The 57,671-nt window shown below is 46.3% G+C and carries 46 protein-coding genes and 1 other annotated feature (1 of these 47 cut by a window edge); of the genes, 28 read left to right on the top strand and 18 right to left on the bottom strand.

All coding sequences use genetic code 11. The annotated features are described in order from the left end of the window. Positions 1-25 precede the first annotated feature (25 nt). On the bottom strand, positions 26-997 hold the full coding sequence (locus BN3795_RS16225; protein ID WP_068785734.1) for a helix-turn-helix transcriptional regulator: 972 nt from the start codon (positions 995-997) through the stop codon (positions 26-28). 213 nt (positions 998-1,210) lie between these two features. On the opposite strand from BN3795_RS16225, the gene BN3795_RS16220 reads away from it, so the two are divergent. The 7 genes from BN3795_RS16220 to BN3795_RS16190 all read left to right on the top strand — a co-directional run bounded on the left by BN3795_RS16220 (position 1,211) and on the right by BN3795_RS16190 (position 9,894). Beyond that, a complete protein-coding gene (locus BN3795_RS16220) occupies positions 1,211-2,905 on the top strand; it encodes a M3 family oligoendopeptidase (RefSeq protein WP_068785733.1) in 1,695 nt (564 codons plus the stop codon). 267 nt (positions 2,906-3,172) lie between these two features. Further along, the gene (gene ppsA / locus BN3795_RS16215; protein ID WP_068785732.1) at positions 3,173-5,803 is read left to right on the top strand and encodes a phosphoenolpyruvate synthase; all 2,631 of its coding nucleotides are present in this window, start codon (positions 3,173-3,175) and stop codon (positions 5,801-5,803) included. A gap of 99 nt (positions 5,804-5,902) precedes the next feature. Next, entirely contained in the window at positions 5,903-6,580 is a 678-nt protein-coding gene (locus tag BN3795_RS16210) for a response regulator transcription factor (RefSeq protein WP_068785731.1), read from the top strand. After that, entirely contained in the window at positions 6,577-7,587 is a 1,011-nt protein-coding gene (locus BN3795_RS16205) for a sensor histidine kinase (protein WP_068785730.1), read from the top strand. The genes BN3795_RS16210 and BN3795_RS16205 overlap by 4 nt, the downstream gene beginning before the upstream one ends. A gap of 83 nt (positions 7,588-7,670) precedes the next feature. Further along, positions 7,671-8,393: an ABC transporter ATP-binding protein gene (locus BN3795_RS16200; protein WP_232729954.1), complete on the top strand. Its 723-nt coding sequence runs from the start codon at positions 7,671-7,673 to the stop codon at positions 8,391-8,393. Further along, positions 8,390-9,139 carry an ABC transporter permease gene (locus BN3795_RS16195; protein WP_068785728.1) on the top strand — a complete coding sequence of 250 codons (750 nt, stop codon included), beginning with the start codon at positions 8,390-8,392 and terminating at the stop codon, positions 9,137-9,139. The genes BN3795_RS16200 and BN3795_RS16195 overlap by 4 nt, the downstream gene beginning before the upstream one ends. Continuing rightward, complete coding sequence (locus BN3795_RS16190) at positions 9,136-9,894, top strand: ABC transporter permease (RefSeq protein ID WP_068785727.1); 759 nt, start codon at positions 9,136-9,138, stop codon at positions 9,892-9,894. Before BN3795_RS16195 ends, BN3795_RS16190 begins: the two co-directional genes overlap by 4 nt. Before the next feature lie 7 nt (positions 9,895-9,901). Here BN3795_RS16190 and BN3795_RS16185 read toward each other — a convergent pair whose 3' ends face one another. Together BN3795_RS16185 and BN3795_RS26265 are read right to left on the bottom strand one after the other, a co-directional pair. Beyond that, positions 9,902-10,846, bottom strand: a complete 945-nt coding sequence (locus BN3795_RS16185) for an SAM-dependent methyltransferase (RefSeq protein ID WP_068785726.1) — start codon at positions 10,844-10,846, stop codon at positions 9,902-9,904. Between the two features lie 160 nt (positions 10,847-11,006). Then, a complete protein-coding gene (locus BN3795_RS26265; protein ID WP_068785725.1) occupies positions 11,007-11,300 on the bottom strand; it encodes a helix-turn-helix transcriptional regulator in 294 nt (97 codons plus the stop codon). 1,104 nt (positions 11,301-12,404) lie between these two features. Here BN3795_RS26265 and BN3795_RS16170 point away from each other — a divergent pair. From BN3795_RS16170 to BN3795_RS16155, 4 genes are all read left to right on the top strand, one after another. After that, on the top strand, positions 12,405-14,873 hold the full coding sequence (locus BN3795_RS16170) for a glycoside hydrolase family 3 C-terminal domain-containing protein (protein WP_068785723.1): 2,469 nt from the start codon (positions 12,405-12,407) through the stop codon (positions 14,871-14,873). Between the two features lie 43 nt (positions 14,874-14,916). Continuing rightward, positions 14,917-16,335, top strand: coding sequence for an MFS transporter (locus BN3795_RS16165; protein WP_110945208.1), 1,419 nt, complete (start codon positions 14,917-14,919; stop codon positions 16,333-16,335). 26 nt (positions 16,336-16,361) lie between these two features. Beyond that, positions 16,362-18,920: an alpha-L-rhamnosidase gene (locus BN3795_RS16160; RefSeq protein ID WP_068785722.1), complete on the top strand. Its 2,559-nt coding sequence runs from the start codon at positions 16,362-16,364 to the stop codon at positions 18,918-18,920. 1,055 nt (positions 18,921-19,975) lie between these two features. Next, a complete protein-coding gene (locus BN3795_RS16155; RefSeq protein ID WP_068785721.1) occupies positions 19,976-22,222 on the top strand; it encodes a glycoside hydrolase family 3 C-terminal domain-containing protein in 2,247 nt (748 codons plus the stop codon). A 37-nt stretch (positions 22,223-22,259) separates the two neighbouring features. On the opposite strand, the gene BN3795_RS16150 is transcribed toward BN3795_RS16155, so the two are convergent. Next, positions 22,260-23,480, bottom strand: coding sequence for a helix-turn-helix domain-containing protein (locus tag BN3795_RS16150; RefSeq protein WP_068785720.1), 1,221 nt, complete (start codon positions 23,478-23,480; stop codon positions 22,260-22,262). A 139-nt stretch (positions 23,481-23,619) separates the two neighbouring features. Here BN3795_RS16150 and BN3795_RS16145 point away from each other — a divergent pair, with 139 nt between their 5' ends. Continuing rightward, positions 23,620-26,370, top strand: a complete 2,751-nt coding sequence (locus BN3795_RS16145) for a glycoside hydrolase family 78 protein (RefSeq protein WP_068785719.1) — start codon at positions 23,620-23,622, stop codon at positions 26,368-26,370. A 206-nt stretch (positions 26,371-26,576) separates the two neighbouring features. Beyond that, positions 26,577-28,007, top strand: coding sequence for an MFS transporter (locus tag BN3795_RS16140; RefSeq protein WP_068785718.1), 1,431 nt, complete (start codon positions 26,577-26,579; stop codon positions 28,005-28,007). Between the two features lie 42 nt (positions 28,008-28,049). On the opposite strand, the gene BN3795_RS16135 is transcribed toward BN3795_RS16140, so the two are convergent. Next, positions 28,050-28,610 (bottom strand): TetR/AcrR family transcriptional regulator, encoded by a 561-nt coding sequence (locus tag BN3795_RS16135; RefSeq protein ID WP_068785717.1) that lies wholly within the window; start codon positions 28,608-28,610, stop codon positions 28,050-28,052. A gap of 174 nt (positions 28,611-28,784) precedes the next feature. Here BN3795_RS16135 and BN3795_RS16130 point away from each other — a divergent pair, with 174 nt between their 5' ends. Both BN3795_RS16130 and BN3795_RS16125 read left to right on the top strand, forming a co-directional pair. Next, positions 28,785-30,317 carry an NAD-dependent epimerase/dehydratase family protein gene (locus BN3795_RS16130; RefSeq protein WP_068785716.1) on the top strand — a complete coding sequence of 511 codons (1,533 nt, stop codon included), beginning with the start codon at positions 28,785-28,787 and terminating at the stop codon, positions 30,315-30,317. 38 nt (positions 30,318-30,355) lie between these two features. Further along, positions 30,356-31,360 carry a phosphotransferase family protein gene (locus BN3795_RS16125; RefSeq protein WP_068785715.1) on the top strand — a complete coding sequence of 335 codons (1,005 nt, stop codon included), beginning with the start codon at positions 30,356-30,358 and terminating at the stop codon, positions 31,358-31,360. Positions 31,361-31,549: 189 nt separating this feature from the next. Here BN3795_RS16125 and BN3795_RS16120 read toward each other — a convergent pair whose 3' ends face one another. Next, positions 31,550-32,395: a MerR family transcriptional regulator gene (locus BN3795_RS16120; protein ID WP_068785714.1), complete on the bottom strand. Its 846-nt coding sequence runs from the start codon at positions 32,393-32,395 to the stop codon at positions 31,550-31,552. Positions 32,396-32,526: 131 nt separating this feature from the next. Here BN3795_RS16120 and BN3795_RS16115 point away from each other — a divergent pair, with 131 nt between their 5' ends. The 5 genes from BN3795_RS16115 to BN3795_RS16100 all read left to right on the top strand — a co-directional run bounded on the left by BN3795_RS16115 (position 32,527) and on the right by BN3795_RS16100 (position 37,558). After that, entirely contained in the window at positions 32,527-34,263 is a 1,737-nt protein-coding gene (locus BN3795_RS16115) for an ABC transporter ATP-binding protein (RefSeq protein ID WP_068785713.1), read from the top strand. Further along, positions 34,256-36,073 (top strand): ABC transporter ATP-binding protein, encoded by a 1,818-nt coding sequence (locus tag BN3795_RS16110; protein WP_068785712.1) that lies wholly within the window; start codon positions 34,256-34,258, stop codon positions 36,071-36,073. The genes BN3795_RS16115 and BN3795_RS16110 overlap by 8 nt, the downstream gene beginning before the upstream one ends. 107 nt (positions 36,074-36,180) lie before the next feature. Then, entirely contained in the window at positions 36,181-36,552 is a 372-nt protein-coding gene (locus BN3795_RS16105; RefSeq protein WP_232729951.1) for a response regulator transcription factor, read from the top strand. Further along, the gene (locus tag BN3795_RS25110; RefSeq protein WP_110945207.1) at positions 36,488-36,802 is read left to right on the top strand and encodes a sensor histidine kinase; all 315 of its coding nucleotides are present in this window, start codon (positions 36,488-36,490) and stop codon (positions 36,800-36,802) included. The genes BN3795_RS16105 and BN3795_RS25110 overlap by 65 nt, the downstream gene beginning before the upstream one ends. A 96-nt stretch (positions 36,803-36,898) precedes the next feature. After that, on the top strand, positions 36,899-37,558 hold the full coding sequence (locus BN3795_RS16100; RefSeq protein WP_068785711.1) for a hypothetical protein: 660 nt from the start codon (positions 36,899-36,901) through the stop codon (positions 37,556-37,558). Positions 37,559-37,643: 85 nt separating this feature from the next. Here BN3795_RS16100 and BN3795_RS16095 read toward each other — a convergent pair whose 3' ends face one another. After that, positions 37,644-38,312 (bottom strand): TVP38/TMEM64 family protein, encoded by a 669-nt coding sequence (locus tag BN3795_RS16095; protein WP_068785710.1) that lies wholly within the window; start codon positions 38,310-38,312, stop codon positions 37,644-37,646. Between the two features lie 161 nt (positions 38,313-38,473). Between BN3795_RS16095 and BN3795_RS16090 the strand changes: the two genes are divergently transcribed. The 3 genes from BN3795_RS16090 (at position 38,474) to pssA (ending at position 41,123) form a co-directional block, all read left to right on the top strand. After that, a complete protein-coding gene (locus tag BN3795_RS16090) occupies positions 38,474-39,166 on the top strand; it encodes a response regulator transcription factor (RefSeq protein WP_068785709.1) in 693 nt (230 codons plus the stop codon). Next, positions 39,159-40,490 carry a HAMP domain-containing sensor histidine kinase gene (locus BN3795_RS16085; RefSeq protein WP_068785708.1) on the top strand — a complete coding sequence of 444 codons (1,332 nt, stop codon included), beginning with the start codon at positions 39,159-39,161 and terminating at the stop codon, positions 40,488-40,490. The genes BN3795_RS16090 and BN3795_RS16085 overlap by 8 nt, the downstream gene beginning before the upstream one ends. 111 nt (positions 40,491-40,601) lie before the next feature. Next, entirely contained in the window at positions 40,602-41,123 is a 522-nt protein-coding gene (pssA, locus tag BN3795_RS16080; protein WP_068785707.1) for a CDP-diacylglycerol--serine O-phosphatidyltransferase, read from the top strand. 150 nt (positions 41,124-41,273) lie between these two features. Here the strand turns inward: pssA and BN3795_RS16075 are convergent, their stop codons facing one another. Both BN3795_RS16075 and BN3795_RS16070 read right to left on the bottom strand, forming a co-directional pair. Next, a complete protein-coding gene (locus BN3795_RS16075; protein WP_068785706.1) occupies positions 41,274-42,410 on the bottom strand; it encodes an alpha/beta hydrolase in 1,137 nt (378 codons plus the stop codon). Next, a complete protein-coding gene (locus BN3795_RS16070) occupies positions 42,407-43,060 on the bottom strand; it encodes a TetR/AcrR family transcriptional regulator (RefSeq protein WP_068785705.1) in 654 nt (217 codons plus the stop codon). Before BN3795_RS16070 ends, BN3795_RS16075 begins: the two co-directional genes overlap by 4 nt. 282 nt (positions 43,061-43,342) lie before the next feature. Here BN3795_RS16070 and BN3795_RS16065 point away from each other — a divergent pair, with 282 nt between their 5' ends. The 3 genes from BN3795_RS16065 to BN3795_RS16060 all read left to right on the top strand — a co-directional run bounded on the left by BN3795_RS16065 (position 43,343) and on the right by BN3795_RS16060 (position 44,891). After that, complete coding sequence (locus tag BN3795_RS16065) at positions 43,343-43,765, top strand: DoxX family protein (RefSeq protein WP_068785704.1); 423 nt, start codon at positions 43,343-43,345, stop codon at positions 43,763-43,765. 114 nt (positions 43,766-43,879) lie between these two features. Further along, positions 43,880-44,062, top strand: a complete 183-nt coding sequence (locus BN3795_RS26160; RefSeq protein ID WP_332835611.1) for an aldo/keto reductase — start codon at positions 43,880-43,882, stop codon at positions 44,060-44,062. Between the two features lie 88 nt (positions 44,063-44,150). Next, positions 44,151-44,891, top strand: a complete 741-nt coding sequence (locus BN3795_RS16060) for a phosphotransferase family protein (RefSeq protein WP_068785703.1) — start codon at positions 44,151-44,153, stop codon at positions 44,889-44,891. 214 nt (positions 44,892-45,105) lie between these two features. On the opposite strand, the gene xerS is transcribed toward BN3795_RS16060, so the two are convergent. The 4 genes from xerS to BN3795_RS16040 all read right to left on the bottom strand — a co-directional run bounded on the left by xerS (position 45,106) and on the right by BN3795_RS16040 (position 48,612). Continuing rightward, positions 45,106-46,176, bottom strand: a complete 1,071-nt coding sequence (gene xerS / locus BN3795_RS16055) for a tyrosine recombinase XerS (RefSeq protein ID WP_068785702.1) — start codon at positions 46,174-46,176, stop codon at positions 45,106-45,108. A 216-nt stretch (positions 46,177-46,392) separates the two neighbouring features. Then, positions 46,393-47,196: an arsenite methyltransferase gene (locus BN3795_RS16050; protein WP_068785701.1), complete on the bottom strand. Its 804-nt coding sequence runs from the start codon at positions 47,194-47,196 to the stop codon at positions 46,393-46,395. A gap of 69 nt (positions 47,197-47,265) precedes the next feature. Beyond that, on the bottom strand, positions 47,266-47,616 hold the full coding sequence (locus BN3795_RS16045; protein ID WP_269800219.1) for an ArsR/SmtB family transcription factor: 351 nt from the start codon (positions 47,614-47,616) through the stop codon (positions 47,266-47,268). A 411-nt stretch (positions 47,617-48,027) separates the two neighbouring features. Beyond that, positions 48,028-48,612 carry a dienelactone hydrolase family protein gene (locus BN3795_RS16040; RefSeq protein WP_068785700.1) on the bottom strand — a complete coding sequence of 195 codons (585 nt, stop codon included), beginning with the start codon at positions 48,610-48,612 and terminating at the stop codon, positions 48,028-48,030. A 225-nt stretch (positions 48,613-48,837) separates the two neighbouring features. Between BN3795_RS16040 and BN3795_RS16035 the strand changes: the two genes are divergently transcribed. After that, the gene (locus tag BN3795_RS16035) at positions 48,838-49,209 is read left to right on the top strand and encodes an ArsR/SmtB family transcription factor (RefSeq protein WP_068785699.1); all 372 of its coding nucleotides are present in this window, start codon (positions 48,838-48,840) and stop codon (positions 49,207-49,209) included. 82 nt (positions 49,210-49,291) lie between these two features. Here the strand turns inward: BN3795_RS16035 and BN3795_RS16030 are convergent, their stop codons facing one another. The 3 genes from BN3795_RS16030 to BN3795_RS16020 all read right to left on the bottom strand — a co-directional run bounded on the left by BN3795_RS16030 (position 49,292) and on the right by BN3795_RS16020 (position 54,979). After that, positions 49,292-51,544: a heavy metal translocating P-type ATPase gene (locus tag BN3795_RS16030; RefSeq protein ID WP_068785698.1), complete on the bottom strand. Its 2,253-nt coding sequence runs from the start codon at positions 51,542-51,544 to the stop codon at positions 49,292-49,294. A gap of 347 nt (positions 51,545-51,891) precedes the next feature. Next, positions 51,892-52,686 (bottom strand): class I SAM-dependent methyltransferase, encoded by a 795-nt coding sequence (locus tag BN3795_RS16025; RefSeq protein WP_068785697.1) that lies wholly within the window; start codon positions 52,684-52,686, stop codon positions 51,892-51,894. A 115-nt stretch (positions 52,687-52,801) separates the two neighbouring features. After that, complete coding sequence (locus BN3795_RS16020) at positions 52,802-54,979, bottom strand: 5'-nucleotidase C-terminal domain-containing protein (protein WP_068785696.1); 2,178 nt, start codon at positions 54,977-54,979, stop codon at positions 52,802-52,804. Positions 54,980-55,186: 207 nt separating this feature from the next. Here BN3795_RS16020 and BN3795_RS16015 point away from each other — a divergent pair, with 207 nt between their 5' ends. Continuing rightward, a complete protein-coding gene (locus BN3795_RS16015) occupies positions 55,187-55,366 on the top strand; it encodes a small acid-soluble spore protein H (RefSeq protein ID WP_068785695.1) in 180 nt (59 codons plus the stop codon). A 68-nt stretch (positions 55,367-55,434) separates the two neighbouring features. Here the strand turns inward: BN3795_RS16015 and BN3795_RS16010 are convergent, their stop codons facing one another. Then, on the bottom strand, positions 55,435-56,994 hold the full coding sequence (locus BN3795_RS16010; RefSeq protein WP_068785694.1) for a 2-isopropylmalate synthase: 1,560 nt from the start codon (positions 56,992-56,994) through the stop codon (positions 55,435-55,437). 127 nt (positions 56,995-57,121) lie between these two features. Next, positions 57,122-57,353, bottom strand: a binding site (T-box leader). A gap of 89 nt (positions 57,354-57,442) precedes the next feature. After that, positions 57,443-57,671: the final stretch of an elongation factor G gene (locus tag BN3795_RS16005; RefSeq protein ID WP_068785693.1), read on the bottom strand. It continues 1,745 nt past the right edge of the window; only the last 229 of its 1,974 coding nucleotides appear in the window; the start codon falls outside the window, past its right edge — the gene reads right to left on this strand; its stop codon occupies positions 57,443-57,445.

The raw sequence follows: 57,671 nt of genomic DNA, 5'->3' as shown, positions 1-57,671 counted from the left end.
GCCGACCCAAAAGACGGGATAAGCCTCAGGATGACTTCCGCACCGGTCTGATATACTTAAAAAACCGCTCCGGATCATGATACATGTAAATGATTCTGCCGGGCGAAGTATCCAGGGAGTAACCGGTGCCTGTAAAATCAAAAGTTGCCATTGCTTGTTCCAGCTTTTCCTCCACACTGCGATTTTCCTGCTCATAGTCGAACGGCCCGTGTTCAAAGACAAGATAATCGGCCTCGGGAATATCCATCAGAAGCATTTGTGAGGGGATTTCGCCTTGGTAATCCAAAGGAAGTCGCACACCATAACACTCTGTACGTGGAATCCCCCAACCGCAGAGTCTGCCGTCCGGGTCAATGAGGTACGCCATGATCTGACCGCTGCCGCTGTTCGTTGCGCTCCCGCCAGTGTCATCCAATTTCCCCTTGATGCTATCGAGCAAGCCGCATATGGTTTCGCAGTCCTGGCCGGGAATAAGACTTTGCTTTTGCCAAAAATCCCAATACCCATTACTCTCACCGTTTTTGATATGCAAAAATTTGTGTGCGGGAATGGTTACAAAATAAACGTTGACCCCATCTGTAGATTTGATCATCCCAATCTCTCCCAATCCGAAAAAGTAACGGTCGAAAGGGGTGATTTTTGTACGAAGGGCGACAGGCATAGGCTGTTTTCGATATTCACTTGGAGTCACACCATAGGCTCCCTTGAAAGCTCGGGTAAAAGCTTCATGCGATGAAAAACCATATTCAAACGCTATATCCAGCAGGCTTTTGTCACTATCGCGCACCTCTTTTAGGGCAAAGGCCAATTTTCTATGCCGCAGATAATCCCTAAAGGGCATACCCGATATTTCTTTGAATTTTCTCGTCGTATGAAATTCGGAATAACCAAGCTTGCGGGAAAGAAATCGAAGCGATATCGCTTCACCGTTACGATGTTGAATACACTCGTCAATTTCATCAACGATGATTTGGATTTGCTTGTGCCACTCGTACATCGTCCATTCACCTCGTTTCAACCATTCTATAGCCACTATAGAATATTGGGAATGGCTTTGCTTGATTTTACTTGCGAAAATGAGAGGAACTATGTGATTCCCGCATCGTTCATCAGGGCAGGTTTGCCTTCCAAAAAAAGGATTAGTATAATGTTCATATCTTTTTCGTAGACCGATTTATACCATTTCTCGCGAAAGGGGCAGATGCATGCCATGAAATTCAGCGAATACCGTTATGAACGCCCGGATGTTCAGATTTTTCAACAGAGATTCAAAGCGCTTCTTGAGGCGTTTGGGGCGGCGGACACATTCGAAGAGCAATCCCGGATCATGAAGGAGATCAATCAACTGCGGAGCGGCTTCGATACGATGCAGGAGATCGCAAGCACCCGGCATACGATCGATACCCATGATGAATTCTATCAGGCAGAGCAGGATTTCTATGATGAGAATGGTCCGATAGTCCAAGAATTCATTACGGACTACTATCGGGCGCTGGTCGGCTCAAAATTTCGTGCGGAGTTGGAGGGGCAATGGGGGCGTCAGCTGTTCCGGCTCGCCGAGCTTTCGTTGAAGACATTCAGTCCCGAGGTGATTGAGGATCTGCAGCGAGAGAACAAACTGACGACCGAATACGCCAAGCTGATCGCATCAGCCAAAATCCCGTTTTACGGCGAGGAACGCAATTTATCCCAGTTGATTCCGTTCCAGCAATCGACGGATCGGGAGGTTCGCAAGCGCGCGGCCGAAGCGGCGTACGGTTTTTTGGCCGCGCATGAGGACGACCTTGATCGGATCTATGACGAGCTGGTCCAAGTCAGAACGAAGATTGCCAAGAAGCTCGGATACAGCAACTTTGTGGAGCTTGGTTATGCCCGGTTGTCACGGACGGATTATGATGCCGAGAAGGTGGCGAAGTTCCGGAGCCAGGTCCTGATGCATATTGTGCCAGTGGCTTCAAAGCTAAAGGAGCGGCAAAAGCATCGAATCGGCGTAGACCAACTGAGATATTACGATGAGAGCTTTGCCTTCAAATCAGGAAATGCGATGCCGAAGGGCGATCCGGAGTGGATCGTGAAGAACGGGGCGAAGATGTATCAGGCGTTGTCTCGGGAAACCGAGGATTTCTTTACCTACATGACGGAAAACGAACTGATGGATCTGGTAGCGAAACCCGGTAAACGAGCGGGCGGTTACTGCACGTTTATCAGCGATTACAAATCGCCGTTCATCTTCTCTAATTTTAACGGCACGTCGGGCGATATCGATGTGCTGACGCATGAGGCCGGCCATGCTTTTCAGATGTACGAGAGCCGGGGGTTTGAGGTGCCGGAGTACCAGTTTCCGACGTTGGAAGCGTGCGAAATCCATTCCATGAGTATGGAGTTCTTCACTTGGCCATGGATGGATCTGTTCTTTGAGGAACAAGCCGATAAATATCGATTTGATCACTTAGCCAGCGCCATCGTCTTTATTCCTTACGGCGTAGCGGTCGATGAATTCCAGCATTACGTCTATGAGCATCCGGAAGCAACGCCGGCAGAGCGTAAGAAAGTATGGCGGGAAATCGAGCGGAAATATGTACCCTATCGAAATTACGCGGAGAATGATTATTTGGAGCGGGGCGGGTTCTGGCACAGACAGGGGCATATTTTTAATTCGCCGTTCTATTATATCGATTATACCCTGGCCCAGATTTGCGCGTTTCAGTTCTGGAAGAAGATGCACGAGAACCGCGAAGCGGCCTGGGCCGATTACCTGCTCTTATGCCGACAAGGAGGCAGCCGCTCATTCACGGAGCTGGTGGAGATTGCCGGCTTGATCTCCCCGTTTGAGGACGGCTGTGTCACTTCGGTGATCGGTAGCATCGAAGCCTGGCTTGACAGCATCGATGATCAGAAGCTGTAAATCATGGTGTTTGAGAAAGACGCTTGCAAGGGCTCATGTGCAAGCGTCTTTTTTCTATGCGAATGCACAAGGAACATACAAATAGGAACCTGGGAATTAGCCCAGGTTCCTGAATGGGAATTGCAAAGATACAAATGCGATGATATAATGAAAAACGATTGCCAATTGGTTAAAAGGCAATAAATATCCATCTTATAATTTTATCTTACCATCTGCTCGATTGTTTGTCAAACGTTTTTTCTCAAAACACGAGAAGGAGAGATGTTCATGAAACCTATGGTGATTGGGTTACGCGAAAAGGATCAAGCCCAGCTATCTATTGTCGGCGGAAAAGGGGCGAACCTGGCGAGATGTTCCAACATCGATGGAATCCGTGTTCCCGATGGCTTCATTGTAACTACCGCGGCTTATTATAAAGCCATTGAACACAATGATACGTATCATGAGCTGTTGAAGCAGCTCATGAACCTTGAAGCCGGGGATCAAGGGCGGATCGGTGTCATCAGCAGTCAGATTCGGCAGACCATTCAGGAAACCGAGATCCCTCCAGAGGTAATCCAAGAGGTCCATCATCATCTCGTTCAGTTGGGCGTGGACCAAGCCTATGCGGTTCGATCCAGCGCGACGGCTGAAGATTTGCCGCATGCTTCATTTGCAGGTCAGCAAGACAGTTACTTGAATATCATGGGCCCTAATTCCGTCTTGGAGCATATTCGCCAATGTTGGGCCTCCCTTTATAGCGATCGAGCGGTCCTTTACCGGATGCGAAATGGATTCAACCACCGCCAAACTGCGATCTCTGTGATCGTCCAGCACATGATCTTCCCGCAAGCCTCGGGGATTTTATTTACAGCCGACCCGGTAAGCTCCCATCGAAAAATCTTGTCTATCGATGCGGGCTTTGGGCTGGGCGAGGCCATGGTATCCGGCTTGGTCTCCGCGGATGTGTATAAAGTGCGGGAGGAGAAAATTGTCGATAAAAGAATCGCTTCCAAAACATCCGCAATCTACGGACGTCCAGACGGCGGGACAGAGTTGAAACCGATCGCTCCTGATCAGCAAAACACCCAAGTCCTCACGGATGAGCAAATCATCCAGCTCGCTAGGATCGGCAGACGCGTCGAGGCTTATTTCGGACAGCCGCAAGACATCGAATGGTGCTTGGCGGAGGACGGTTTCTATCTCGTTCAAAGCCGGCCGATCACAACGTTATTCCCGATTCCCGAAGCGATGGATCAGGAGAATCATGTGTATATCTCTGTGGGACATCAGCAAATGATGACGGATCCAATCAAACCGCTGGGGTTATCGTTTTACTTGATGACGACTCCGGCACCGATGCGAACCGCCGGCGGAAGGCTGTTTGTGGATGTCGCGCCGATGTTGGCTTCGCCGGACAGCAGGCAAATGATACTAGACACCATGGGCCATTCCGAGCCGCTCATTAAGGATGCATTAATGACCCTCATCGAACGGGGCGATTTTATTCCAACGTTATCCGCTGATCCGAATGGATCGGTTGTCCGCAAGCGTCAAGGTCCTGTACCGTCTGCGGATCATCCATTCGGAATGGAGAACGATCCCGGCGTCGTCGCGGAGCTGATCAAGCGGAGCCAGGTTTCGATTGAAACATTGCAAGAGCGGATTCGCGGAAAATCGGGGATGGAGCTGGTTCATTTTATCAAAGAAGATATCGCCGAGCTGAAGAAAATTTTATTTGATCCGCAAAGCTCAGCCGTAATTATGGCCGGGATGAATGCCTCCAAATGGTTGAACGAGAACATGTACGAATGGCTTGGCGAAAAAAACGCAGCCGATCCGCTATCTCAATCGGTACCCGGCAATATTACTTCAGAAATGGGTCTGGCTCTGCTCGACGTCGCCGATGCCATTCGACCGTATCCGGAGGTGATCGCGTATTTGGAACGGGCGCATGACCCTCGCTTTATGGAGGAACTCGCTACGTTCGAAGGCGGAGAGGAAGCTTATACCGCGATCCAAGATTTTCTAAGCAAATACGGCATGCGTTGCCCGGGAGAAATCGACATTACGCGAACCCGCTGGATTGAAAATCCTCTGATGATTGTCCCGCTGATTCTGGGGAATCTTAAAAATTCCGAGCCACATGCCAGCGGGCGGAAGTTTGAAGAAGGGCGGCGGATCGCCATGAGAAAGGAACAAGACCTGCTGGAACGCTTGAGACAACTGCCGGATGGAGCGAAGAAAGCCGAGGAAACCAAACAAAGGATCGACCTCATCCGTAATTTCTCGGGGTATCGGGAGTATCCCAAATACGGCATGATTCAACGCTATTTTATCTATAGGCAGGCTTTGCTGAGAGAAGCGGATCGGCTTGTACAAGCGGGGGTAATCTCCGACAAGGAAGATATCTACTATCTCACCTATGAAGAATTGTGCGAAACCGTACGTACCCACCACTTGGATGATCAGATGATCCGCAAGCGGAAGGAGGAATACAAGCATTTTGAGAAGCTCACCCCTCCGCGGGTGATAACGTCAGACGGTGAGATCCTATCGGGCAAGTACCAGCGTGAGGGCGTCCCTGCGGGTGCAATTGTAGGCTTGCCTGTTTCATCGGGTGTGGTTGAGGGGCGCGCGCGTGTGATCATGAAAATGGAAGACGCCGTGCTGGAAGAGGGCGATATCCTCGTGACGGCTTTTACCGATCCCAGCTGGACGCCCGTGTTTGTCTCCTTGCGGGGCCTGGTTACCGAAGTAGGCGGCCTGATGACTCATGGTGCCGTGATCGCACGCGAATATGGCCTGCCTTGTGTTGTCTGCGTGGAGGATGCAACCCGGCGGATTAAAGACGGGCAACGCATTCGCGTTAACGGTACGGAAGGGTATATTGAGATATTAGCGGAGGCAAAATATTAAATTGATCTCCTGGAAAGAAATTCGTGATCTCCAAAGGAAGGGATGACATGACTCGTTCTAGAAACTAGTAGAGAACCCGTTTAGAGAGAGGGATGTTGCTTGAAGCGAAACGTTCTGTATATTGAAGATAATGAGAAAATAGGCAGTTGGGTCAAAGAGGAATTGGAACAGCGGGGGTATTCGGTTCGTTGGCTGCTTTCGGGTGACGGTGCCGATAGGGAAGTTCATGAGCATGACATCGTGATTTTGGATATTATGTTACCCGGGTTAGACGGATTCACGGTGGGCAAACGGTTAAAGAAAGCCGCACCTGCTGTTCCTATATTGCTGCTGTCCGCTCGAACATCGATCGATGACAAGGTGGACGGTTTGCAATTTGCAGATGATTATTTGACGAAGCCCTTCCATACGGAAGAATTAGTTGCCAGAATCGAAGTGTTAGTCCGCCGAAGTGGTGGAACCCTGTCCGGACGGATTTCAGTAGGGGAGGATATCGAAGTAGATCCGGAAGCCCTCATGGTCTATGACAAACGCACCGGTGAAGAAATTATTTTAACGGGAAAACAACATCAGATCCTCATGTACTTCTTACAGCACCCCAATCAGGTCTTGCCTAAGGAACAAATTTATGAAGCCATATGGCAAGAACCCTATATCATGGGGGATAAAACGATCATGGTGCATATCCATCGACTGCGTCAAAAGCTGGAACGATATCCCGATTCTCCGGAGATTATAGAAACGTTAAAAGGAATAGGCTATCGGGTGAAGCTATGAAGCAGAGCAGATCCCTATTCCGTCGTTTTCTAAAAGTACATTTTCTGTTTATCTTCTTACCTCCCCTTGTACTTATATTTATCACTGCGTTTTTCGGGGTATCTGGCATCGATAGAAAAGAAATGAATCCACTAAACCTGTTTTACATTTACGTTCTTTTATTAGGGTTGATTATGGTCGCATTTGTAATCTTGTCCTGGCGGTTCTTCCTTAACCTTCAGAGGCGTCTTGCCCGGTTGCAAGAAGTCATGTCCATTTCGGCGGAACACAACGCGTTCCCTGAACCCATCCCGGTTGAATCGGATCGCATGGATGAGATCGACCAGTTAGGAAGTTCTTTTAATTGGATGATACAGCAGCTTGAATACAGTCGCCGGCAAGCACATGAAGAGGAAGTCTTGCGACATCGACTTATTGCGAATCTCTCCCACGACCTGCGAACGCCGTTGACCATTTTGAGAGGGCATGTCACCCGGTTAAATAAAGAATCCCTAAGTTTAGAAGGACAATTCTCTTTAACAGAGATGAACCATACGATTACAAGAGTCGGGGACCTCATGAATGATTTACTTTCCTATACCTTGCTAACATCAGGGAAACATCCATTTCATCCCGCATCAACAGATATTGGACGCTTAGTTAGAGCCTCTGTTGCCGCGTGGTATCCCGTATTTGAAGACAAGGAAATGGAACTCGATGTCGATATACCGACAGAGGAGACTTTCTATTGGGAAGTTGATCCGAAATGGATGATCCGGATCTTGGATAATTTATTTCAGAATATGATTCGGCATGCGGCAGAGGGGAAATACGCGAACATCGTGGTTGATATAGGGAAAGAACAAATCATCATTGCGGACAAGGGGCCAGGGTTGGACAATTCTTCTTATGGGGAGGGAGCAGGGATTGGTTTATCGACATGTAACTATATGTTGAAAAAAATGAAGTTGCATGCGAGCTTTACCTCTAGTGAAAAGGGCACGCGAATAGTGATTGGGCGGGCTTAATTTAAATGTAAACCAGAAGTAAACCTCAGGACAGCCAGGATGTAACTTTGCATCTCTATAATAGGAACCATAACAGAAAGGAAGTGTTATGGTTGCTAGAAATCAATCACTTAGTCAAACGGCGCGGGACTCAAGAGATCTTATCCGGGATCAGTTTTAGAGCCAGGCCAGGAAGGGTAACCGGTTTTTTAGGGCCCAATGGGGCAGGCAAGAGTTCTACGCTTCGCATCCTGCTTGGATTAGATCATGCTACTTCAGGAACTGCGCTGATTCATGGCAAGCCGTTCGCCCAAATCCCCAACCCTCTACTCACCGTAGGTGCGGCACTGGATGGTTCTGGAGCTCATCGCAGCCGAACAGGACGAGCACACTTGCGTTGGATGGCGCGTGCCGCAGGATTGCCTCGCTCGCGGGTCGACGAAGTTCTGGACATCACCGGCCTTACGAATGCCGCAGATCAAAGGGTGGGGAAATATTCCCTCGGGATGGGAAGAAGATTAGGAATCGCAGCTGCGCTTCTGGGAGATCCCGAGATCTTGATCCTGGATGAACCCGTTAACGGGCTAGATCCGGAAGGAATTCGCTGGATTCGGAATTTCTTGCGCGAACGTGCCCGGTCCGGGAACACGGTATTGCTATCCAGTCATCTTATGGGAGAGCTCGCAGAAACGGTGGATGATGTAGTCATCATTCAACGTGGAAAGATCGTTGCAGAGGGACCGCTGGAGGAAGTAATCGGCACTCATTCCTCTTTGGAGGACGCCTTCTTTGCCCTGACCTCTCCCAAAGCAGGTGACGGTGTATGAGGGCCTTACACGCAGAACTTACTAAATTGCTCTCCTTGCCGGGCATTTGGCTTTCCATTCTGATTGGAGCCGTTGCCCCAGCATTTCTAGCCGCCATGGACGGCATGGCCCAAAAAGAGAAGATTATTGCAGGAATCAGCACACGGGTGCCGGAGGTTGGTTACATTGGACTAGCGCTTGGGGTGCAAGGTGTCATTATTCTCGGAGTGCTTGCGGTCAGCAGTGAGTATGCGACAGAGAGCAGTGAGTCCGGCAGAGGAAAGCAGATTACAACAAGCTTAACGGTGGTTCCCTCCAGGCTTGGTTTTTTGCTGGCCAAAGCAGGCGCTGTGGCTCTAATCAGCCTGCTGCTCAGTGTTGTTGCGATAATGACCACTTTAGCAGCCACTCATAATGTACTTGGTGAATATACCCCTGTATTCGAAGGGTCCAAGCTGTTTGGTGTGGTTTGTTACTGGGTACTGACTGCTCTTCTGGCATTTGGAATTACGGTACTAACGAAGAATGGCCTGATTCCCCTTGCGGTGCTCATCATAAATACATCGTTTGTGTCCTTTAGTTTCTTGCTTTCCAAGGTTACAAAGCTGGCGTTATACTTACCAGACCGAGTTGGAATTGAAATGTTTATGTTAACAAACGACCGATTTCTCCCTCCGTATCTGGGTGGTCTCGTCATGTTTGCCTGGGTAGCCGTCCTTTTCATTGTTGCGGCGCTTGTTTTCCATAGGAGGGATGTTGCCTCATGAGTGTCTCTTCAAGTAGAACGTTAACCCGAATCCTTCGTGCTGAACTGGATAAATTCATGACCTTACCCTCGGTATGGCTTACGCTTGGGGGGACATTTCTTCTTAATTTTGGAATCACAGCAGCTTATGTTTCACTTGGTTTACAAGCGGCGGAAGGGACGCAGCCTATCCTGAATCTTGGGCTTTCCTCTATGCGATATCTTCAAGCGGGGTTCATGATTCTTGGGATCTTGGCAGCTTGTTCGGAATACAGCGAGGGACAGATTCGAACGACATTAACTGCGATGCCTTGGCGGGGACTTCAATTCATCACCAAGCATTTGGCCTTGACCATGATCACGATTCCTGCGGCGCTGCTGATGATTGCTTCAAGTGTTCTATATACATGGTTCAGGATGAGAGACACAGCAGCCGGGTTTGATACAGCCCCGATGATCGGAGTCTTAGCCGGTGCAACCGGCTATCTAACCTTAACTGCATTGCTCAGTGCAGCCGTAGGGGCTTTAATCCGACGAACCACTCGCGCTTTAGTAGTACTGCTTGGTTACTATTTCGTTGTGAGTCCAATGACGGAAAACTCTCGGTTTCAGTTTAAAAATATTCTGCCGGAAACGGCAGGATCTTATATGTACCTGGCGCCTTCCTCTGAGGGTCCGAATTCGCTTACCCCCCTGCAGGGGACAGGGATTTTGATGGTGTGGGCATTGATTTTTATTGCCGTAGCGGTTGTATTTTATCGCAAGAGAGATGCCTAAGTCGCGCTTAATTCCCTATTCGTCTGAAGATATACACGGCATTTTCATCCGAAGGAGGCAAGACCAGGGAAGATAAGCGTTCGTCGAGCATCATTGAGAAATGTTTGAGATTGTAATAGGTATCAAAATCCCCAGTATACGCTGCGCTTTTGGTACCAATTACGATATAAAGGTCAACGGATGTGGTCTGAAAGACATGCTTTTCATATGTATTTTTCGGGGCCGGCCAGGAACAGATCACCACTTTGGGCTTGTACTGATTTAGTGCTGCTTTGGCGTCCGCTTTCTCTACGAAATCAGGGTATGTAATATAATGACTCCAACTGTAGTCGTCAGTTGCTTTACAATCAACATGATACTTTTTTAAGAAAGCAGTGAGGGTGCCGTCTCCTGCGCCGATCTCAACGCAACTCTGGTCACCGATTAGAATTGAAAGCTCCTTGATCAGTTCCTTGGAGTAGAAGCAGTAGATTCCCTTTTGATTAACCAGGGGCATCAGTAACTTTTTGTCCCTAATCATCTTCCAGAAAAGGGGGAACAAGCGAGCAGATACGGGCTTTCGTTCAAACCCTTTCTTGAATAGGAGCCTTTGCAGAATAAACCCGTCCCAGAGGTTCAAGCGAGTATTCGTACTCGTCTTCTGTGAAGAAACGACAACGTTGAATTGTTCCAACAAATAAAAGGCAAACCGAGCTTTGATGATGTCAGGCACAAAAGCCTTAACGGTTTGTTCGTTCATTCGACTCGCATAAATTCGCTTCTTGGCTACCTTTGCACTAAAGGTGTACTTATCAAGAATCGCTCGAATCAAATCGGGTTTTGCGGAACGCTGAAGATCCTGAATCTCTTGAAGAACTTCCTGCTTATACTCAGGATATTGTTTCAGTAATGCTTCAACACTAATTTCATCCGTTAGGATCTGTCTTGCTGTCTCTCCCGTCATCTTTCTCATATATACCTCCATCATGCAATAGCAAAGGATAAATCAGGATTATACCGCTTATTTTACCTAACTTAGGAGGGGAGGAATGTGACATAAGTTGTGCGAGCCATTCTTTTTACAATCATGCATTATAGATCCAACGTTCAATTCTTGCCGCTGATTAGGTCCGCTAATATCTCGTTATTTGATTTTGCTTTCTATATTTTAACGGGGATTCCTGATATTTATTTTTGAATAGGCTCTGAAAATGGCTCTGACTGGAGAAGCACAAATAATGGCTGATTTCACTAATCGGTTTATCGGTTGATCTTAACAGAATTTTGGCTTCTTCAAGCTTACACTCGAGTATGAATTGGTAGAGCGAAATTCCAGTAACCTTCTTGAACAGGGTAGACAGATATGTCCGGCTATATCCAAAGTGAGTTGCAATTTGAGTAGCGGTTATAGGTTGATTAATGTTCATATAAACGTATTGAATGATTCGGCGAAGATCTCCTGTCTCAGAAACGTTGTATTTTANTCTCCTGTCTCAGAATCGTTGTATTTTTCTTCAGAAACTCGGCGGGTAAAATTGTATAGTGCTTCCTTCGTTAAGTTTTGAATCGCCTCCAGTGTGTTTAACTGCTCGATCTGTTGAATATACAGATCCGATAATTGATAGGCAACCTCCGTATCCAAACCGCCGCGGATTGCTGCCCGCGTAATAAGGGTAATCGTCACGATCGAAGTGTTTTTGGCTTGTCGGTGACTATCCTTTGCCATAATTCCTTCATGTATCATAAATGGCTGCTCAATGAATGCGTATAAACCCGCTTCGTTCCCGTTTTCAACACAGGCACACATCTGATTCTCAATTTCGTAGGAATTATTAAAATAAAGATTTTCCTTGCTTTGGTATGTCCTCTTAGCCTGCTGCTCATTGATTTCCCTCATGTTGTCCACTTTAAGCAAATCTGCATACCGAATTTCTTCCTCATTGACAAAGTAATGAATGGTCACCAAGTAATTCAAAAATTGCTGCAGCTGCATAGGCGGAATTAATTTCATGAAGGCTTCAAATCTAGGCTGATCCTGATCGGAAATGACAAACTCTTTCTTGAGAATTCGAAAGGTGTCCTTAAGATAAGGGATTTGGCTAACGGGTCCCACAATCACGAGCGAATCGGGGGTATCGGTAACTCTGACCATTCCATAGTAAGCAAAAAATGAAGTCGATAAATACGTAACTGACTCAAGAGAGGACGATAACTGGTTCAGATATTCCAATGGGGGGTGCGTGAACTTCCCTTGCTGCGGATAAGCCTCGACCAACTGATTGTTCTTATACAGATAAACGGGAATCAACGTAGACTGGTATAAGTGTTTTAACATTACATGTATCTCTTTCATACAAGCCCTCATTTGAAAAATGAAATGAATAGTATAACAAGCCATTTAAACGTAGCAGAGTGACTCAAATTCGTCAATATTTTCACAGAACAAATCTATAAAAAACAGTACATATAAGAAATATTATATCCCCTTTTTTCTATACAATGTGACGTAACAGCAAGAAGGGGGAAAGTTTATGCAATCGCTTGATCCGTTAATTCAAGCTATGACCATTGAAGAAAAAGCGGCCTTAGTGGCTGGTACAGAATTCTGGAAGACAAATCCCATTCCTCGTTTGTCCATCCCATCGATTTATATGACGGACGGTCCATGCGGTTTAAGAAAACAAGGAGAGCAAACGGACCATCTGGGGCTGAATCAAAGCGAACCAACGACCTCATTTCCTACAGGCGCTACACTAGCTGCCAGTTGGAACCCTGATAATGTGCGGGCAATGGGTAAGGCAATTGCTCAGGAATGCCATCATTTCGGGGTGAACATCTTGTTGGGGCCGGCTGTTAACATTAAAAGGAATCCGAGATGCGGCCGCAACTTTGAGTATTTTTCCGAAGATCCAACCCTTTCCGGAGTTCTGGGAAGCGCTTTTGTAGAAGGAGTACAGAATGAAGGAATAGGCGTTTCGCTTAAACATTTCGCTGTAAACAATAACGAGAATTTCCGCTTTATGGGCGATTCAGTAGTTGATGAACGGGCGCTGCGCGAAATCTACTTGAAAGCCTTTGAGATGATTGTGAAGAACACGCGCCCTGTTACCGTAATGTGTGCCTACAATAAGGTGAACGGGGTTTATTGCGCCGAGAATTACGATTTGTTAACCGGAATTTTGAGGAACGAATGGGGATTCGACGGGGCCGTTATCAGTGACTGGGGGGCGGTTTCCGACCGGGTTGAAGGCATTAAAGCAGGCATGGATTTGGAAATGCCTGGGGATTGTGATTACTTCAGAAAATCTGTTATTGATGCAGCGAATAGCGGCAGCCTATCGATGACAGCACTTGATCAAGCAGTAAAAAACATACTGACGCTAATTGAGCGGACATCGGATATCAAGTATGGGATGGAGTTTGATAAAGACGAGCATCACAAAATTTCATGTGAGATCGCCGCAGACAGCGCTGTCCTTCTTAAGAACGACGGTTCTTTGCCTCTGAGTAAGGAACAACAATTTCTTGTGATTGGTGATTTGTTTGATAAAATGCGCTTTCAGGGTGCCGGCAGCTCGTTAATTAATCCTACTCGAAAGACTACACCGCAAATGGCCTTTGATGAAAGAAGAATCACTTATCAGTTTGTTAGAGGATATCGTGAATCCGAGGTGCTTCCTGAGCGGGAAATGGAACATGAAGCGCTCAAACTTGCTGAGAAGGCGGAAGTCATCCTTTTCTTTGGAGGGCAGACCGACTATACCGAAAGTGAAGGTTACGACCGCGAGAATATGCGGCTTCCTGAAAACCAACTTTCCTTGATCAATCAATTGACAAAGCTTAATAAGAAGATTATTTTTGTCCTCTTCGGCGGATCGCCTGTTGAATTGCCGTTCGAGTCGGCAGTCAGCGCCATTCTTAATATGTATCTTCCTGGTCAAGCCGGAGGTGAAGCGGCAGCACAACTTTTGTTTGGCGAGAAGAATCCGACCGGAAAGCTGGCGGAGACCTGGATGGAAAAGTACAGTGAAGTGCCTTTTGGAGAAACATTTGTTCAAGGCAAATCGGAATTGTATCAAGAATCCGTTTATGTGGGCTATCGGTATTACGATCACATTAATGGAAAGGGAGTTAAATATCCCTTCGGATATGGACTCAGCTACACACAGTTTGAATACAGTTCACCTGAACTGGAGGGAGCCGGTGAGCAAATCATTGTTCGCTGTCAAGTTACCAACTCAGGAGGACTCGGAGGAGCAGAAGTAATCCAGTTATATGTAGCCAACCCCCACACGGATGTATTCAAACCGGTAAAAGAGCTCCGAGCCTTTTCCAAGGTCTACCTGAAACCCGGGGAGACTAGATGGGTTGAGATGAGGTTTAGTAAAAAGGATCTCGCTTATTACCATGTCGGTAACAAGGAATGGGTCATTGAAAACGGGGAGTATCAGGTTATGCTTGCGGCATCCTCAGTCGATGTTCGCTTGTCATTGAATTTCACGATTAACGACCAGCCCGTTATTCCAAGTCCTTATGATCGCAGCAAGCTGCCTCATTACTACTCTCCCGGGGAGCTGAAGAAAGTATCCGTCCAAGAATTTGAGACTTTACTCGGAAGGAAAGTGGAAGGCGCATCTTCGGGTGAACCCAGGTTTACTCTTGACTCCAGATTGGACGAGCTGCAAAGCTCTTTCATCGGTAGAATTTTCTACAATAGCGTAGTGGGCATAGGGGAAAAGCAGTTCAATAAAGCTCAAAAACTGCCGGAGAGCCCGGAAAGGGATATGGAAAGAAAGAACGGCATGTTCCTGATGAAGATGCTGCCCAATAATAGCATTCGTTCCATGTCGGTATCCAGCTCCGGTCGCTTCAGTTATAACATAGCCAGAGGCCTAATTGAGCTATTAAACGGTCGTCCCCTAAAAGGAATCAAATTTATGATGACCAAGGATCGGCTGCAGCCGTTACCTAAAAATCAGAAAAAACGCATACCCTTATAGCAAAAAAAGTCAAAATTAATTAATAGAAGGGCAGTTAAAGCCAATGCTTAACATTTTTCAATCGGGCTTATTGGATTCGCGTGTGAAATCGTCCGAGGTCACTAAGAAAGAGCAGATTCTGGGATACTTGATCGGGCCGGCAGGCGCTCTATTATTAAATGCCGTTTTGGCCACCTACTTAAATGTGTTTTATACGGACGTTCTGGATCTTACCGCTGTCTGGAACGGCACCTTCCTAGTTATCTTTCCTATTGTATCCAAAATTCTCGACGTTGTGATCAATATTGCAATGGGATATTTTATTGACCGGACCAGAACGAGACAAGGCAAGGCGCGCCCCTGGCTTATGATTTCCGCTCCTCTTCTGGTGTTATCCGGAGTCCTTCTTGTGACAGTTCCGCAAGCAAGTATGACAGTGCAGGTTGTCTGGGTTATCTTTTCATATAATTTGTATTACGCTCTTGCCTTCACCATTTTTAACATGAGCCACAATCTAATGGTCCCGTTGTCAACCCGTGATTCCTCCGTCAGAGGAAAACTCTCGGTTTTCAATCAGATAACGACCGTTATGATGACCGGGATCATTGTTGCACTGGTATTTCCGGTGGCCGTCATGCCCATGATCGGACTAAACAAAAGCCTTTGGATTACGCTGATCGCCGGACTTTCTATACTCGCTTTGCCCTTAACCCTGCTGGAGTACTACTTTACTAAAGAGCGGGTCACGGAGGAAACAACTAAGCAAGAAACTCAGCAGGTTCCCTATAAACAACAGCTGAAAGCCATTCTAACCAACCGTTATATGCTGCTAACCTTCTTTTTCTTTTTTATTTTCACGATGGGAAACTTGATCAAGAATATGAGTCTGGTATATTACAGCAACTACGTACTGGGTTCATATAATGACGGGACAACGCAAATGATGATCTCCGTGATCGGAGGAATTCCAATGGGAATTGGGGTATTCGCGGTATGGCCGCTGGCCAAAAAATTCGGTAAACGCAATACAATGCTGGCCGGAATGTTCCTCTTTGTTATCGGAGGAATCATTTGCTGGATGTTCCCAAGACAGATGCCTTTGTTCTTAGTGGGGCAGTTTATCAAGAATATTGGGGCTTTACCTAGCAGTTATGTTTTTATGGCACTATTTGCAGATATGTTAGATCACGTAGAGCACAAAGCCAAATTCCGCTGCGATGGGGTCGCCATCTCCATATATAACATTATCGCTGTCACTTTGGGCGGGATATGCGCAGGCATTTTTAATTCGTTGCTGGCTTCAACGGGTTACACAGCTCCTTCTTATGATAAATTGGGGAATTTGGTGGCCGTTCAGTCGGAACCGGTGCAGCAAGCCATTACTTTCGGCTTTGTAGGTTTGGAAACGATCACGGGCGGGATCATGATTCTACTTCTTCTAATGATGAATGTAGAAAAGATAAAAGTACCCAGAAAAAAGTAATAATATAATCCGGGAGTGTTCAACTTATGCTGAAAATCAAATCCATTAAAATCGATGGCGCGGAAACCGAATGCATCACCGATAAGAGACCGGTCATTTCTTTTGTTCTGGAGTCGGATCAGGCTGGTGAAGCGTTAAAAGAAGCGACAATCGAGGTTGGGAATTGGAAGGTGGTTACCACCGATCAAATCAATAATCTCTATCAAGGACCGCTTGCGCCCCATACAGAATACAAAATTCAAATTAACGCTACAGGCGTGAGCGGGGAGACGGCAAGCGGATCTGCTTCCTTTCAGACGGGAAGACTGGATATACCATGGAAGGCACAGTGGATTACGGATCTGTCTTATGATTTCCCCAAGAAAGTATCTCCCGTTCCGATGACTTTCCGCCACAGCTTTGCTTTAACCCAAGAGATTAAGAAGGCATGGATCCATGCAACGGCGTTAGGTGTTTATGAGATGCAGTTGAACGGAGAAAAAGTAGGTAAGGATTACTTCGCACCCGGCTTTACTTCCTACGACCATCAAATCCAGTACCAGACTTACGATATCGGCAGTTTATTACAAAATTCCAATACAATCACTGCTGTCTTGGCAGGTGGATGGGCGGTAGGTTCGTTTAATTATGTGCGAAAAAATAAAATCAGTGCAGATCGACAAGCCTTTCTGTGTGAAATTCATATAGAATATGCTGACGGGAGTTCAGATATTATTGCAAGCGACACCTCGTGGGAAGTGTCACTTGAAGGTAATTACAAAATGGCGGAATGGTATGATGGAGAAACCTATGATGCAACGATTGATCTTCATCATATCCGCTGGAAACGAGCAGATATCACTGCACCAAGGAAGAAGCCTGCTTTGCTCGCCCAGTACGGGCCACCTGTCCGTGTACAGGAAATATTGAGACCTATTTCACAGGTCCATTCCCCTAGCGGTGAAGTAATCTATGATTTTGGTCAGAACTTCGCAGGTGTTATTTCAGCCAAAATTAGAGGAAAAAGAAACCAGGAAATCGTCTTCCGGCACGCGGAGGTTCTCGTTGACGGGGAATTGTTCGTCAAATCTCTGCGTACTGCAAAAGCTACCGCTACTTACATTTGCGTCGAGGGAGAGCAGGTATATTCTCCAAAGTTGACGTATATGGGTTTCCGTTATGTTGGATTGCGTGGCATAGCCCCGGAGGATATCGAATTGTCAGCTTACGTGCTTCATTCTGACTTTAGGGAGATTGGCAGCTTCTCTTGCTCCAATGATTTAATCAATCAGTTGCAGAGCAACATCCGATGGGGAGGACGGTCCAACTTTGTGGATATCCCGACTGACTGTCCGCAGCGCGATGAACGGCAGGGCTGGACAGGCGATATTGCCGTATTTGCCTCAACCGCCTGTTTTAACTTTGATATGGGTCGATTCTTTGACAAGTGGTTGTTGGATATGCGCTCGGAACAAAGCAAGGGCGGAGGCTTTCCGATGGTCATTCCGCGTGCAGGCGATCACTGGCCGGCGTTAGCTAATTCCTGCTGGGGGGACAGCAGTATTTTGGTGCCTTGGGCGGAATATCTAGCCCGCGGAAACAGGCAGGTGCTTCAGCAGCAGTACCCGGCGATGAAGAAATTTCTGAAAGCGGCAAAGTGGTGGTCCTCGTTTCTTGCTGTCTCCCCAACGGATCGTTATATATGGCGCTTTCCGTTCCATTTTGGCGATTGGGCCGCGCCGGATGAGAATGTGAAGGAATGGCTGAAGAAAGGAAAGTGGGTAGGCACCGCTTATTTCGCCAATTCATGCCGGATTGTTTCTCAGATCGCCGAAATATTAGGGTATCCGGAAGACGCATCTTACTATCTGGAACTGAGAGAAAAGATTGTGGCTGCTTATCGGAATGCATTTACCGATAGTGAGGGGACCTTAAAAAAAGAGTTTCAAACCGGTTACGTCTTACCGCTGCACTTTGGGATGACGGAAGGCAAGGAAACGGAAGTCATGGTTCAAAATCTGGTGCGATTAATTAAGGAAGCTGGCAACCATCTGACAACTGGATTTACGGGGACCCCGTATTTACTCTTTGCTTTATCCGATCATGGTCATTTGGACGCCGCCTACGATTTATTGCTCCAAGAGGAGTGCCCTTCTTGGCTGTATGAGGTGAAGGCCGGCGGCACAACGATTTGGGAACGCTGGGATTCGCTGAGACCGGACGGTACTGTTAATATAGATGATCTATCAGGGAAGAAATCGGGCGAAGAATCCAGCGGCGGCATGGTATCATTCAATCATTACGCCAATGGAGCCGTAGGAGACTGGCTGTATAAGCGAATGGTGGGAATAGAGCCCACCAGTGGAGGCTACCGTACGTTTCAAATCGCTCCTATGCCAGGGGGCGGAGTTACTTGGGCAGAAGCTGCAACGGAAACGCCCTATGGGACTGTTAGCGCAGCTTGGAGAATTGAAGACGAAAAATTCACGATTACAGCCAAAGTTCCGGTTTCGGCCCAATGTCTGCTAAAGATGCCAAATGGCGAGACTCATAGCTTGCTTAGCGGGGAGCATACTTTTCATTGTAATTATCATACAGCGGTCTAAAGGAAGAGAACCCGCCTTGGTGGCCGGTTGCCATGGCTTTCTTGGCTAAAGGTTACGGAAGAGACATTGTGCGTGTTGTTGGAACAGTTCAATGATGCAGTCCGCAAGCCGGAATGGCATTGATGAAAGAATGGAAGCATACTAAACATGAAGTGAGATTGGACTTCAGAAAAGTGCGTGATTTGGAAGTCCAAGCAATAACCTTCAGATAATATCTAAAATACCTTTATACAGACAAACATATGCTATGAATACAAGGTTGAAGACGCCCTAGACTCGTGCGGGCGTCTCTTCAATTGGATTCAAATCCAGCTTTGTGGCGTTCATGTACTAAAACCGGGTGGGCCGAGTCTCTGGAGCTGGTTACGGCAAATCGCGTCGCGGATAGATCAGGCGATGACCGAGCCAAATCATAGAAGGTCGCTGTTGCCATGCCTCCACCTATGGCGCACGCGCCGAGCCATCCCCAGCGGTTCCAAGCGATCGTGCCTATACGCGAGCCCAAACATTAATGCGGCTGCGAATCCGAACGAGCGTCGTGGAGAGTTGCTTCGGTTGTTCTGAATGTGGCATAAATTTCAACTCCTCTATCGAAAAAAATGGTTTCTGGTGCGAAACTTCCTGTCAAATACGGATACTTCTAAGGAGGTCTGGAGTGCCTCCAAACAACGGATTTTTAGCGTATATATCTTAAGGCCATGCCGAATTTTAACAACAAAAAACCCCGCCTCTACGTATAGAGACGGGGTTGACCCGCGGTACCACTCTAATTCATTTCGTCGAAATGATCTCCTTCAATGGCCGTCACCATCTATCCCTTTAACGGTGGAATTCCGTCTTGCCCAACATATGGATTTGGAATTTATTAATATAATATAGTCGTAATCGCTCCAGCATTTTTGCAATGAGCATCATACCCCTGTTCATGTTATCGGTGATGCTTTAATACTATGCTCCCAAAAAAGATATCAAATTACCATACTATTTGGCAGCATCGCCTTATTCTAATAAAGTAAGCGATCTCATTAGATTTGATTATCATTGGAGGAGAACACATGGAGCGTAATATACAAGAAATTATCAGTCAAATGACCCTGGAAGAAAAAGCGGCAATCTGCTCTGGACAAGATTTCTGGAACACCCTACCCATCGAACGTCTCGAAATACCTTCGATTATGATGACAGATGGCCCCCATGGACTTCGGAAGCAAGAAGGGGAGGTTGATCACCTTGGCGTGAACCAAAGTGTTCCTGCCACCTGCTACCCCACCGGAAGCGGTCTTGCCTCCTCTTGGAATACCGAGCTCGCAGAGAAAATGGGCTCCATGATTGGACTGGAAGCGTCAGCTGCGGATGTATCGATTGTTCTGGGACCGGGAGTGAACATCAAGCGCTCCCCATTATGCGGCCGGAACTTTGAATATTTATCAGAGGACCCCTATTTGTCAGGAACGCTGGCAGCCAGTTATATACAAGGCGTACAGAGTCAGGGCGTAGGAACCTCCATTAAGCATTTTGCCGTAAACAATCAGGAATTCAAAAGAATGTCAGTCGATGCCCAAGTGGACGAACGAACCTTGCGGGAGATTTATCTTGCCAGCTTTGAATATGCCATTAAACAAGGAAAACCCTGGACGGTCATGGCTGCATACAACAAAGTGAACGGTGAGTATTGTTCAGAGAACACCCGTTTATTAACAGACATTCTTCGCGAAGAATGGGGATTTGAGGGTGCAGTGATCTCGGACTGGGGAGCTGTCAACGAACGGGACCTGGGAGTTGCTGCCGGTATGGATCTTGAAATGCCATCCAGTAACGGAGTCGGGAGCAAGAAGATTATTGAAGCTGTTCAATCCGGCAGACTGAGCGAAGCTGCGCTTGATCAGACGGTAGGCAGAATTTTAACACTTGTCTTTAAAGCGATCGACAGCCAGCAGGGTCATATTACCGTTGATCCTGAGGTTCAATATCTTAAGGCCCGTGAAATTGCTGGAGAATGTATGGTTTTGATCAAGAACGAAGAGGACATCCTTCCTATCGGAACTAAGGATTCAGTTGCGGTAATCGGTGCTTTTGCCCGGAAGCCGCGTTATCAGGGTGGGGGAAGCTCCCACATTCTTCCTACAAAGCTCGATACGGTATATGAAGAAATGCTTAAGATTGCCGGAACTGATGCCAGTATAAGGTATGCGGCCGGCTATCCGCTAGATACAGATGCGATCGACGAAGAGCTGATTCAGGAGGCGGTAGAAGCTGCGAGACAGTCGCAGGTTGCCGTTATTGTTGCCGGTCTGCCTGAACGTTATGAATCGGAAGGGTTTGACCGCAAACATCTTCAGTTGCCGGATAACCATCGGAAGCTGATTGAAGCCGTTGCTGCGGAACAAGCCAATGTTGTAGTTGTACTCTGCAACGGAGGGCCGCTTGAAATGCCTTGGCTGGATAATGTTAAAGCTGTGCTCGAGGCATATTTAGGCGGACAGGCATCCGGAGGAGCCATAGCTGATCTGCTCTATGGGCTTGTCAATCCGAGCGGCAAACTGGCTGAGACCTTCCCTAAAAAGCTAATTCACAACCCGTCCTACTTGAACTTCCCGGGGGATGGGGAGACAGCGGAATACAGAGAAGGCATATTCGTAGGCTACCGCCATTACGACACTAGAGATGTTGAACCGCTATTTCCCTTTGGTTTCGGCTTAAGCTATACGCAATATGAGTATACCGATCTTCAGCTCAGTCATAAAAAGATTCCGGACACAGACCGTTTGACCATCACAGCAAAAATTCGGAACATCGGACGTATGGCTGGAAAAGAGGTCGTTCAGTTATATGTACGTGATATTGAATCAACACTCCCCCGCCCAAGCAAGGAGTTAAAAGGCTATGCCAAGGTTTCGCTTCAACCAGGAGAAGAGACAACCGTGCAATTTGAGCTGGATAAACGATCCTTTGCGTATTACGATGCCAAGCATCAAGATTGGATTGTTGAGACGGGGGAATTCGAAATTCTCATCGGCAGTTCTTCCAGAAATATCGAACTAAGAGACACGGTAGTGGTGGAATCAAGTACTGTTCTGCTTCAAACCATCACAAGGCATTCTACCTTTGCGGAGCTGCTTCAACATCCCCGTGGCGCTGCTATTATGGAAGCAATGGGACAATACGAGGTTACGGATAACTCTCTTGGCGAGGGGATGGACGAATTAATTCTGAACACTTCATTGCATAACGCGGCCATGATGAGTAATGGGCTGTTCACTGAAGAAACACTTCAGAGTATCCTTAACGCTGTGAATAGCTAATTTAAGTATAAGTCCAATAAGCCCGGTTGAACCGGGCTTATTTTCTTAAATGTTGTGTTTGCTGGTACTGCTTCGGCGTTAGACCCGTATGTTTCTTGAAAATCTTGGTAAAATAGCTCTGATCAGAAAAGCTTAGGAGTGACCCAATTTCGGACAGAGGTGTATTCGAAAACTGAATCATATTTTTGGCTTCTTCGATTTTAATCTGTTGGATATACTCGTTAACCGGCACACCCGTCTCCTTTTTAAATATAACCGACAAATAGTTCGGGCTGATTCCGGCATGATCGGCAATGGACTCATGGGTGATTTTGGAGAATCGCTGGTCATAAATATAATTTTTGCAGATGGTGACGATTTTAGAATACCGGGCTTCCTTAACCTGAGCTACTTTTTCGGTCAACGTAAAAAATGCAACTAAACATAACTGATCAATTTCTTTTTCCGTCCGCAATTCCTCCAATTGTTGAATGTACAGATCGCTTACCGAAAAGGCAATTTCTGAATGAAGCCCTCCCTCTATCGCAGCTCTGGCAGCTAAAGCAATGCCTATAATACTAAGATTTTTTTTGGAGCGGATGTGGCTTGATTTGGATAGTATCCCTGTATTCTCCTTGCCAAGCTGCGAGAAACGCTTAAGTGCTTCTGTTTGGCCTTCTCTTATAATCGTTAACAATTTCTTTTCATTAAGGGGATTATGATGAGGGACCAGTTCATCGTTTCGTACAAAGCGGATGGCATCCAGCATCTTGGTTTCTTCAACCTGCAGCTCCTGTTGATCTTGTATCTGATCGGCTGCAATGAACTTGCCGCTGAACATTTGATAGATCAGAACGGCAATGTTCACCAGCCTCTCGTAGGCTATGACAGGAAGAGACTGATAATAGTGAAAGACTTGCTCCCGGTTAGCGAAGAGATTTGTATCGTTGATTAGCCCATTTATTTTGTGCTCGAATAGTTTGAAGGGCAAGGAGGGCCCTACAATAATGGTTCCTTCAAAACCCTGGTTACTCACCACACTCATGGATATGTAATTTTCCGAAAAGAGCGTTTTTCTAATGACAGGGACCTCACTACAAATCGCAGGATCTAATTCCAAAACATTAAAGAATAATTGTTTATCGTTTCCATACAGAGGATTTAAGATCCGATCATCCAAGCATTCAACAAGGACGTCACCGACAGGATCAATAAAAAGCACGGACAGCTCAAAAAGCTCGGATATGAGCTTGCAATTGCTTTCAACACTTTGCTCCATATAAGTCTCCTTAGATCATACAGAGTATTAAACTTATAAAATTACAATCATAATACCATATTATTTACTTCTATTTCATTACAATAACTTTAGTAAGCGGTATCATAAAAAATCTGGACTTATCGAAAGGTGGATACAGATGGAGTTAAACAATCTTCGCATTGAATACATGGACAATCCCCTTGGCTTGGATGTACCCAACCCGCGTTTCTCGTGGCATTTGGTTTCTTCAGCGCAAGGAGTGATGCAGACTGCCTATCAGATCACTGTAACCAAGGATACTCAGGAGGTTTGGAAATCAGGTAAGGTGGAAGCGGACACTTCAATTCTGGTAGAGTATGCGGGACTCCCGCTTCAGGCCTCTACTTTGTATCAGATTCATGTCACCGTTTGGGATAATCAAGACAATCAGGCAAGCATTGAAGGACATTTCGAAACAGGTCTTCTGAAGGGAAGTAACTTTACAGCGGATTGGATCACGCATACCTTCCCGGACGATGAACCTGCACCTCCGGTGTTCCAAAAGATTTTCACTGTAGAAAAGGATATACAATCAGCCCGTCTCTATGCATCCTCATTAGGAGTTTATGAGATTTCTATTAATGGGAATCGGGTAGGGGATCGTTATTTTGCTCCTGGCTGGACGAATTACAATGAGCGGTTACAATATCAGACCTATAACTTAGACGGACTGCTGGAGCGGCATAATAAAATAGAGATCACAGTTGGAAATGGCTGGTATAAAGGTATCTTTGGTTTTACCTGCACTCCGAATCATTACGGGGACAGAGTGGCCGCTATCGCAGAACTGCATATTGTCTATACAGATGGGTCTAAAGAAATGATTAGAACAGATGACAGCTGGAAGGTGACGCAGGGACCAATCCGCTCCAGCGAAATCTATATGGGAGAGACCTACGACTCCTGTTATGTTGACGATACTCTATATGATGTGGTCCCATTCTCCTATAATAATGAGCGTCTTGTCGCCCAGGAAAGTGAACCGGTCAGCATTACCAGAAGGCTGCCTGCGGTGAAGTTCTTTACGACACCCAAAGGAGAGCAGGTTATTGATTTCGGACAAATTCTGACCGGATTTGTAGAGCTGCAGATAACCGGGCGTGAGGGCCAGGTCATTACCATCCGGCATGCCGAGGTACTCGATAAAGAAGGGAACTTGTATCCAGAGACTTTGCGGCAAGCTGTCTCTATTGATCGCTTTATTTGTAACGGGAAAGAACAAGTCTTCCGGCCGCATTTTACTTTTCATGGGTTCCGTTACATCGCGGTAGAAGGATTAGAGATCATTCAGCCGGAGCTTTTCACCGCCTGCGTACTGCATTCACATCTGGAGGAAACAGGCCGCCTGACAACCTCCAATGAAATGGTTAACCAATTATTCAGTAATATTCAATGGAGCCAGCGCGGTAATTTCCTTGACATTCCTACGGACTGCCCGCAAAGAGATGAACGTCTTGGCTGGACAGGAGATGCTCAAGTATTTGCCGGAACGGCTGCCTTTAACATGAATGTGGCCTCCTTCTTCACGAAGTGGCTGCGCGATCTTGCTTCTGAGCAGACTGAAGAATATGGGGTTCCGCAAGTAATCCCTAATATCCTGGGGAATCAGGAGGGAGCTGCTGCATGGGGCGATGCTGCAGTTATTGTTCCCTGGACCATGTATCAAATGTATGGTGACCTCAGGCTGCTTGAGCAACAGTACGACAGCATGAAGGGCTGGGTTGATTACATCACTGGACGCTGCGGGGCTAATGGGCTGTGGCAGACAGGATTTCAATACGGAGACTGGCTCGCACTTGATAAGGAAGAGATTAGCAATGAGCGAACCGGGGCTACGGATGTGTATCTGGTGGCTAACGCATATTATGCCTATTCCACAGAGCTGCTTGCCAAGACTGCCAGAGTGTTAAATAAATCTGAGGATGCGTCCCAATACGAAACGCTTCATCGCCAAATCAAATCAGCGTTTCAGGAAGAGTATATTTCCGCAACCGGCAGGTTAGTCAGCGAAACTCAAACGGCTTGCGTATTAGCTCTTCACTTCAATCTGGTGGATGACAAGCACAGAGAGAGGGTCCGCAAGACCCTGGAGTCCAATATTGCCCAGCATAAGAATCACCTTACCACCGGCTTTGTAGGCACTCCATATCTGTGTCATGTATTATCTGAGAATCAAATGCATGAGCTTGCGGGGATCTTGTTCCTGAAAGAAGATTTTCCGTCCTGGCTGTACGCAGTTAAGAAGGGAGCTACAACCATCTGGGAACGGTGGAACTCCATTCTCCCGAATGGAGATTTCGATACATCAGGCATGAACTCCTTAAATCATTATGCGTATGGTTCTATTGGAGAATGGATGTACAGGAAGCTGGCTGGTATTAATCAAATCGAACCCGGATTTAAGAAGATCCTGATCCATCCCCAGTTCATAAAGGGAATAAGTGCGGTAGAAGGCACTTATCATTCGGTATATGGAGAAATCAAAAGCTCATGGTCTTGCAGGAATGGAGAAATTATCGTCAATGTGACGATTCCCGCCAATACTACTGCGGTCATTAAGCTGCCTGAGCAGGAAGACCCGATTGAAGTCGGTTCTGGAGATTACTGCTTCAGATATCCTACACAGACCAATCTGGACATCGAGCGGTTTACCTTGGACTCCACGCTTAAGGAAGTCATCGAAGAGCCGATAGCTGTTCAAATTATTGAAGAACATGCCCCCGGGATGTTAGACCACCCGATGATACAATATGCGTATAATTTCTCTATAAGCGAATTGTTGACCAATACCCCTGAGGAAACAGCAATGTTGTTTAAACTGGTTCTGAAAACATTAAATGAACCGAAAGAGCAGGGGGCAATGCGTTAAAACAAGGGGGCGTTGTAGGATAACTGCAGTGCCCTTTTTATTTTTAGGTGAACTAGAAATCACAGGAATGAAAGCGCTTATAATAAATATAGAGCTAGCAATCATATTTCCAAAAAAACAATTAGGATACCATATCTATTCATAACAGAGGATTAAAATAAGGAGAAGAAAGCGTTATCATTATATGACAATCGGGGGTAAAAATAATGAATGAAACAACGGAGCTTTACAGTACAGAGGTAGTAACGCCACCCAAAAAATCGAAAGAGTTAGGTACTGATGCCCAGGGTATCCAAAAAACGATGCGGCCTCACCATTACTTAGGTGACGGTGCAGCCCAAATTGCACTTAACTCCATTAACGGACTCATTGGGATGTTAACTTACTTTTATACAGACAAGGTGGGTATTGCAGCAGCGACAGTAGGTACAATCATGCTGATCACCAAGTTTGTTAATGCGATCTCGGACCTGCTCATGGGACGTATCGTTGATGGCACAAAATCGAAGTATGGGAAAGCACGGCCATGGATGTTGTGGATGGCTCTCCCGGCACTAGCCGCTATCATTTTGCTATTTACAGTTCCCGCTGATGCATCTAGCACTGTGAAAACGATCTATGCTTTGGCCACCGTAGTATTCGCATCTGCCATTGTCTATACAGGGATTGCTATTCCGTTCGGCAGCTTAATGGCCATTCGTACGAAAAGCGTTGAAGAACGCGGTAAGATGGGGCTTACCCGTACAATCTTCGGATATATTATCGGAATGATTATCTCCATTGCACTAATTCCTGTGACCAATAGGCTTGGCGGAGATCAGAAGGCTTGGATCATCGTTGCAGTCGTGCTTGGATTATTGTCAGCCATTGCCCTAGTCCTGACCTTCCTTTCCTCCAAAGAGAACAATGCTAATGTAAATTTAAATGAAAGCGATAACGTGCCCTTCTGGGAAAGTATAAAGCTCCTGTTTAAGAACAAATATTGGATCATCATGTTGTTTGCTCAGTTATTTATTAATATGATGTATACGCTTAACGGCTCAACGGGGATCTATTATACCAAATATATTTTAGGTAATGAGGATCTGATCGGAATCATGGGTGCTATTGGTTTAATTCCGGTATTTTTAGGCTTCGCTCTCGTGGGTCCAATGATTAAAAAGTTTGGCCTTTCCAGCACTGCACGTATCGGGCTGATCGTCGGAATCGCTGCCTCGGGTATCCGCTGTTTCATGCCGTATAGCTTTGTCGCTGCATTAGTGCTCGGTGGAATATCAACTCTGGCAACCATCCCAATGATGGCTGTGGGCGGGGTGCTCGTCAATAATACTGTAGAGTACGGGGAATGGAAGACAGGCAAGCGTTTGGTGGGGATGGTCAATAGTGCAAACAGCTTTGGCGTTAAAATTGGTATGGGTCTAGCCGCAGCGATGATCGGGTGGATTCTGGCAATGGGGGATTATGATGGAACATTAGCCGCACAACCTGATTCCGCAATAACCAGTATTCTTGTTCTTACTGTATATCTTCCTGTGGCAATACTCGTGCTTACGTATCTCTGCCTGCGTAAGTACGACTTAGATAAGAAGTATCCTCAGATCGTTAAAGAACTGGAAGAACGCCGTAATCAACATTAATCTGAATATGATCAATTCCAGGTTCCGCCAGCAATAAGCTACTCACTTCTTTTCTAGCTGTGCAATCGCCACTAAGGAATGGTCGGCCAAAGAGAAGATGAGCTCTGCCAGTTCATTACTGGAGATCATAAATCCTTCTTGTATCCATTCCTGGATGATTGCCAGGCTTCCATTGACCAGGTAAGAATAAGTATACCGTTTCAACCGTTCAGGTACGTTGAGTTGAAGCTGGCTATCAATATTCTTGAGGATTTCATTCAGCAGGCGTTTGGGAAATAACACGTTTTCATTGGAGGTGAGGAGCATGACAGTGAATAGCTCCTCATCCTTTTTAATGTATTCTAGAAATGCCAGGATGTAAGTAGTGCCGTTGTCTCCCGCTTCAATTTTATCCAGATAGGCACTTGTGTTATTAATAATCTCCAGTTCAACATGTTCAAGCAGGTCATAAGCATTGGCATAATGTAAGTAGAACGTGGAGCGGTTGATGCCTGCTGCGGTGCACAATTCCTTCACGCTAATTTGGCTTATCTTTTTCTCTTTGAGCAAGCTGATCAGGCTCTGTTTCAGCAGCAGTTTGGTTAATCGTTCCCGCTGATTCATAGTCCATTCATCTCCAAATCATAAAATTTCTATAATAAATAGACACTTCGCACTCGAATGTCTAGATTACATCAAAGCATAAAACAACTGGTGGTTGTTAAATAGACACCGTGTCTGTAGTATGAAGGTAGACGAAAGACTTGTCAATAAACTAATGATGCAGGTGAACGATTAATGAAGAAAAAAAAGATCATGATTACAGGCGCAGCAGGCAATATGGGTGGAGAGACATTAAAGCTGCTCATCAACGATCTGGAGAAATGCGAACTGCTGCTCTTTGATTTAGACAATCCGAACAGCCGTGAGAAGCTCAAGCCCTATGAAGGGCTGAATGGTGTGAAAGTAGTCTACGGTAATTTGTTGGATCGCAGCCTGGTGGAGGATTGTGTGAAGGATGCCGACATTATCCTTCATATCGCCGCTTTTGTTTCTCCTACGGCTGATGAGTTTCCTGAACGGGCCATGCAGATTAACTATGGTTCAGCTAAAAACATTGTTGACGCTATTAAGAAAAGCGGCCGTGCGGGGATAACGCGTTTTGTAAATATTGGTACAATTGCTGAAACAGGAGACCGTATGCCGCCGATCCATTGGGGACGTGTCGGAGACCCTCTCAAGCCAAGTGTGTATGATTACTATGCCGTCTCTAAAATCGCTGCCGAGCGTATGGTGATTGAATCCGGACTGAGCTACTGGGTGAGTCTCCGTCAGACGGGGATTATGGGCCCTGCGATGAGCAAGATTCAGGACCCGATTATGTTCCATAATTGTCTGGAAAATGTGCTTGAGTATGTGTCGGACCGGGATTCAGGACGATTAATGCGTAACCTGTGCATCCAGGATATTGACGGAGAGCTTGATCAAGCATTCTGGCAGCATATTTACAATATTGGCGGAGGCGAAAGCTGCCGGGTCAGCACGCTTGAGATGTACCAAGTACTGTACGGCAAGCTTGGCATTACCAATCTTGATTATGTTATCGATCCTAAATGGTATGCCACCCGGAATTTCCATGGACAATACTACCTGGATTCTGACAAGCTGGAGGATTATTTCCACTTCCGCCGGGATACGATGGAGTACTTCTATCAGAGCTACCTCGATAATCTTGGCGCACTCGTCCCCGTGGCGAAGGTCATCACAAAGCTCCCGGGAGGGCAAAAATTCATGGGGGCTATGATTAAACGTACAATGAAAAAGCAGGCTGTGAAAGAACGGGGAACGCTGCGTTTTATAGAGGATAATGATCTTGAGAAAATCGATGCTTATTGGGGAAGCAAGGCAAACTGGGAGGCGATTCCGGAGAAGCTATCCGAGATGAAGAAATTCTCTGACTGGAATACAGTGATTAAGCTTGACCATGGTTATGATGAGAATAAGCCTGCTTCACAATTAAATATTGAAGATATGAAAGGGGCTGCCATCTTCCGCGGGGGTGAATGCCTGTCTACAGAGATGGAGACGGGGAATTGGACGAATAAGCTCAAATTCAAATGTGCATTCGGCCATACCTTTAGTGCCAGCCCCAAACTGGTTCTGGAGGGTGGACATTTCTGCCCTCAATGTGAGCGCGAAACCTGGAATTACAAAGAACGCGCTAAACGCGAGCCGTTTTTCGCCCAAGTATGGTACCCTATTCAAGGCAAGGATGATGGCCGGGAATATACAAAAATTGTATCTGAATTAGATGTCGCCGATCATTCCTAGCTAAAATAGACGCCAACCAGCAGGAAAGTGGAGGGACGATGAAGAGTAAAACTAAATTCAGATTATCTGAAACGCAAATCGCTAAACTAGTTGAAGTGAATTTCGGAGATGAAGGAAAGTTGAGCTCCATTCAGGAATTAAAAGGCGGGATGTTTAATGCAGCATATCTGATCCAAAGAACGGGTGGACTTGAACCGCTAGTGCTAAAAGTATCGTCTCCGCCTGAAACGGAACTGCTCTCTTATGAGCATCATCTAATGCAGACAGAAGTGGAAGTGTATCATAAAATATCCGCGGAAACGTCCATACCGGCCCCAAGAGTGATTTGCTCTGATTTCAGCAGAAGTTTAATCCCTAGTGATTACTTCTTTATGAGTGCGCTAAAAGGTCAAAGTATGCACAGCCTCCGCAGAAAAATCAGCCAGAATCAGAAGGAGTCCCTTAAGAGTAAGTTAGGCGATTATTTTGCTCAGCTACACCAGATTAGAGGGAATTACTTTGGATATTTCACCGACAAACCAGAGTATCAATTCTCATCCTGGAGAGAAGCCTATCGTCACATGTTGAAATCCATCCTTGCCGACGGAGAGAGGCTGAAGGTTAAACTGCCATATGAACGCATTGAGAGAGTAGTTCGTAAGCAAGAGCATTTGCTAGAAGCTGTTAATTCGCCTAGTCTGGTCAGCTTTGATCTTTGGCCGGGGAATATTATGCTCGTTCTGAACGGCAATGACTATGAAATCGAAGCCATTATTGATTTTGAGCGCTCCTTCTGGGGGGACCCGTATGCTGATTTTCCGCCGGCATTTCTTTTATTCAAGGATGTCAGAGAGGAGCCGGGGTTCTGGAAGAGCTATAACGGAAGGCTAAACGATAATAAAGTGCTTAGTTCTGAAGATTTAAAACGAATCGAATTATATAGATTGTATATTTTTCTGATCATGTCGGTGGAGACGTACAGATATGGATTTATCTACGGCAAGCTTCAATATCATTATTCTCAACAAGTGGTAAATAATTGTCTTAAGAGTCTGGAGCTGTAGTGTGCGAGCAAGAGAGAATCGGAATCCTTGAGGCCACTTACCTGGCGTGGAATTATGCGAACTTCAGATTCAACTAAAGGGAAACGATAGCTCAATAAAATCAAAGAGGCAGCTAATCTACAGGATTGGCTGCCTCTTTTCAACTAGAGGGTACAGGTGAGTACCTATTAGAGGGCAGGCTGGTACCCATTATGCATTCCCTTGATAGGATAAAGTATCTGCCGGCTCCTCAATGTGCACCATTACCCGAACCAGATAATCCTCTGCATGTTGCAATACGATCTCATCCTGCATGTAATCCTCGTAAGCATCGCCCTTAATGATGTACTGTTTCTTCTTGATAAATTCAAAGATTTGCGTATAGATCTTCTCGGTATCCCCGTAATCTGCTCTGGCATAAGACACGAGATAGAAACCCTCCGGCATATAGGCCTGTTTGTGATACGTTGTCGTCATGAAGCTGTACATATGGGAGATTTTGTCGCCATCCTCCTTCAGCAGATCTTCTTTAGGAATGATGACCCCACTGGGGTATCCAAGTGGCGCATGCTCCTTGTTCAGCCGCGCCCGAAAATCCTCCCAGAGCTCCTCTGGGAACTCCTTTTTGGATGAGTAGATGCGGCGGCTCAGCAGCAAGGGGGTTTTAGGTTGCCAGATGACATGCATTTGGTTGGTGTTCAGATGCATGGATTGCTCTATATTTTCCGCACGCTGTATAATCATTTGTTTCGCCCGAGTCAGTTTGGCGATCTGCAGTTGCAGATTTTCCTCCTGTTTACGCAGCAATCGAAGGGTAGTTTCCGGAGAACGTTCACCGAGATGCTGCTGAATTTCCTCCAGAGACATGCCCAGCTCTTTAAAAATATGAATAACGCTGATCGTTTCAAACTGGCTACGGCTGTAATAGCGATAACCGTTATCCGCCACAAAGGCAGGTTTGAACAGACCGATGCGGTCGTAGTAAATGAGGGTTTTGCGCGAAACCTCGGACAGCTTGGAAAAAGCACTAATGGACAGCATTTCATTTGGATGCATAAGTACCCCCAGGTCAAAAAGAGCGAATTGACTGTATAGTTACTATACAGTTTATAATAGCATCTGTTCTGATCGTGAGTCTACTTCTAGATCGCAGATCAGTGTGCTTATTTCAGATGAGGAGAATGCTTATGGTACGGAAATTACTGCAAAGTGTACGGGAATATAAAAAGGATACGTGGCTGACCCCTTTGTTTTTACTTGGTGAAGTGGCCATGGAAGCCATTATCCCGCTGTTTATGGCCGAATTAATTGATCAGGGGATCACGGGGGGGCAGATGAATCAGGTGATGAAGTACGGCTTGATTCTGGTGTTGTTTGCCCTTGTGTCTCTGGTCTTTGGAACGCTGGCGGGTAAGCATTCTGCGATTGCCATGTCGGGGTTCGGAAAAAATTTGCGTTACGACCTGTTCTGTCATGTGCAGGGGCTGTCGTATTCCAATATGGATAAATTCTCAACCTCAGGTATCGTCACCAGGCTAACGACGGATATTACGCATGTGCAAAATGCATTTTTGATGATTATCCGGATTGCCTTTCGCAGTCCGGTGTTGATGATTTTTGCGACGATTATGACGTATCGCATCAGCCCGTCCATTGCTGCTTGGTTCATGGTTGTTATCCCTGTGCTGGCCATTGGCATGATCCTCATCATGAAGTATTCTTTTCCGATTTTTGAGCGAGCCTTTGGCAGTTACGATGATCTGAATAAAGTTGTTCAGGAAAATGTACGCGGCATTCGGGTCGTGAAATCCTATGTGCGTGAAGAGCGTGAGGTATCCAAGTTTCAGGCTGTATCCCAGCGGATATTTGCACAGATGGTTAAGGCAGAACGCATTCTATCGTACGAACTTCCCCTGATGCAAATTGTGCTGTATGCCGTGATGCTGATCATCTCCTGGATTGGAGCCAAACTGGTTGTGGGTGGAAGCATGACTACCGGCGAGCTTACCAGTGTATTCGCGTATTCGATGCAAATTCTAATGAGTTTGATGACCCTGGGCATTGTTGTCATTATGGTCGCCATTGCTCGTGCTTCGGCGGGACGGATTCATGACCTGTTAAGTGAACAGCCGGACATCACCAGCCCCGAATCGCCAGTTACAGAGCTGCACAGTGGAGAGATTGAATTCCGTAAGGTGTCCTTCCGTTACTCCGATAAAGCCGAGAATGATGCTCTTTCAGGTATCAATCTGCGAATTGCTTCGGGACAGACGATCGGTATTATAGGAGCTGCGGGCAGTGCAAAGTCCACCTTGGTGCAACTGATTCCACGTCTATATGATGCCAGCGAGGGTGAAGTCCTTGTCAGTGGAGTCAATGTGAAGGAATATGATCTAAGTGTGCTTCGCAGCCAGGTCGCGATGGTATTGCAAAAAAACGTCCTGTTTGAAGGCACGATTAAGGAGAACCTGCGTTGGGGCAATGAAAATGCGTCCGATGAAGAGCTGATTGAAGCATGCAAAGCGGCGCAGGCACATGAGTTTATTTCCATGTTCCCGGATGGATATGACACTCACTTGGCACAAGGCGGTACGAACGTTTCGGGAGGTCAGAAGCAGAGACTGTGTATTGCCAGAGCTTTGCTCAAAAAACCGAAGATTCTGATTCTGGATGATTCCACCAGCGCTGTAGATACACGGACAGACGCGTTAATCCGCAACGTTTTCAAGGAAAGCATACCGGATACAACCAAAATTATGATTGCCCAGCGTATTGCATCTGTTGAAGATGCTGATCAGATTGTCGTAATGGATGAAGGCAAGATGGTGGATATCGGAACCCATCAGGAACTGCTTGGCAGAAATACCATTTATCAAGAGGCCTATTATACACAGACGAAAGGCGGTGAAGCACTGGATGGATAACATCAATTACGGCCGGACAATAAAACGTCTGCTAGCCTACTTTAAATATTACAAATTCAGAACGGCATTGGCGCTGTTCCTGGTTCTGGTTAGTTCCGCCGTCTCTGTCGCTTCGGCGGCCTTTCTGCGATTGTTGATCGACGACTATATTGCGCCGTTGCTCGGAAATCAGAATCCCGTGTTTGACGCCTTGTTACAGGATTTAATCATTCTGGCTGTCATCTACGCTGGTGGGGTCATTAGTACGTTTGTCTCGAAACGGCTGATGATTACGATCTCACAGCAGATTATGAAGAGGATTCGTGACCGCTTATTCGATCACATGCAGAAGCTGCCGATTAAATATTTTGACCGTAAAGCCCACGGGGATATTATGAGTCATTACACGAACGATGTGGACACGCTGAACATGATGCTGACGGATGGATTGTCCCAGCTGTTGTCCACTGCGGTGACCGTGTTGGTCGTTCTCGGTACGATGTTGTATCTGGATGTGCCGTTAACGATCGTGGTTGTGCTTGGTGCGCTTGCCATGCTTTGGATTACCAAAACCGTGGGTACTAAGGCAACCCAGCACTTTTTCCGGCAGCAGGAATCGATCGGTGTGGTGGATGGATATATCGAGGAGATCATTCATGGGCAAAAAGTGGTGCAGGTGTTCGGTCGCGAGCAAAAAGTGATGGAACAATTCGCCCGTCTGAATGATAGATTATTTGACGACTCGGCGACAGCTAACAAATATTCGAATATCCTCATGCCAATCAATGCGAATCTGGCCACACTAATCTACGTGCTTGTGGCCATTGCAGGCGGAGCTATGGCGTTATCGGACTGGAATGCCGGTCTGAGTCTGGGAATTATCGCTGCTTTTCTGAGTTTATCCCGTAATTTCACAATGCCCATTGCCGAAATTTCCTCGCAAGTCAGCATGTTTGTCGTAGCACTTGCAGGGGCTCAGCGGATCTTTAACCTGATGGATGAACAGCCTGAAGCAGATGAGGGCCGTGTGACCTTGGAGAAAAACCAGAATCAGGACGGTTGGGTCTGGAAACTGGAGGACGGAACAAGCGTTGTACTGAAAGGCAAAGTGGAGTTTAAGGACGTCAGCTTTACGTATGACGGAAAGAAACAGGTACTTCAGAATATGACGTTATATGCCATGCCTGGACAGAAACTCGCGTTCGTAGGCGCAACGGGTGCGGGCAAGACTACCGTAGCCAATCTGCTCAATCGTTTTTACGATATTACAGAAGGCGAGATCATCTATGATGGCATTCATATTCAGCGTATTCGAAAAGCAGATTTGCGGCGTTCTCTGGGAATTGTCCTGCAGGATACCCATCTGTTCTCGGGTACGGTCGCTGAGAACATTCGATACGGGAGGCTGGAGGCCAGTGATGATGAGGTGATCCAGGCAGCGAAGCTGTCGTATGCGGCGAGTTTTATTGAACGTTTGCCTGACGGGTATGAGACCCGGCTTGATGGTAGCGGCAATGGACTGTCACAGGGACAGAGTCAACTGCTGGCGATTGCCAGAGCGGCGATTGCCAATCCGCCCGTCATGATTCTGGATGAAGCAACCTCATCCATCGATACACGAACAGAAGCGCTGGTCCAGAAGGGGATGGATAATCTGATGGAGGGCCGAACCGTGTTTGTGATCGCCCACCGGTTATCTACCGTACGAAATTCCGATGCCATTATGGTTCTTGAAAAAGGCCAAATCAAGGAACGCGGGGATCACGAGCAATTGCTGGCAGCTAAAGGGATTTATTATCAATTGTACACAGGGGCCTTTGAGTGGGATTAACGGACACATTCAAGCCTCAACTAATGCAACGCCGGAGACTGGTGTTTAACCATGTATTTGATACTATAATACGATAACAATAACTTTGTAAGGAGAGGAGGGATCGCGTGAAGAAGATTCTTGTTATTGATGATGAAGCTGCCCTCAGAGATTTAATGGAGCTTGTGCTTAAACGGGAAAATTATGAGGTGCGGACAGCGGAAGACGGAGGTACGGGGCTCAAGGAGCTCGATGCTTTCAAACCGGACCTGGTTTTACTGGATTTAATGCTGCCTGATTATTCGGGGTATGACTTATGTAAAGAAATCACCCATAAACAGGCCATTCCTGTCATTATGTTATCGGCGAAGAATGAGATTATAGATAAAGTGTTAGGACTGGAGCTCGGGGCGGAAGATTATCTGACCAAACCTTTTGATAATCGGGAGCTTATCGCCAGAATACGCCATAAAGTATTCCCATACCGGCAAACGGGTTAGAATCGAGACGTTTATCAGGCAGGAGACGGGGGTCATCCAAATAAGGGACGAGGGCGTTGGGATCCGTGAAGAGGAAATTGCCCGGGTGCAGGAGAGATTTTATCGGGCGGAAAATGCCCATGTGGCCAAGGGTTCCGGATTGGGGCTCTCCATATGTAAAGAAATTGTCGAGAAATTTGACGGTAAATTGGAGATGGAAAGCGAAGTGGGCGTCGGGACTACCGTGTCGATCCTGCTCCCCTTAGCGTGAAGTTACAAGAATGTTACAAGATTGTGATTAGACTAATCATTTGTTTTCGTAAGATGACTTCATAAGATTAAGAAAAACAGTTTGGAGGTTATCCGTATGAAAATATTAAGCAAACCAGCTGCCCTAATGCTGTCTATTGTCCTTCTTTGGACATTATTGGCGGGATGTCAGGGGACCAGGGAGAGTGCGCCGGAGGCTCCCGTACCTTCTTCAGGCAGTAACCTGGCAGGCGGCAACGCCGATTCCGGGGTAATCAAGGAAGGAACGATTCCCAAGGACGGGAATGTGATCCTGAAAGAGCTTGCTTTTGTCTACAAGGACAATACCATTGCCCTTTCCGATATCGTTGATGACGCAAAACTCGAAAGCATGCTGGGGAAAGCGGAAGAGAAAAAATCCCACACCTATACGGCAGACGATAAGACTAATATGGATCAGCTAATTGGCCGTACAAAAAATCTATACACCTTTCCAGGGCTCGAAATCGAAACCTTCAATACGGGAGAAGGGACCGATTTCTATATCACTACGATTGAAATGACCGCCCCTGAATATGCCACAATCCGCAATATTAAAGTCGGCGACAGTCTTGAAGAGCTTAAGAAAACGTATCCCGAAGGGAACCTGACGGGAAATGGAGCGACCAGCGCGGAAGATGAATACCGGTATACGCCGGCCAACTATGTGGATGTAATGACGTTCCATCTCAAGGATGACAAGATTGACCGTATTCGCATAAGCACGCTTTTGGACTGAGTAATTCAAAAAGTCGCTAATTAAGCGGCTTTTTTCGTTTTATCTGCCACCTTGAAATATATTCTCCTTGTTGTGTTACCAAACTTTAGTATTTCATGATTTTATCTTTATAGATATATCCGAGCACAAAACCGATAACAGCGATCACAGATATAATAATCGCTATGCTGTATTGCTGCATTTGAATGGTTGACCCCACAGCGGCAGATGCGATGATCCACGGCAGACGACCAACGATGAGGATCAAGAAAAATCGGAATGAACTCATGGATGTCAGAGCAGCAACAAAAACAAGCAAATCTTTTGGCAAACCTGGAATCACGAAAAAGAGAAATAAAAAAACCGAAAACTTTTTCTCATCATGAATGAACGCCATCCACTTATACTTTTTCTTTTGCAGGATCTTTGAGATAGAGTCGCGGCCGATAAACCGAGTGAAATAAAAAGCCATCGCTGAGCCTAATATTAACCCTATTGTAGTATACAAGGACCCCAGTGTAACCCCGTAAATATAACCGCCTGCAATTTGTACGACTTCTCCTGGAATAGGCGCAACTACAATCTGAAGAATCTGGAATAAGATAAACATGACGGGACCCCAATGACCTGTTGAGCGGATGTACGCGCTAAAATTGTCCATGGACGACATAATCTCTATAAGGGCAGAAGAATAATAGATCAGTAAACCAATACACAATATGAGGGTTAGAGCTAATAGTAGGGTTACGACTGTTTTTTTCGAAAGTTGTGGCACCGCTCAAAAACTCCTTTGTATGATGATCTCTTCATGTTTTCTAGTATAAACAGGATACATTAAGAGTTACCTACATCACTTCTGAAGAATTCTTAAGTCGACTGTATTTACTGGTAGTTGCACAAAACACTTATTATACTGATGTTAGATGGGGTGATCAGATGAACAAGCAAATCTTAATTGCCGACGATAATAGTGAAATCCGAGAAATTGTAAGAATATTGCTGGAAAGCGAGAATTATGAAGTGATTGAAGCGATAGATGGTCAAGATGCGATTGATAAAGTAAATGAAGAGACGGATCTCATTATTTTAGATATGATGATGCCTAATAAATCAGGGCTGAAGGCGTGTTTGGAGATTCGTGAGAAAACAAGCGCACCGATTCTGTTCCTTACTGCGAAATCGCAGGATTCTGACAAACAACTGGCCTTCTCTTCAGGCAGTGATGACTTTTTGTCCAAACCTTTTTCTTACACAGAACTCGTTTCGAGAGTGAAGGCTTTACTGCGGAGGTATTATGTCTATCGCGGCAAGGAGAAGACTGAGGAGACGGAACATATTATCATTAAAGATCTTACGATTCACCAGGATGCAAAGACGGTATTTGTGGGGGAGAAGGAAATCGCTTTGACTGAAATTGAATACCAGATTTTACTGCTGTTAGCTAAGAAACGACGTAAGGTGTTTTCGGCTGAAAATATCTATGAGAGCGTTTGGGGGCAGCCTTATTTTTATACCTGTAATAACACGGTCATGGTCCATATTCGTAATTTGAGAAGCAAACTGGAAGATGACCCACAAAACCCTAAATATGTAAAGACGGTTTGGGGGAAGGGGTACAAAATTGAATAGATTACTCATGGGGAAAAAGCTGAAGTTTAAGCTGATTCTGGCCGTATTCATTTCTTTGGTTATTTCTATAAGCGTTTTCGTCATTTTACAAATCATAGGCGAGACAGTGTTAAATAATTATTTAAGCAAATCCGCTTTTGTGGAAAATAGGCAGCAAGACGCGCTGAAACAATTCGAAGAGTTCGTGAATAGCCAAAACGTGTCCACCCGCGATTATGAGCAATTATCTACATGGATAAGTCATGAACGATACTTGAAGCTGTATATTTTTGCAAATGAGAAATTGATTTTCTCCTCAAATCAAGAGGTTGATCCTGCTATTAATGAAGAGCTATTAACTCAATTCGTGCCTTCGGAAATCCCCATCACCACCATCCATTTTGCGGATCAGGATGCCCAGGTCTACTTGGTAGGCTTCTACGAGTATCAATACTACAATCTCATTTTGGTTGTCGGTGTTTTCATAGCAGCCGTTACCTTCATTGTTTCCTTTTTACTGATCATTAATAGGAAGACATCCTATATTGGTGTGCTTGAACAAGAGATTAAGATCCTTGAAGGTGGAAATTTGGATTATTCCATTACGATATCTGGAAAAGATGAACTATCCTCTTTGGCCCAGAGTATTGATGAGATGAGGAAATCTTTTGTTGAGCGGCTCGGCAGTGAGGAGCGGGTCAGGATGGCCAATCGAGAATTGATCACGGCAATTTCACATGATTTGCGCACTCCACTTACCATTCTTTTGGGATATATGGATATCATAGAGCTTAACAAATATAAGAACCATGAGGATTTACTGCAGTATATCCATAATAGCCGGGAAAAGGCTTATCAAATCAAAGCACTGTCGGACAAACTATTCGAATATTTTACGGTATCCTCTGCAGATGAAGAAGAAGATGTGGAGTATGAGATTTATGAGGGCAGAGCGCTTATCGATCAACTCATTGACGAGCAGCTGGTGGTTTTGGAGAATGTAGATGTTCAAGTTCAGGCAGAGCCAAACCATGAGAAATTTTTGCTGGAAATCAATTTGGTCGCGATACGCCGCGTATTCGATAACCTATTTTCAAATATTCGAAAGTACGCAGATCCAACGCATCCCGTTCATATTCAGATTTCCTTGAAACCCCAATGGGTCGAACTTTCAGTCGAGAATAAGATTTTACAGGAGGCCGAAAAGGAAGAGAGCAACAAAATTGGGCTCGTGAGTTGCCAGAAAATAATACAGCAGCACAACGGGACAATGGCAGTATCGGTCCGAAAAGATACTTTTTTACTTCAGATTACGTTACCTGTCATTTCAAATAAAACAGTATAGGGTGACTTAAGAATTCTTAAGAAATATGTACCCCTCATCTTAAGAAATCTCACATAATCTTGTAAATCATAAGCCAAAAACAATAAAATGCATGATTAGTGAGGAGAAACTATGTTTATAAAGAATATTCCCAATTTGCTTACCTTTGTTAATTTGTCATTCGGGGTACTTTCCATTGTCGAGGTCATTAATCAACATTACTTCGCAAGTGCCATGTATATCATAATTGCAGCATTTATAGATAGATATGATGGAAGAATCGCCAGACGATTAGATGTTTGCAGTGAATTCGGAAAAGAACTGGATTCCTTAGCGGATTTGGTTTCCTTTGGGATTGCTCCGGCACTACTTGTTTATTTTAAATTCAATTTTGCTGAGCTTGGCTTGATGAAGATTGTGAGTATAGTTGCGCTATTGTTCTATGTCCTCAGCGGTTCGTATAGGTTAGCGCGGTTTAATATAAAAAAATTTGAAGGCACCTTCAGTGGAATTCCAATTACCGTGGCAGGTTTCATTCTCTCCACCTGCTCGGTGTTTGCCCCGAGCACGGATCGTTTATCACTTCTATCCGTAATTACATTGCTTGCTCTATCCTATTTAATGGTATCAAATATAAAATTCAAGAAAATATAATTAGGAGTGATTTATACTCATATCAAGGAAGGGTGGAGGCTGCAGCACGTGCTCATAAGCGGGAGCCGATCACCGCGTAATAGGGTTATCGGTTCTGTGTCTATACGGCTAGCGCTTTGACATGCGTTTATCTGCAACCTCTCGGTTATATCACTTGTTGCTGGTCTTCTTGATCAAATTCACGCCATCGTATGCCAGACTTTCTATACTTGCAGCCTTCTCCAGTAGATAATGACCAAAAAAGTTCTTCGTATAGTCTGTAACAAGATTTCGCATCTCCATAGCATCCCGTTCGCCTCTGAGTTCCTCATTAACACTGGTAAACACGATATCGCAGTAATCTAAATGCCCAACACGATCAACGGAGAAATAATAGGTTTCCATGCTATTGTTAGCGCCAATTATCGCATTCATATTATAGTTCGGTTCACGAAACAGCAGCAAGAAGGGTTTCTTAAGGTCGCTGTCAAGAAGGCCGAACGCGCCGCTATCCAAGCCAATCCCGCAGGCGAACCGGTCGTCGTCCCGGCAAACGATCGCCGTCGTAGCCCCTCCAAAAGAATGTCCGACTATGCCCATGCCGATGTCAAGCAACAGTCTGCCCTTAAAGATGGAATTCAGCTCTCCAGAGTCCAGTTTGTAAAGAGCATCGGCGACATACCTTATATCTTCTGCCTGTAATTCGCTATACTTTGTTAACTTGGCAAGTATCGGCAGTGTAAGTACGTTACGGCACATCTCAATGGCCGTTTCATCGTCAGGCCGCATCTCCATCTTACCAGCCAACGCCACCATCTCCGGATCTTCAGAAAACGCCGTAATGATATCCGAAAAATCCTTCGATACATTAAACAGACGCCCGTCTTTACGCTTATACATCGTGCTGTTCTGATGGCCGATGCTTACCACAACATATCCCGTGCTTGCCAAGTCTGTGCAGATCACGGTACCCCATTCTGGAGAGCCGCCCCCGCCGCAATCATAGAATAATACCGGATAGCGCTTTTCCTTCCCGGAGAGAGCAAGATCGTCATAACACTGGGTCTTGATATCTATAGAGTAAGCATCTTTCAACGCAGTGACAAGTGGCTGTTCATTAAACATCCCGTAGACTTCAGGAAACATATACGTTGATGTAGTTTTACCTTCGCTACTGTCGGACGGATAGTACACAAACGCTGTCAGTTCTCTGTTTGAGTGATCTGATGCCGTGTACTCAAAATCCATCTGGGTTCGACCGACAGTATAGCTGCCAATTGGTTCTGGAAATGCGTCATAAGTTTTCATTTTCCTTGTTCCCCCTTAACCATTTCAGAATATTTATGATCTTCAAGCAGCCCATGGCTCATAAAGTCAGCAAAGTACTTGCTGATCTTATGTTGCAGCTTAGAGTCCTTAATATCGAATTCCCTAAAAAACATGACTAGATTAAACTGCATGGACTCAAACATAAAAGAAATCAGGTCGTCGTCAATATCCGGTCGGAGATATCCATCAACCCTCATTCGGCGTAAAATGCCCTTGATTAAGGGGAAGGACTCGCCCTTTAGCACATTCAGATAGATTTTAAGTAAAATGTTCTCAGGAATGTATAAAAGTGTTTCAGTCAGTTTGATTTCCAACTCATTCAGCGGCTCGGTCACAATGCCATTCACGTTCCCTAATAAGCCAGTAAGGAAAAACTGGAAAAGGGAATCTTCATGACTGTTATTAAAATACGCAGCTCTTTTCTGGGTCACATTACGTATTAAGAGACAATAAAGGTCGTCTTTGTCTTCAAAATACCGATAAAAGGTTCCGGGGTGCATGGACAAACTCTCCAAAACCATCTTCATAGTTATATCCTCGTAAAGATGATCAACAAAAAGATGCATAGCTCTATTAGATATTTCCTCGCGCCTTGCTTCATCTAAACGAAAGAAAGTATTTTTTGGCATAGATTACTCCTTAATATGGGTATGAATTGATTCACACTATACTGATAATACGTTCACGAGTCAAGTGGTTTAGCGATAATTCTTTATGAACTTTTAATTGGCTCCTTTAAACAGTATCATTTTTTGACATAATTTATCGTTATGATTAACCCATCAAGAAAAACAAATGATCTGATCAAAAAAAGGAGCTGGGATGATGGCAGCATAAACCTTGTTGATGGAGAAATGTGGATTCCGGTTGTGAAGAAATAAAAAGAACTCAATAAACGAGGAGGAATAGAAATGAGTACAATTACCAGTAATGAAAAGATCGCGAAGGTTGGAACCCGTCATATCGGAAGGACGGCCGCTTATTGGACCGTCACCATCATTCTAGCATTCTCTATTGCATTAAGCGGGATCGGACAATTGGTGCGATATGGTGGCAATGTCGATTTAGTGACTGATATTGGTTTCCCTTTATATATCACGAATATTCTCGGGACTTGGAAATTGCTTGGAGTCCTTGCGATCATCATGCCAGGTTTTCCCCGTCTTAAGGAATGGGCTTACAGCGGTATGTTCTTTCTAATGACGGGTGCGGCCTTATCTCATGTCTTCGCTCATGATTATGGGGTAGGTGGATTCCATGTTATTCTTCCACTTTTCTATGCCGTGCTTTGCATAGCTTCCTGGGCGCTGCGTCCAAAAAGCCGCAGACTCTAATAAGTCGTGACATTAATCTGATGAGAATGCTAAAAAATTGAATTTTTAAACCCGTTGATGATTAATTCCAACGGGTTTTTATTTTGACGAGTCAATCAGACGTTTGCCTGGACGATTGCGGGCGGAGCGCTGCCTATCCCAGGGACGAAGCGTATCAAGTACCTGGAGGAAAATGCAGCCGCGGCTGATATCCTTCTCACGAAGGAGGACCTCGAACGAATCGATCAGGTCAGCCCCAAGAATGTCGTTCACGGCACGCGTTATATGAAAGAACAGATGACGCTGCTGGGCGGCTAGACTATAGTGTTATGTAGAGTATCAAAGAAAAAAAATATTAGACTGGCGGGCGCTTCATTAAACTATCTTTAAAAAAGGTGGGGGAGAAATGCAATATGAGAAAATAATAGGTAAAGGAAATACAGCAACTGTATATGAGTGGGAAGAAGGTAAAGTGCTTAAGCTTTTCGTTAAAGGCTATCCTACTTTGGCTGTAGAGAGAGAGTTTCTTAATGCGAAGGCAATCAATCTTATGAATTTTGCAAAACCAAAGGCATACGAAATGATTTATTATGAAGAGCAAGTCGGCATTATATATGACAGAGTGGAGGGTGAAACTCTGCTGGATTGGGTATTGAAAACCGGTGACCTCCAGGGATGTGCGGTATACATGGCTAGTCTACATAAGTCAATAGTTCTAAACAAAGTTAACAATGTACCCGATTGTAAAGAATTTTTGAAATCTAATATATTAAACGCGTCATCGCTTAACGTAGAGGAGCAGGAAAGAGTATTAGATATTTTGAGTAGATTAAAAGATGGAGATACACTTTGCCATGGTGATTTTTATCCCGGCAATATATTACTATTAAATGGGCAAACCACTGTAATAGACTTTATGAACGTGTACCGTGGAGATTTTTTATATGATATTGCAAGAACTGTTTATCTAGTGCAATACACGCCGGTTCCAGCAGATGCAGATGATAGAGAAACGCTGCTGCAACTAAAAAAAACACTGGCCGACTTATATCTTATCGAAATGAGCGTGACTCGAGAGATGATACAAGATTACATTACTGTAATTGCTGCCGCTAGAAAAGGGGAATGTCCTAATGAGTTCTATTGAATTAAGTATTCAATGTCCCGTGTTATTTATAACAGGGGAACATGATCAATTTGCTGGTGAGGAAAAAGTCAAAAGACTAGCCTCATTTGTCGACCAGAATGGTCGATATACATATGTACAAAATACGGGTTTTGTGAAAAAGTCTAATCGGAAAGACCGCTGGAACCGGTTTTGATACGTTCCGGCGGTCGTTATTGCGGATGCCTTACTTGTCCTACTTGTCCATATTAATAACGGCCTTACGCATTTCTTCATCCGTTAAGTGTGTGTAGATCATCGTTGTCTGGATCGATGAGTGGCCTAATTGATTCTTCAGACGCGGCACGTCGTTGTTCTCCTGATGGTAACGCGTTGCGAAGGAATGCCGCAGCGAGTGTACGGTTAAGGCCGGTTTGCCGTAAGCAGTGGCGTATTTCTCGATCAGCTTTTCGATGGATCTTGGAGTTAATCTCCGGCTTCTGCCTTTGCGCCCGATTGGCGCTGCTATAAACAAATAAGTTTCGGATTTCTCCGGTTTATATCGGATGTCGCGAACCTTTAAATAATTCTCCAAATCCGATTTCGCTTGTTCACTGAAGTACACGTATTGTTCCTTGTTGCCTTTGCGGATGACCCGGACCAAACCTTTGTTCATGTCGAGATCCTCCAGGTTGATGCCGGCAACTTCGGATAAGCGCAATCCCGATCCAAGAATCAAAGAAACGATGGCCGTATCACGCTCGCGGTTCAATTCGTGAAACAGATACAGCCGCTTATTATCGCGGTTTTGTGCGCCAAAATCGTAGGCAACAAACTGTCGGAACAGTTCAAAATCGTCCGCTCGCAAAATTTTGCCTTCCATGCGATTGGCGATCGTTTCCTGAGTTTCCTTCATGGCATTAAATTCAATTTTGACCATCACATTCCGTTCGAGATACGGCTTAAGCTCTGGAGTTTCAGCTTTATTTTGCAGGTAATCGAATAACGACTTCAACGCGGACAGCTTTCGGTTGATCGTCAATTTCGAGTTGCCTAATTGAAATTCCAGGAAGGTCAGGAAGCTTTCGATTTCCCGAACGGTCAGTTTCTCGAGGATCGACAATTCAACATCTTTACGGCTGGGAGCTGCAAAACGTTCCGCCACGAGCCAATCAAAGAAGATAATGTAATCGTGGCAATAGTTCAATAACGTAGTATGCGACAGCTTGCGTTTACGTGTATCTATGTATTCGGCAACATACCAAGGCAATTCCGTTAGTTTCTCATCAATGCGGCTCATATAGTGTGATTTCGTGGTTTTATCCATGTCGAACGCACACCTCCTGATTCTAGAATAATCCATTTATATTATTTCGTCAAATTATTATTTTACGTAATAATATTCAGTGCACCTATTCATAATGAAAAGTAATTCAACTGGTTCTTAATTATTAGATTGTTGTAGGTGTAGTCTGCAGAAATAGACTGTATCCCAAGTACAGTCTATTTCCTCTTATCGATTAAATAAATTGCTTTTTCTGAATTAGTATGGTTTAACTGCTTTAATGACTGCCGACAATATATAGTCCTCAATATTCGCACCCGGTACCCAGTCTTTAATAAATTCACGTGAATTATCTTTAGGTTCAACAACTATATCCGTAAATCCACTCAGTTTTAACATCTCTTTGATTTCATCTACCATAGATGCACCAGATATACAGCTGGCCAGAGAATCAAGATCCCCTTTAATTTCTTTCGGAATGGCTGCAGTCGCCACCACATCAGAAATGGCTAAACGACCACCATGCTTTAACACACGGAAGGCTTCACGGAACACTTGAGGTTTATCCGGAGACAAATTAATTACACAGTTTGAAATGATTACATCTACTGAGTTATCTGACATAGGTAAATGCTCAATTTCGCCAAATCGGAACTCAATATTCTTGTATCCGTTAGTCTGAGCATTAGTTCGTGCACGGCTTACCATTTCCGGTGTCATATCTACTCCGTAAACTTTACCCGACTCCCCCACTTGCTTGGATGCCAAAAAACAATCAAAGCCAGCCCCACAACCTAAATCGAGAACGACCTCCCCTGGCTTCAGTGATGCGATGGCCTGAGGATTTCCACAACCAAGGCCAAGATTCGATCCTAATGGAACAGTCGACAGTTCTACATCCGAGTATCCGAGTTTCGAAGATACTTCATTAGGTGTTCCGCAGCACCCCGTTGCTGAAGAACTTGGCGTACAACAATAGGATGTAGAAGCACTCTCAAGAACAATTTGTTTATAACGGTTACGTACATGCTGACGAACTTCGTCATCTCCCGTTTGGCTCATATCACATCTCTCCTTTAGTAAATCAATTTATTTTGATTAATAGTCCAAAATGAAACCCACTATGTGGGATCATGAACAACAACCACCGCTTGGTTGATGGTCTATTTTTCGGAAGATACAGCATAGCTCGGGAGATAATAATCGATTTACTTCAGTATGATTTAACTCGTAATAGCTCCAAGTCCCTTTCGTCTCTCGAGTAATTAATCCCGCATCAAGTAAAATCTTTAAGTGGTAAGACAGTTTAGACTGAGGCATATTTACGATTTCGACCAGGTCGCAGACACATACACTCCCCTTTTGAGTGAGCTCATACATAATCTGTAAACGTTTTTGATCAGCTAAGGCTTTGAACTTGGTTTCATACCCAGCAAAATCAACAGACTCTTGAGTTTGTGGAATAGTCAGGAGTTCTTTGATCACGTAAATACCTCCTTTCAGCAGCAAGCTGGGCAGCAATACACGTAGGATTGTGAGTTACTTTGTGGAGGCTTGATTTCTTTCCGCTCCTCTTTCATCGTCGTCCATTTCCACGCTTGTCGTGCTTTTTTGTCAATTTCTTTTTGCCGATACTCCATGAGACGTTCATGCAAGTAGTAGTTGAACATTAGACAACCTCCTTAAATCAAATTATTTTGATGAATGAATCGTAACACGACCAATTGGAGAATTCAAGTATTAATCAAAAATATTTGATGAATCAAAATAGTCTTTTTCGACATGACAGATTAGCTCCTTTTGGGGCAGTGATAAGATCAGTCTAACGATTTATGGTTAGGATATCGAAAATGATTAAACGATATACTTATATTTAATGCATTCTTTCATCTATTATGATTCATCCAAACGCCGGAGGAATTCAAGTACCCGCTGCATCAGCAGTGCCGTTGCGTCAGCGTCATACGATGACAAACTGCTGTCTGCAAAATAGTGTTGATCGCCCGGGTACAAGAACAGATCGGCATGATGGGCTGACGCCACAAGCTCGCGCGCTGCTTCGATGTCCCCCTCCGCAACGAAATAAGGATCCGCGTCCATAGCGTGAATCTGCACCGGCAGATCCGCTGGCCAAGGAGTTCCAAACATGGAGCTCGGAACGCAGGAGTAGAAGAACGACGCGCCACGGGCGCCTTCACGGGTCTGGGCCAGCTTCTGGGCCGGCACTACCCCGAGCGAAGATCCCATATAGACCATCGAACGTGGCAGTTCATCAGCCACACTTGTCCCCCGCTTTATGATCTCTTCGAACCCAAGCTCTTCGACATAAGTCATGCCTTCCTCGATGGAATTAAACGAGCGACCGTCGAAAAGGTCAGGCACGTGTACAGTGTGCCCCTCTCCTCTAAGTTCGTCGGCGAATAGGTGAATCCCTTTTGTAAGCCCAAGTGCGTGGTGAAATAAAAGAATCTCGGCCACTTCTCTTCCCTCCCAGGAGTAACATAGTTTTCTTCAATTGTTTTTTCTATTGTAGCATTGTCCGCTAACAACATAAAGAACAAATGTTCTTCTTTTGAGTCACAAGAAAAAGTCTCATCCCTCCGGTTTTGCAACATTTCTTGCTCGTTGTGGCCCAGATATGTTATTGTGATGACAACGGTCGCTTAATTGTAATAATTTCGTTTAACAGAAGGGTGATCATTCATGACACAGTCTATAAATGCGATGGAAGAATGCGAAACGAACTGCGCGGGCTCAACTGCGGATTTGGAGGCCATCAAGGCGGAGCTTATTAACGACCAAGCGGCAATTCAATTTGCTGACTGGTTTAAGGCTTTCAGTGATCCAACACGCGTCAAGATCATCAGCGCCCTGCTAAAACATGAGCTTTGTGTACACGACCTGACCGTACTCCTCGACATGGGGCAATCCGCCGTTTCGCACCAACTGCGATATTTGCGCAATCTCCGAATCGTTAAGCGGCGCAAGGTTGGGAAAACCGTCTACTATTCACTCGACGACGGGCATATTGAGCAAATTTTCCTTCAAACCCTTCAGCACACGAACCACGGATAATGCGATGTACCGAAAAAAATGACAAGGACTGCCTCGCGCCAGCTTCATTGGCTTGCGGGACAGTCCTTGCTTCAATTATACGTTATACCAAATTGGGTTTGATCTTCAATACACGCATCGCGTTCAGAACTGCGAGCAGCGTTACGCCCACATCCGAGAATACCGCTTCCCACATCGTGGCAATCCCAAAGGCACCCAGAAGCAGAAAGACCGCTTTGACGAGCAATGCGAAGAGGATATTCTGCCAGACGATTCGCCGGGTTCTCTGTGCGATCTGCATCGCGGAAGCCAGCTTGGAAGGTTCGTCGGTCATGATGACGATATCCGCGGCTTCAATAGCCGCATCGGATCCGAGGCCACCCATGGCCACGCCGACGTCGGCTCTGGCCAATACCGGCGTGTCGTTGATTCCGTCGCCGACAAACACAATCTTCTCTTTCTTCGATTTTTGGCTGTCGAGCTTCTCCAGTTCTTCGACCTTATGCTGTGGCAGCAACTCGGAGCGCACCTCGTCTACCCCCAACTTTTGGCCGACCGCTTCTCCTACCGCCCGAATATCGCCTGTCAGCATGATGATTTTCTTCACGCCGAGCTTTTTCAGCATACGGATCGCTAGTGCCGAGTCCGCTTTGACCTCGTCGGCAATCACCAAATATCCGGCATATTGTTTGTCGATCGCAACATGCACGAGGGTTCCCAGCTCGGTTGGCGCAGTGAAAGGAATATTCTCCCGCTGCATAAGCTTGGAATTCCCGGCCAGTACCTCCCTGCCTTCAAAATGAACCTGAATGCCGTGCCCCGAGATTTCGTTGTAATCCGTAATCTGCTCTTCATTCAATTCCTGTCCATAAGCTTCCCTGATGGATTGGGCAATCGGATGGGTAGAATGCATTTCGGCAAAAGCGGCTTGGCGCAACAGCTCTTGCTCTGTCCATCCATTTTGCGGATAAATCCCGTTAACTTGAAATGCGCCTTTGGTCAACGTCCCCGTTTTATCAAATACAACGTATTTGACGTCATTCAACGCCTCCAGGTAGTTGCTGCCTTTGACGAGAACGCCGTTCTTGGAAGAAGCGCCGATGCCGCCGAAGAAACCGAGCGGGATGGAAACCACCAAGGCACAAGGACAAGAAATGACCAGAAACACCAGTGCCCGGTACACCCAGTCCGAGAAGGTCTCGCCGCTGAAGAACAGCGGAGGCAGAACGGCCAGCAATGCTGCGATAATAACGACAAATGGCGTATAATAACGGGCAAACTTCGAAATAAAGTTCTCGGTCGGGGCCTTTTTGCTGCTTGCGTTCTCTACCAGATCAAGGATTTTGGCGACGGTGGACTCCCCAAATTCCTTGGTCACTTCGATCGTCAGAACCCCGTTCTTATTAATAAATCCGCTAAGGGCGTCATCGCCGACAGTCACCTCGCGCGGCACGGACTCGCCGGTTAATGCCGAAGTATCCATTGCCGATTTCCCCTCGATGACTTTACCGTCAAGCGGCACTTTCTCACCGGGACGCACGACGATCAAATCGCCGATCCGCACTTCCTCCGGACTTACGCGTTTGATTTCCTCGCCCGTTTTCAAATTGGCAAAATCCGGTCTAATGTCCATCAGCGCACTGATCGATTTCCGCGATCGGTTGACGGCCAAGCTTTGGAACAGTTCGCCAACTTGATAAAAGAGCATGACAGCTACGCCTTCGGGGTATTCCCCAATTACAAAAGCGCCGACCGTCGCGATCGACATGAGGAAGTATTCGTCGAACACCTGACCTCTTACGATATTCTTCAGCGCCTTGAACACGATATCCCCGCCGACGATAAGGTAGGCGGCCAGAAACAGAATCAGTTCAAGTTCCCGGCTTAGAGATAATGTGTACGCCGCCACCCCAATGGCAAGTCCCGCGATCAAACGAGCGACCATAATTTTGATACTTTGCGCCCCATGGTCATGGGAATGTCCGTGTCCCTCCTCCGACGCCTCAGCACTATGATCATGATTGTGATCATGGTTATGGTTGTGGTCATGATGATGCGCGTGATGCGGTTGGGAGGTCCCTCCCTGTTGCCTTTCCGCTTGCCGTCCAGCCGCTCCGTATTCTAATACTTTGATCCCCGGCTCAAGTGTGCGGATTTTTTTCTTTGTCTGCTCCAGAATGTCATCCGAACGGTCCGACGAGATCTCCATAGTCAACGTTTTGTTGGCAAAGTTCACCGAACAAGCCGAAACCCCGTCAATTTTCCGGACCCCGTTCTCGATTTTCAATGCACAATTCGCACAATCCAGGCCTTCCAGTACCAATTTGCGTTTAACCGCAGAAATACCGGCTTCCATAGTTAGTCGCATCCCTTCGTCAAAAACTACATATGAGCATTTGTTCATATGTAGTATATTCCTCATCGGTCCCCTTTGTCAACCATAGGCAGAGAGCTGCTTAGAGATATTATTTCAAGAAATCGATCGGATTAAGCAACAAAGTCTGACGAACCATTCCTGACAAAAAAAAGGGAAAGGCCCTATTGGCTTCTCCCTTTTTTAACTTCACTCTTGGTCTTAAATCACTTAGCGGTTTGATGATGACCTCGTATTTGGGATTGCTGCTCAAACTCATTTTCCGGCGGAGCAGGTGTGGATTCGGGGTTGGCCGAAGGATTACTCTATGCGATGACACAAGTTAGGGATCATGGAGTTCCGGACGATTTCCGTCCGAGATATAAAAAATGCTGGCTGGTCCCCAGCAGGTACTCGTCGCGGCTTAGGCGGTACCCGATCTGCAGCCATTTCTGATACTCGTCATCGGTTAACCGGTTGATTTCATTCTCTTTGCTGCCTAATATATTTTCGACGCCGGCAAAGGCCAATTCCGTCAGCCCGAAGCTTGCCATGAAGCTACGGGCTTCCTTCGAATCGGTGAAGTACGCGGTGGTGAAGCCTTCAGACGCCTGATTTACTCCATGGGTTAAATAACCTAAAAGCGCGTCCACCGATTCAATCGGGAGCAGATCGGCCAGGTAATCTTGAAGCGGCGCATAATTTGAAATAAATGAAGCAACGAGGAGGCCTCCGGGTCTTAAGCGACCCAATGCCTCTTCCACCGCCTTCTGACGATCGGCTTCCTTGACCAAATGATAAAGCGGACCCATAAGCAAAACGACATCAAATTCTTGAGGAATTTCGCTTAAATCCAGAGCATTCCCATGAAAGTAACCCGACAAAGAGACGCCGTGCTCTTCGGCCTTCTCACGCGCCACTTGAAGGTGGCGCTTCGATAAATCCAGCAGGGTTACTTGATGCCCTTTTTCAGCAAGGTAAATGGCATATCTTCCGGGACCGCCGCCGATATCAAACACTTGCAGACTTTCCCCGGTGATATACGCGTCTAGATAACGTTTGGTGATGTCGAATTCAATTTTATGCCTTTCCAGCCGCGCCCATTCATCATATTGACTATCGTACCACGCCTCGATCTCCTCCATCTTCCATGCCCCCCATTTCAAAAGTTTGAGGCGATTATATGCAAATTGAGGCCATAAATGCAAGGAGAATACACACGAAAACACACCGCCTAAAAATAGACGGTGTGTGAGTTTCTTATTTAAGAACAGTCGTTAACAACAGTACCAGATCACTGCGTGTAACCATGGCTTCAGCAGCAAGGCCGGCCAGATCGACTTCCTTGCCGGATGCTTCAGCGATTACCGCCGCGGCTTCTTTCACTGTTAGCGTACTTTTTGGAAGGAACTTAGAATCTCCGAACGTTTCAAGCGTCCCGGCTGCCTTCAGCGCATTGACCGCCGGCAAGGCCCATTCCGGGACATCGGAAATATCGGCGTATCCGGCCATTTCAGAAGCTTCTGGGACATGCCACGCCCGGCTGACCATGACGGCGAATTCTGCCCGCGATACCTCAGCGGCAGGACGGAATGTTCCGTCGCCATACCCCTTCACGATCCCGGCTGCAGCTGCTTCTTCGATCAGGGCAGCATGAGGATCAGAGGCGATGTCCGTGAAACCGCCCGAACCCGTCGCCGGAGTTGAGCCTGGGACTACGGGTGATGCTCCGCCGGCTTCCGCCGGAAGCGCGGTTCCTTTCAGATCCGTAATTCGAGCTTGAGTGGTCCCTTTTACCGTTCCTACTGTGGCAAGATGCTCACGGAACACTTCATAATCCACCAGATTTAATTCATAAAACCGTCCATCGTCTTTGGCTTGTTTCATGGAAGCGTAGAAATCCCCGCCCCCCGCCATAAACGAATTGGTGGCTACGATGTAGTAAGCTTTGGGATCGATATCCGTATAAGTGCCGTTTTCGCTTTGAATCTGAACTTTAACGATGCGTTGCCCGTTTTGCGTTTTCTTGCCCGTGACGTCATCGATGACTTCGCCCGGCTTCGTCGAATCGTAGTAGAAGCGCATCCCCGAAACTTGCGGGAACCGCCCTTCCCCATTTTCGACACCGCTGACGCCGTTTTCCAGCGCGGCGGTAATTTCGGCCCCGGTCATTTTCAACGCGGTCAAATTGTTGCCGAACGGCATCGTCGTTAACAAGTCGCCTAAAGTGATGTCCCCGGCTTGGATCGAAGCCCGAATGCCGCCGCCGTTCTGGATCGTGACATAACCTTTAACCTCGTTTTCCTTCACGATGCTCATCACCTTCGAACGCATGCCATCGGCGACCAGGTTCCCCAGATTGGTTTCCTGTTTGCGAACGCTGCCGCGTTCGCCGTCCAGAACGACGTCCGATTTACCGATCACCGTCTTCTTCAATTCCTCCAGCGGAGCTGCGTATTCCTTCAGTTTAGCCTCCGCAGCGGCATCGCTCTGAATGATGAAGTTGCCGGCGTCATCTTTGGCATCCAAGTCGATCAGCTCGCCTTTCCAGGCGGTAAGTTTGCCGTTGGAATCAAACGTGACATCCAGTTGCCCCAAATTTTGATTGTATTCGCCCGTCTGCACAATCAGCGTCGGCTCTTGCTCGGCATGGTGCACCTCTGGTGCCGAAAGCTTGGTATGGGAGTGCCCGCCTACGATAATATCAATCCCGTCGACGGCTTCGGCCAGTTTCTGGTCTACGGTGTAGCCGAGATGCGACAACACGATGATCTTGTTGATGCCTTCCGCCTCCAGAGCGTCGACTTGCTTCTGTGCGCTTTGGACTTCGTCGGCGAACTTAATGTCGGGTCCGGGTGACGACAATACCGACGTCTCCGGCGTAGTCAGGCCGATAATCCCGACTTTCTCGCCGGCGATATCCTTAATCACGGCAGGGTAGATCTGCCCCTCCTTGCCCGGCTTGCCTAATTCGGAATGACTCAACCCTTTCAGGTCTGCATCGGCGCTAAAATCCAAGTTGGCGCTGACGAACGGGAATTGGGCCTGCTTGATAAATTCGGCCAAGGCTGCCGGGCCTTTGTCGAACTCGTGATTGCCAAATGTCATGGCATCAACCTTCAGCCCGTTCATGAAGAACAAATCGGCCAGCCCGTTGAACTGATTGAAATACAACGTTCCGGAGAACACATCCCCCGCATCCAGCAGCAGCGTGTGATCGTTCCTTGCTGCGTTTACCGCCGTTACTCTTCGGGCAATGTTATCCAGGTGCGCATGCGTGTCATTCGTGTGGAGAACGCGCAACTGGAAGTCCTTCGTCCCTGTCCCGGCAGACTCGGCAGCACTGACGGGCAGCCCGGCCGCACCGGCGGCAAGCCCGGCAACGATTGTACCGATCGCCAGGAGCTTCCCTACACCTTTGCATTTCCAAATCCTCATTTCATGCCTCCTCTACCACAATTTAAATATCTTACTCTATTAAATATAAGGAGTAGAGGTAGGAATGTAAATCACGGCAACACAAAAAGCGAATAAAATTTACATCCGCTTGCGCTTTGACAGAACTAGGGAATAAGTTCCACCCTGCCGGGGCATTTTATGAGTTGCAGGAAGAGAGAACCAGATTATCTCTTAAGGAGGTTAACTATGAACAGTCAACGGGCAAAAGAAATCGTTGCGTCCCCTTCCATGGTCGACGTAACCTGCGATGGCGTACCGATTTACATTCAACATGTCGATGAGAAGAACGAAACGGCGCGGATCTTCCCCTTGGGTCAACCGGAGAACGAAAAAGAGGTTGCGTTATCCCAACTGAATGAGCAATAAAATCCGGGCAGGAAGGATGATCGGTTCATCCCTCCCGCCCTTTTTTATGCTTCATGGTTCATTCTGGTTTACATAACATTTGTTATGTCTGATTGGGACTCTCCGGCCAGGATTATTGCATTAATCCCGTTAATGAACGCCTGCCCGCTCGCCTTAATGATATCTGTATCCATAGCGCGGCCCGTATAGGTTGTTCCTCCGACTTCGAGTTGAATATTCACCCGTCCGATCGCCTCTTTGCCATGGGAAATGCTGTTGATCTTGTAGGAAGTCAGCTTCGCCTCGATGCCGGTTAACGTTTTGATCGCACTGTACAAGGCGTCGATGGGTCCGTCCCCAATCGCACTCCCCTTAAGCTCTTGCCCGTTGATTCTCAATACGGCCGTGGCGGTCGGGCAGATCTCGTTGGTTATGACCTGGAACGAGACCAATTCATACAACGAATGACTGGTTTCACGCTGCTCCTGCTGTTCGCTCAGCAAATAGTAGAGGTCGTGGTCGTAGACTTCTTTTTTCGCATCAGCCAAAGTCAAGAACCGCTGGAACAACTGCTCGAATCCCGCTGCATCGGACGCATCAAAGCCCAACTTCTCCACCGCATGTCTGACGGCATGCCGACCTGAGCGGGCTGTCAGAATCAACTCCATGCTCTCAGCCCCCACATCCTCTGGAGACATGATTTCGTAGACCTGTTTATCCTTCAACAAACCATCCTGATGGATGCCGGAGGAATGGGCAAACGCGTTATCGCCGGTGATCGCCTTGTTAACCTGGACGTCAAGACCTGTTAAATGGGTGAGCAGGCGAGAGGTCCGCATCAGCTCCGTCGTATCGATATTGGTGCGGCAGCCGTACAGCGCCTCGCGCACCTTCAGCGCCATCACGGCCTCCTCAAGCGACGAATTGCCTGCCCGTTCACCGAGACCGTTGATGGTACACTCGATTTTCTCCGCTCCGTTCTTGATGGCGCTTAACGTATTCGCCGTGGCCAAACCGAGATCATTGTGGCAATGCACGCTGAGGATGACCCGCTCATCCAGGTTCTTCAGCCGCTCCTGGATGCGCCGGATCAGGTGGCCAAATTCCTCCGGCTCTGCGAAACCGACGGTATCGGGGATGTTAATCACCGTGGCTCCGGCTTTAACAACGGCTTCGATCGTTTTCCATAAGTATTCGAAATCGGCCCGCGATGCGTCTTCCGTGGAATATTGGACCTGCGGCAGCAGGGTTTTGGCATATCGCACGGCATCGACGCCCATCTGCAGCACGGCCTCCTGCGAGCGGTTAAATTTCTTCTCTACGTGTACGTTGGATGCCCCAAGTACAATATGGATCAGCGGCTGTGCCGCCTCGCGAATGCTCTCGTAAACGGCGTCGATGTCGGATTTGACCGCTCGGGCCAACGCCGTGATGCCCACGGTGTCCCCTACGCTTCGGGTAATTTGCTGTACCGCCTGAAAATCTCCTTGCGATGAGGCGGGGAAACCCGCTTCGATAATATCGACACGGAGGCGCTTCAGCTGCTGGGCAAACTCCAGCTTTTGCCGTACGTTTAATTTAGCGCCGGGAACTTGCTCCCCATCGCGTAACGTTGTATCCAATACGATTATGTTGCGGTAACGGTCCATCTGTGCATTCCTCCCTGGGATTGGATGAGTTTGTGTTTGAGGCCATTGTCGGCCTTTGGCATTGCATCTATGTCAAGCGGGGCTGATCAAACCCGGTCTTTAATCAACAAAAAAAACCCGTCTCTGCTATAGAGACGAGGTTTAACCCGCGGTACCACTCTAATTCATTTCACGTGAGGAAATGATCTCTTTCGATGGCCAACACCATCTATCCTTGTAACGGCGGAATCCCGGCTCACCCTACATTTCAGGCAGCTGTTCATAGACGAGTTCAACATGACGGACGCTGCCGCTTCGCACAACCCAGCGGCTCTCTGAAAGGTCAAGTCATCTTTACTATTTCTAATCAACACATTTGGCATATGGAATTATTGGTTATTATATGCACCTGTCGGTGGATTGTCAACCCACCTTGTTTGGATCAAAGTCCTGCGAGCTCACTCTGAATTTATGACAACTCCTCCACCAAGGCATGCATATGCCGCTTGGCTGCTTCCCACGGCACCGAATACGACTGGCCCTTCGCGCAAAAAATGGATGTCGAGGTGTAGGCCGGATCCGCGTCCTTATTGTAATTCTTGCGGCTGATCACGGTTTCGGTCTGATGGCAGGGTTCGTAACCGCCGAACTTCAACGAGATGGCCCCTTTGCCATGCGTAATGGAGGCCAGCTCAACC

It is taken from the genome of Paenibacillus phocaeensis, assembly GCF_900021165.1.
Taxonomy (GTDB): Bacteria; Bacillota; Bacilli; order Paenibacillales; family Paenibacillaceae; genus Fontibacillus; species Fontibacillus phocaensis.
Note: the sequence above shows the minus strand (reverse complement) of the source record. Positions and strands in the feature narration are given on the sequence as shown.

Bases quoted from the DNA above. Each gene is read 5' to 3' on its own strand.
- pssA (WP_068785707.1), top strand. From the start codon at position 40,602: ATGTTTATAAAGAATATTCCCAATTTGCTTACCTTTGTTAATTTGTCA.
- BN3795_RS16225 (WP_068785734.1), bottom strand. From the start codon at position 997: ATGTACGAGTGGCACAAGCAAATCCAAATCATCGTTGATGAAATTGAC.
- xerS (WP_068785702.1), bottom strand. From the start codon at position 46,176: ATGGATAAAACCACGAAATCACACTATATGAGCCGCATTGATGAGAAA.
- BN3795_RS16145 (WP_068785719.1), top strand. From the start codon at position 23,620: ATGGAGTTAAACAATCTTCGCATTGAATACATGGACAATCCCCTTGGC.
- BN3795_RS16020 (WP_068785696.1), bottom strand. From the start codon at position 54,979: ATGAGGATTTGGAAATGCAAAGGTGTAGGGAAGCTCCTGGCGATCGGT.
- BN3795_RS16025 (WP_068785697.1), bottom strand. From the start codon at position 52,686: ATGGAGGAGATCGAGGCGTGGTACGATAGTCAATATGATGAATGGGCG.
- BN3795_RS16090 (WP_068785709.1), top strand. From the start codon at position 38,474: ATGAACAAGCAAATCTTAATTGCCGACGATAATAGTGAAATCCGAGAA.
- BN3795_RS16150 (WP_068785720.1), bottom strand. From the start codon at position 23,480: ATGGAGCAAAGTGTTGAAAGCAATTGCAAGCTCATATCCGAGCTTTTT.
- BN3795_RS16075 (WP_068785706.1), bottom strand. From the start codon at position 42,410: ATGAAAACTTATGACGCATTTCCAGAACCAATTGGCAGCTATACTGTC.
- BN3795_RS16070 (WP_068785705.1), bottom strand. From the start codon at position 43,060: ATGCCAAAAAATACTTTCTTTCGTTTAGATGAAGCAAGGCGCGAGGAA.
- BN3795_RS16185 (WP_068785726.1), bottom strand. From the start codon at position 10,846: ATGAGAAAGATGACGGGAGAGACAGCAAGACAGATCCTAACGGATGAA.
- ppsA (WP_068785732.1), top strand. From the start codon at position 3,173: ATGAAACCTATGGTGATTGGGTTACGCGAAAAGGATCAAGCCCAGCTA.
- BN3795_RS16060 (WP_068785703.1), top strand. From the start codon at position 44,151: ATGCAATATGAGAAAATAATAGGTAAAGGAAATACAGCAACTGTATAT.
- BN3795_RS16110 (WP_068785712.1), top strand. From the start codon at position 34,256: ATGGATAACATCAATTACGGCCGGACAATAAAACGTCTGCTAGCCTAC.
- BN3795_RS16115 (WP_068785713.1), top strand. From the start codon at position 32,527: ATGGTACGGAAATTACTGCAAAGTGTACGGGAATATAAAAAGGATACG.
- BN3795_RS16155 (WP_068785721.1), top strand. From the start codon at position 19,976: ATGGAGCGTAATATACAAGAAATTATCAGTCAAATGACCCTGGAAGAA.
- BN3795_RS16030 (WP_068785698.1), bottom strand. From the start codon at position 51,544: ATGGAAGCCGGTATTTCTGCGGTTAAACGCAAATTGGTACTGGAAGGC.
- BN3795_RS16015 (WP_068785695.1), top strand. From the start codon at position 55,187: ATGAACAGTCAACGGGCAAAAGAAATCGTTGCGTCCCCTTCCATGGTC.
- BN3795_RS26265 (WP_068785725.1), bottom strand. From the start codon at position 11,300: ATGAACATTAATCAACCTATAACCGCTACTCAAATTGCAACTCACTTT.
- BN3795_RS16160 (WP_068785722.1), top strand. From the start codon at position 16,362: ATGCTGAAAATCAAATCCATTAAAATCGATGGCGCGGAAACCGAATGC.
- BN3795_RS16140 (WP_068785718.1), top strand. From the start codon at position 26,577: ATGAATGAAACAACGGAGCTTTACAGTACAGAGGTAGTAACGCCACCC.
- BN3795_RS16220 (WP_068785733.1), top strand. From the start codon at position 1,211: ATGAAATTCAGCGAATACCGTTATGAACGCCCGGATGTTCAGATTTTT.
- BN3795_RS16170 (WP_068785723.1), top strand. From the start codon at position 12,405: ATGCAATCGCTTGATCCGTTAATTCAAGCTATGACCATTGAAGAAAAA.
- BN3795_RS16065 (WP_068785704.1), top strand. From the start codon at position 43,343: ATGAGTACAATTACCAGTAATGAAAAGATCGCGAAGGTTGGAACCCGT.
- BN3795_RS16190 (WP_068785727.1), top strand. From the start codon at position 9,136: ATGAGTGTCTCTTCAAGTAGAACGTTAACCCGAATCCTTCGTGCTGAA.
- BN3795_RS16125 (WP_068785715.1), top strand. From the start codon at position 30,356: ATGAAGAGTAAAACTAAATTCAGATTATCTGAAACGCAAATCGCTAAA.
- BN3795_RS16195 (WP_068785728.1), top strand. From the start codon at position 8,390: ATGAGGGCCTTACACGCAGAACTTACTAAATTGCTCTCCTTGCCGGGC.
- BN3795_RS16010 (WP_068785694.1), bottom strand. From the start codon at position 56,994: ATGGACCGTTACCGCAACATAATCGTATTGGATACAACGTTACGCGAT.
- BN3795_RS16130 (WP_068785716.1), top strand. From the start codon at position 28,785: ATGAAGAAAAAAAAGATCATGATTACAGGCGCAGCAGGCAATATGGGT.
- BN3795_RS16120 (WP_068785714.1), bottom strand. From the start codon at position 32,395: ATGCATCCAAATGAAATGCTGTCCATTAGTGCTTTTTCCAAGCTGTCC.
- BN3795_RS16035 (WP_068785699.1), top strand. From the start codon at position 48,838: ATGACACAGTCTATAAATGCGATGGAAGAATGCGAAACGAACTGCGCG.
- BN3795_RS16165 (WP_110945208.1), top strand. From the start codon at position 14,917: ATGCTTAACATTTTTCAATCGGGCTTATTGGATTCGCGTGTGAAATCG.
- BN3795_RS16050 (WP_068785701.1), bottom strand. From the start codon at position 47,196: ATGAGCCAAACGGGAGATGACGAAGTTCGTCAGCATGTACGTAACCGT.
- BN3795_RS16100 (WP_068785711.1), top strand. From the start codon at position 36,899: ATGAAAATATTAAGCAAACCAGCTGCCCTAATGCTGTCTATTGTCCTT.
- BN3795_RS16135 (WP_068785717.1), bottom strand. From the start codon at position 28,610: ATGAATCAGCGGGAACGATTAACCAAACTGCTGCTGAAACAGAGCCTG.
- BN3795_RS16205 (WP_068785730.1), top strand. From the start codon at position 6,577: ATGAAGCAGAGCAGATCCCTATTCCGTCGTTTTCTAAAAGTACATTTT.